We start from the raw sequence: 57,671 nt of genomic DNA on the forward strand, positions 1-57,671 counted from the left end.
CAGAGCCTGCCGCGGCCGCCGCCGCACCGGCGCCAGCCCCGGTCGCCGCGCTGCCCACGCTGCGCATGGCAGACGCCTTGGTTGCGCTTCCGGAAACGAAGCCGGAGCCGGTGCGCAAGCAGTCCGAGGTACCCGCCAGGCCTTCGCCGCCGGTGCTTCCCGCGGTCGCCACCGTGTCGCCAGCGACCGAAGGAAGTCCCCGTGGGGCGCCGACTTCCAAGCCACCCATGGCCGAACCGACGCCACGGCCTGCCCCCGTCGTCGCGGCCAAGGCGGCGCCGCCGGCCGAGGTTTTCATCGAAAAGCAGCTGCGCCAACCGAGCGCCGCGGAACGTGCGGAAACCACCTATCGACGGGGCCTCGCGGCAGCCCGCCAGGGACTGACGGAGGATGCGATCGGAATCTATCGCGCGGCTCTCGCCGACCAGGCCGAACATGCCGCGGCGAGGCAGGCGCTGGCGGCGCTGCTGATCGAGGCGCGGCGTTACGACGAGGCGGAGGAGGTGTTGCGCAAGGGGGGCGACATCGCATCGGCGCGCCTTTCCTCGGCGCTGGCGCTGGCCCGCCTGCAGGTCGAACGCAACCAGGCGGCGGCGGCCCTGGAAACCCTGCAGAAACATGCGGCGGCGGGTGATCGCAGCGCGGAGTTCCAGGGTTTTGCCGCGGCGCTGCTGAATCGCGCCGGACGTTCCGCCGAAGCCGTAACGCACTACCAAGCCGCCACCCGGCTGGCTCCCGGCGAAGGTCGTTGGTGGGCGGGGCTGGGGATCGCGCTCGATGCCGCAGGCAAGGGCGCCGAGGCACGCGACGCCTACCAGAAGGCTCGCAGCCTGCCGGGGCTGCCGGCCGACCTGGCGCAGCATGTGGAGCAGCGCTTGCGCTGAGGGGGCAGGTGGCGGCCGCTACGGGCTGCCGCCGCTCATTCGCCCTGCTGCTCCGCCGCGACTAGCTTGCTCTGCGCCCATGTTCGCAGGTGTGCCAACGGTCCGGTCAGGTTGGCCCAGGCATCCAGCATGGCGCGCCTGAGCTTTTCGCGCTGATTCTCGTCGGCGCGGACATAGTTCTGCAACTGTTCCTGGACCAGTTCCCGCGCCCGGTCCTCGGCGCGCATCTTCACCACGCGCAGCGCGTCGCGTGCCGTGTCGTCGCCGGAGAGCGAAAAGGGCAGGGTGATCAGGGTGGCCAGCCGCGCGACTTCGCGCAGGGTGTCGGCGCGCTCGATCAGGGAGACCTGGCCGTCGCAGCGCGTGGCGAAGCGACGCGCTTCCATGCGCAGCATGTTCCTGTCGACCGGATCGCGGAATGCCATGGGATGCCCCGGATTGGATATGCGCCGATTGTAACGTTGTTGCCGCCGCTCAGTCCTTCAGCGCCCGCGCCAGCACGCGATTCTCGACCCGGTTCGCGCCGTGCGCCTTCAGCGTGCGCGCCAGCTCGTCGAGCGTGGCACCGGTGGTCATGACATCGTCAACCACCAGTACGTTCATTCCGGCGAGGTCGATGTCGCATTCGAAGGCGTGGCGGATGTTTTTCGCGCGCTCCTTCCAGGGCAGGCTGGCTTGCGGCGTGGTGTCGCGATGGCGGCGGACGTGGCGAATATCCAGCGGAGCGCCGCAGGATCGCGCCAGCGGCCGGGCGAGTTCCAGCGCCTGGTTGAAGCCGCGCTCGGCCAGCCGCGGCGCCGCGAGCGGAACCGGCAGGATCAGGTCGGGGGCAGGCGAGGGCCGGAGCATGCGGGCGATTTCGCGCCCGAGAAAGTCGGCGCTGGCAAGACGGTGCGCGTACTTCAGCGACTGGACCAGGCGATCGAGCGGGAACTCGTAGCGGAATACGGCCCGAGTGGCATCGAAGTGCGGCGGGTGCCTGAGGCAGGCGCCGCAGGTTTGCGCACCCGGGGTCGGCAGCGCGCAGACGGGACAGCATTCGGGCGACAGGCGCGGCAGGGCCTCGGTACATGCGGCGCAGAGCAGGCTGTCGCCGGCGGCGGCGCGGCAAAGCAGGCAATTCTGCGGGATGACGGCGGCGAAGCCGTGGCGCAGGGCCTTGGCCACACGGGCTGCAATTGACAAGCCGGGCTCCTTCCACCAAGATTCGCGCCTCCCCGCATTCTAGCGAGTCCCCTGCGATGACTGCCACCGCCACTGCCCAACCTGCAGCCCAAGTCCACGCCACGACGCCGCTTCCGGCGCTGCGTTGGAGCACTGATGCCCTGGTCGCCCTGTTCGAGCTGCCGTTCAACGACCTGCTGTTCCGCGCGCAGGAAGTGCACCGCGAGCACCACCAGCCCAATGCGGTCCAGTTGTCGACCCTGTTGTCGATCAAGACCGGCGGCTGTTCCGAGGACTGCGGCTATTGCTCGCAATCGGCGCACCACGGCGAGGCCGAGCGCGAGGCGCTGCTGGACGTTGACGCGGTGGTCAGCGCGGCCAAGGCTGCCAAGGACAAGGGCGCCACGCGCTTCTGCATGGGCGCGGCCTGGCGCGGTCCCAAAGACAAGGACCTTGATCAGGTGGCGGGCATGATAGCCGCGGTCAAGGCGCTGGGCATGGAAACCTGCGTCACGCTGGGCATGCTCAAGCCCGGCCAGGCCGACAAGCTGAAGGCAGCCGGGCTCGACTATTACAACCACAACCTCGACACCGCGCCGGAGTTCTACGGTCAGGTGATCAGCACGCATAGCCAGCAGGATCGCTTCGATACCCTGGATCAGGTGCGCGCCGCCGGCATCAATGTCTGCTGCGGCGGCATCGTCGGCATGGGCGAGACGCGCCGCGCGCGCGCCTCGCTGCTGGCGGAACTGGCCAACCTGGCGCCGCCGCCTGAATCGGTGCCGATCAACCAGTTGGTGCCGATGCCCGGCACGCCGCTGGAAAATGCGCCGCCGCTGGACCCCTTCGAATTCGTGCGCACCATCGCCGTGGCGCGCATCATCATGCCGACTTCATTGGTGCGCCTCTCTGCCGGGCGCCAGGAGATGAGCGACGAACTGCAGGCCCTGTGCTTTCTCGCCGGCGCCAACTCGATCTTCTACGGCGACAAGCTGCTGACGGCCGACAATCCCGAAGCGGGGCGCGACGAGGCCTTGTTCAAGCGCCTGGGACTGCACGCCGCCTGAGAATAAATCTACTGCGCGTGCCGGATCGGGGCTTGGGCGGTGCTCACTATCCTCATGCACGACAAAGTACATTCCGGTAGCTGCGCTCCGGCCGCACCCCGCTGCGGCCCGCTCGCTACGATTTCTTCACAGGCTCTGGCATCGTAATGCGCGGCGACTTCTCCACGGCCGCCGCGACTTACCACTCTGCGGCGGTCCTCGCCCGCGAAGTGGGCGCTCGCATGGCGCAGCGCCTCGACCTGGTAAAGATTGCTCCGCAGCGGGTTGCCGACATCGGCTGCGCCACCGGCGACGGCATCCGCGAGCTGCAGCGGCGCTACCCCAAGGCGCAGCCGCTGGCGGTCGATTACGCCTTGCCCATGCTGCACGCCGTGCGCCGCGGCACCCCGCGCCTGCAGCGCCTCATGGGGCGCGGCCCGCGGCTGCTGAATGCCGATGTGCGCGCCCTGCCGCTGGCAGCGGGCAGCGTCGGCCTGGTCTGGTCGAACCTGATGCTGCACTGGCTGGACGAGCCCCTGCCCGCCTTCCGCGAACTGCACCGTGTGCTGGAAGTCGGCGGCCTGCTGTGCTTCGCCACTCTGGGGCCGGATACGCTCAAGGAATTGCGCGAGGCGGCTGCAAGAGTCGGCGCTGGAGATACGGCGAAGCGCTTCCTCGACATGCATGACCTGGGCGACATGCTGGTCGGCGCCGGCTTTGGCGACCCGGTGATGGACATGGAAATGATCACCCTGACCTATCCCGGCCCGCGCGCCTTTCTCGCCGACCAGCGCCACCTCGGCGTGCGCGACGGATTGCTGGGTCGCCAGGGCTGGCGCGACTGGCGCCGCATCTTTGCCGCCTGGAGCCGCGATGCCGACGGGCGCTTGCCGGCGAGCTTCGAGATCGTCTTCGGCCATGCCTGGAAACCCGAACCGCGGCAGATCGCCGATGGCCGTGCCGTGATCCGGTTCCAGTCGCGATGAAGCGCGCCAGGCAAAGGCACCTGAAGCCGCGCAACCCGGTGGCGATAGCCCCGCTGCTGAAAAAGGGCGGCGCACACCAGCGCAAGGACAAGCGCGCCAGCCGCGCGCGGCAGAAGTCCGCGTTGCGGCGGCACGACACCGAAGCCTGAGCTTCTTTCCTCCGGAATCCGACCGTCCCGTGCGGCCCGGCGATGGCGCTCGCGCCTTTGCGCCATTCACCTACGTGAAATCCACTATTGCGCATTGTGAAGATACATTTTACAATGCGCAACATTCGCAGCCTGCCCGGGCATCAAACCGGACTATGCTGCGAAAGAAAAACGTTGTGGATGCCGCTGTGCAGGCCGATCCCTGCGACGCATCCATGGCGTGACGAGCAGGACGTCGGCGGGACGATCTCCCGCTGGCGCTCACCAACAGACGAGGAGATTTCATGTCAGCCGCGCCCCAGCTCGCGTCATCCGACGCCGACCCGCAGGAAACCCGTGAGTGGCTCGAAGCACTGCAGGCCATCATTGCGCACGAAGGCCCCGAGCGCGCGCATTTCATACTCGAGCAGCTGATCGCGCTGGGCCACCAGACGGGCATCAACATGCCCTACAGCGCCAATACCGAATACATCAACACCATCCCCGTCGAACAGCAGCCGGTGGCGCCGGGCGACTACGACCTCGAGCACCGCATCCGCGCCTATGCACGCTGGAACGCGCTGGCCATGGTGCTGCGCGCCAACCGCGACGACTCGGGCCTCGGCGGCCACATCGCCAGCTACGCCTCGGCGGCCACGCTGTATGACATCGGCTACAACCATTTCTGGCACGCGCCGTCCGAGAATCACGGCGGCGACCTGGTGTTCTCGCAGGGACATTCCGCGCCCGGCACTTATGCCCGCGCCTTCATGCTCGGGCGGCTTTCCGAAGAGCAGATGGACAACTTCCGCCGCGAAGTCGACGGCAAGGGCCTCTCCTCCTATCCGCATCCCTGGCTGATGCCCGACTTCTGGCAGTTCCCTACCGTGTCGATGGGCCTCGGGCCCCTGCAGGCGATCTACCAGGCGCGCTTCATGAAGTACATGCAGCACCGCGAGTTGATCCCCACCGACAACCGCAAGGTCTGGGCCTTCATGGGCGACGGCGAGATGGACGAACCAGAATCGATGGGCGCCATCGGCATGGCCGGGCGCGAGCGCCTGGACAACCTGGTCTTCGTCATCAACTGCAACCTGCAGCGGCTCGACGGTCCGGTGCGCGGCAACGGCAAGATCATCCAGGAACTCGAATCCGATTTCCGCGGCGCCGGCTGGAACGTGATCAAGGTGATCTGGGGTTCCTACTGGGATCCGCTACTGGCCCAGGACAAGACGGGCCTCTTGCAGAAGCGCATGATGGAATGCGTCGACGGCGACTACCAGACCTTCAAGGCGCGCGACGGAGCCTATGTGCGCAAGCATTTCTTCGGCAAGTATCCGGAACTGCTGAAGATGGTCGCCACCTGGTCCGACGACGACATCTGGCGCCTCAACCGCGGCGGCCACGACCCGCACAAGGTGTATGCCGCCTACGCGGCCGCCGTGGCGCACAAGGGCCAGCCAACTGTCATTTTGGCGAAGACCATCAAGGGTTACGGCATGGGCGAAGCCGGCGAAGCGCAGAACATCACCCACCAGCAGAAGAAGATGGGCACGACTTCGATCAAGTCCTTCCGCGACCGCTTCAAGCTGCCGGTGAAGGACGAGGACCTCGAAAAGCTGCCTTACCTGAAGTTCCCCGAAGGCTCGCCGGAACTCAACTACATGCGCGAACGGCGCATGGCGCTGGGCGGCTACCTGCCCTCGCGCCGGCCGAAAGCCGAAGCCCTGCCGGTGCCGCCGCTGACCGCCTTCGACGCCCTGCTCAAGGCCGGCGGCGAGGGCCGTGAATTCTCGACGACGATGTCCTTCGTGCGCGGCCTCAACGTCATGTTGAAAGACAAGGTCATCGGCAAGCGCGTCGTGCCCATCGTGGTCGACGAATCGCGCACCTTCGGCATGGAAGGCCTGTTCCGCCAGATCGGCATCTGGAACCAGGACGGCCAGAACTACGTGCCGCAGGATGCCGACCAGATGATGTTCTACAAGGAAACCAGGAACGGCCAGATCCTGCAGGAGGGCATCAACGAAGCCGGCGCCATGGCCGACTGGATCGCCGCCGGCACCAGCTATTCGACGCACGGCGTGCAGATGATCCCGGTCTATGTCTGCTATTCGATGTTCGGCATGCAGCGCACCATGGACCTCGTCTGGGCCGCGGGCGACCAGCGCGCACGCGGTTTCCTGGTCGGCGGCACCGCCGGGCGCACCACGCTCAACGGTGAAGGCCTGCAGCACGAGGACGGCCATTCGCAGATCCTCGCCGGCGCCGTGCCCAACTGCATCTCCTACGATCCGACCTTCGCCTACGAAGTCGCCGTGATTGTGCAGGACGGCCTGCGCCGCATGGTCACCGAGCAGGAGGACGTGTTCTATTACCTGACGGTTATGAACGAGAACTACGAGCATCCGGCGATGCCGGAAGGCGCGGCGGAGGGCATCCTCAAGGGCATGTACCAGTTCCGCAAGGGCGCCGCCAGCAACGGCCCGCGCGTGCAGCTCCTGGGCTCTGGCACGATTTTCATGGAAGCCGTCGCCGCCGCCGCGCTGCTGAAGAAGGACTGGGGTGTCGAAGCCGACCTTTGGTCCTGCCCCAGCTTCAACGAACTGGCGCGCGAAGGCCAGGACTGCGCGCGCTGGAACCTGCTGCACCCGACCGGGAAGCAGCGCGTCTCCCACGTCGGCGCCTGCCTGGCCGAGACCCGCGGCCCGGTGATCGCCGCCACCGATTACGTGCGCGCCTTCGCCGAGCAGATCCGGCCCTTCGTGCCGCGCCCCTACACGGTGCTGGGCACCGACGGCTTCGGCCGTTCCGACACGCGCGAAAAGCTGCGCCATTTCTTCGAGGTCGATCGCCACTGGATAACCCTGGCGGCGCTCACGGCGCTGGCCGAAGAGGGCGCGCTGAAGAAGGAGAAGCTCGCCGAGGCGATCAAGAAATACGGCCTCGATCCGAACAAGCCCAATCCGGTGAAGGTGTAAGCCATGGCCAACATAGTCGAAGTGAAAGTCCCGGACATCGGCGACTTCAAGGATGTGCCGGTGATCGAACTGCTGGTCAAGGTCGGCGACACCGTGAAAGCCGAGGATTCGCTGATCACCCTGGAGTCGGACAAGGCGACCATGGATGTGCCCTCGCCGGTTTCCGGCGTGGTGACCGAGTTGAAGCTGAAGGTCGGCGACAAGGTGGCGGAAGGCAGTCTGGTCGCACTGATCGACAGCGCCGCCGCGGGTCAGGCGGCCGCTCCCGCTGCGGCCCCGGCTGCGGCCGCGCCTGTAGCGCCGGCCCCGGCAAGTCCGGCGGCGCCGGCAAGCTCGGCGGCCTCGGTGGTCGAGGTTCGTGTCCCCGACATCGGCGACTTCAAGGACGTGCCGATCATCGGACTGCTGGTCAAGGTCGGCGATACGGTGAAGGCCGAGGATTCGCTGATGACCCTGGAGTCGGACAAGGCGACCATGGACATTCCCAGCCCGGTCTCCGGTGTCGTCAGCGAGCTCAAGGTGAAGGTCGGCGACAAGGTGGCCGAGGGCGTGCTGCTGGCACTGGTAAAGGTCAGCGCTGGCGCTACGGCGGTTGCGGCTCCCGTTGCCGCGGCGCCAGCGGTCGCGGCTGCAGTTACTGCGGCCGCAGCCGTCGCGGCCCCTGCGGCAGCGCCGGCAGCGAGCTCAGGCGCCGGGGCGGATTATCGTCCGGGCGATAACGAACTGATTTCCTCCCCGCCCCGCGTCACCATGCTGACGCCGGCCGACCGCCTGACCGGCAAGGCGGCCCATGCCAGCCCATCGGTGCGCCGCTTCGCCCGCGAGCTCGGCGTCGATGTGAGCAAGGTGGCGGGCAGCGGGCCGAAGGGCCGCATCCTGCAAAGCGACATCCAAGCCTACGTCAAGGGTATGCTCAGCGCACCGCCGCCGGCAGCACCCGCGGCGGCGGCTTCCGGCGGGGGCCTTGATCTCCTGCCCTGGCCGAAGATCGACTTCAGTAAGTTCGGGCCGATCGACGTCCAGCCGCTGTCGCGGATCAAGAAGATTTCCGGCGCCAACCTCTCGCGCAACTGGGTGATGATTCCCGCCGTCACCTACCACGAGGACGCCGACATCACCGACCTCGAAGCCTTCCGCGTGCAGATCAACAAGGAAAACGAGAAGGCCGGCCCAGATGGTAAAACCAGCAAGCTGACCATGCTCGCCTTCCTGATCAAGGCTGTTGTCCGGGCGATGCAGAAGTATCCCGAGTTCAACTCGTCCATCGATGGCGACAATCTGGTGATGAAGAAGTACTTCAACATCGGCTTCGCCGCCGACACGCCCAACGGCCTGATGGTGCCGGTGATCAAGAACGCCGAGAGCAAGGGTGTCTTCGAGCTGGCGAAGGAAAGCGGCGACCTGGCCAAGCAGGCGCGCGAGGGCAAGTTGAAGCCTGCCGACATGCAGGGCGCCTGCTTCACCATTTCCAGCCTCGGCGGCATCGGCGGCACCTACTTCGCGCCCATCGTCAATGCGCCGGAAGTGGCGATCCTCGGCGTCAACAAGTCGGCGATGAAGCCGGTGTGGGACGGCAAGCAATTCGTGCCGCGCCTGACCCTGCCGCTGTCGCTGACCGCGGACCACCGCGTGATCGACGGCGCGCTGGCTACGCGCTTCAACGTCTATCTGGCGCAACTCTTGGCCGACATGCGGAGAAGCATGCTGTGACCACGCTCACCGTGGTCAAGAAGGGGGAGGCCGTCGCCATCGCGGCGGACGGTCTCACCACCTTCGGCGACACGCGCCTGGCCCGCAGTTACAAGGGCGAGCACGACAAGATCCTCGACATCGCCGGTTCGAAGATCGGCATCTGCGGATCATCGGCGCACCATCTGGTTTTGCTGAGTGCGTTCTCGAAGCTGGAAAACATCAGTCTCGGCTCGCGCATGGAGGTGTACGAGACATTCCGCCGCCTGCATCCCATCCTCAAGGAACACGCCTTCCTCAATACCAAGGAAGACGAGGACGATCCCTACGAGAGCTCGCAGATCACCGCGCTGATCGCCAATCCCAGTGGCATCTACGGCGTCTATTCGTATCGCGAAGTGTTCGAGTTCGACCGGGTCTGGGCTGCCGGTTCCGGCCGCAGCTTCGCCCTCGGTGCGATGCACGCGCTGTACGACGGAGCAATGTCGGCTGCCGAAATTGCACGGGCCGGCGTCGCCGCGGGCATCGAATTCGATACTTCATCCGGACCGCCGATCGTGGTCCATGAGTTCAAACTGGAAGGAAAGCCAAATGAGTGACGTCGTTGAAGTGAAGGTACCCGACATCGGCGACTTCAAGGATGTGCCGGTCATCGAAGTCCTGGTCAAGGTCGGCGACACGGTCAAGGCCGAGGATTCGCTGATCACCCTGGAATCGGACAAGGCCACCATGGATGTGCCTTCGCCGGTATCCGGCGTGGTGACGGAGCTGAAGATGAAGGTCGGCGACAAGGTCGCAGAGGGAACACTGGTGGCATTGGTGAAAGTCGGCGCTGGCGCCACGGCGGGGGCGCCCGCTCAGGCGGCACCAGCACCGGCCGTCGCCCCTGCAGCTCCGGCCGCACCGGTTGCGGCTCCGATTGCCGCCAGCGCGACTGGCAAATTCGCCGGCAAGGCCGACCTCGAATGCGAAATGCTGGTGCTGGGCGCCGGTCCCGGCGGTTATTCCGCCGCTTTCCGTGCTGCCGACCTCGGCATGAAGACGGTCATCGTCGAACGCTATGCGACGCTGGGCGGCGTCTGCCTCAATGTCGGCTGCATTCCCTCGAAGGCGCTGCTGCACGTCGCAGCGGTGATGGAAGAGGCAGAACACGCGAGCGACCTCGGCATCAGCTTCGCCGCACCCAAGGTTGACATCGACAAGTTGCGCGCGCACAAGGAGAAGGTGGTCGGCAAGCTGACCGGCGGGCTGGCCGGCATGGCCAAGGCGCGCAAGGTCGAGACCGTGCGCGGCTATGGCCACTTCCTCGACGCCAACCATCTCGAAGTCGAGGAGACCACTGGCGCCTCACAAGAAAAGACCGGCGCCAGGAAGGTGATCCGCTTCCAGAAATGCATCATCGCCGCCGGCTCGGCGGCTTTCCACCTGCCGTTCATTCCCAGGGATCCGCGTATTGTCGATTCCACCGGTGCTCTGGAACTGCGCTTCGTGCCCAAGCGCATGCTGGTCATCGGTGGTGGCATCATCGGCCTCGAAATGGCGACGGTGTATTCGACGCTGGGCACGAAGGTCGATGTGGTCGAGATGCTCGACGGCCTGATGCAGGGGCCGGATCGCGACTTGGTCAAAGTCTGGGAAAAGCAGAACGCCAAGCGTTTCGACAAGGTCATGCTGAAAACCAAGACCGTCGCTGTCGACGCCAAGCCGGACGGCCTCTGGGTCAAGTTCGAGGGCGAACAGGCGCCGGCGGAGGCGCAGTGCTACGACATGATCCTGCAATCGGCCGGACGCGCGCCGAACGGCAAGAAAATCGGCGCAGAGAAGGCAGGTGTGGTGGTGAACGAGCGAGGCTTCATCCCGGTCGACAGCCAGATGCGCACCGGCGTGCCCCACATCTTCGCCATCGGCGACATCGTCGGCAACCCCATGCTGGCGCACAAGGCGGTGCATGAGGCCCACGTCGCGGCCGAAGCCGCGGCGGGGCAAAAGGCCCACTTCGACGCCACCGTGATTCCCGGCGTGGCCTACACCCATCCGGAGGTGGCCTGGGTCGGCGTCGGCGAGGACGAGGCGAAGAAAGCCGGGCGCAAGGTCAGCGTCGCCAAGTTCCCATGGGCGGCCTCCGGCCGGGCGATCGCCAACGGCGCCGACTATGGCTTCACCAAGCTGGTGTTCGATGAAGAAAGTCACCGCGTGATCGGCGGCAGCATCGTCGGCCCCAACGCCGGCGACATGATCGGCGAAGTCGCCCTGGCGATCGAGATGGGCGCCGATGCGGTGGATATCGGCAAGACCATCCATCCGCATCCGACCCTGGGCGAAACCATAGGCATGGCGGCCGAAGTCGCGCATGGCTCTTGCACCGACCTGCCGCCGATGCGCAAAAAATGAGCTGATCATCGGGTAGACTCCCTGGTACTGTGTTCGACAAGCTGATTTCACGGTTCCACGGAAACAAGGTGCCCGACCATCCACTGGCGTCGGACGCGGGCCTTGATGCCCTGCTCGCGGTGCTTCCCGAGTCCGATCCGGGGCGCCTGCTGTTCGAGATCGACGGGCGCCTGGCGGACATGGAGCCGACCGTGCGCGAGATCGGTCCGACGCTGGCGTTGCGTGCCCTCGACCGGCTGGACCAGTTTTCACATTCCGCCGCGCGGTATTTGCTGACCCGCTACCTCTCTCCCTCGGAACGCGAGTACCTGGCGGATTCCGTCTGGTCTGCGCTGGAGTCGCATGCAGCGCACCTGTTTCGCAGCTATCGCCTGTTCCTGACCCCCGCCCTCGAACTGTCGACCGACGACGAAAAACTGCGCGTGGCGCGCTGCGCCGCGAGGGCGATGATGGCCTGGGCCTTGCGCAAGAAACTGCAACACTTCCGCTATCGCGCCCCGGGCGCCGAGCTTTGGCAGGATGCCCATGATCTGGCCCAGGTGCTGGCCCGCCTTTCGCTGCTGAAGACGAAGGTCACGCCCTATCGCAACGAAGTGGAAACGACGCCCCTGGGCGAGTACCTGATCGGCCTCTACCTCGAATTTGTTCCGATCAGCAACCTGGTTCCGCAGCAACTGGAATTCGTCGAGGCCTTCCTGCGGTCCTGTGACTCGCTCGACCTCAGCAACGAGCCCCACAACCAGAGCACGCATCGCATCGACCTGGCGCGGGGCGCGGGGCCGCAACGCCTGACGAGCGACGACACGGGCGGTGACAAGCTGCGCTACTGCTCGGTGCCGAAACTGCGTGGCGCCCTGATCAATCTGGCGAAACAGATCAAGGGCAAGGAGGGTGCACCCGTCTGGATGGGACTGACCCCCGCCAGCGCGGAGCAGGTCGAGAGCGCCATCGGAATCCTGCTGACCCATTGGGCGTCGAAGCCGCCCAAGCGTGGCGGCGATCGGGTCAGCGGGCGCGGTGGCTTGCGCGTGATGTTCGGCTTCGACCACGCGCGACGCATGGTTGCCGCCGCCCAGTTCGCCCGCAAGGGACGTTCCATGAAGTACGAGGGGAACGACTTTGCCAGGATGATTCGGCAGTTCGAGGAGACGCGCTTCGGCAGGGTTGCCGCGCCGGAATCCGCCGCATCGGAGAAAGCCGCGCCGCCGGATGCCGAGGAAGTCGTCAGCCCGATGGACATCCTGCTCAAGCTCGAAATCGCGGGCGCCCAGGCGCAGATGGAGCAATGGATATTGGTCGACCAAAGTGCCACCGGCATCGGTGCCATCGCGCCGGCCGTGTTGTCTCGTCACCGCATCGGTGTCCTGGTCTGCGTGCGCGAGTCGGACGGAACCGACTGGCGGCTCGGCTTGATCCGCCGCATCGGCCGCGACAGCGCGAATCGGCCCAGCTTCGGCCTCGAAGCCCTGGCGTGGCCGTCGATCTGCGCCATGGCCAAGCCGGTCGGCGAGGAAAGCGCATGGGCCCGCATCGTCGATGGCGGCGGCGATGGCTGGTACGATGCGATCATCGTCAGCCTCGACGGCAACCAGATCGTCCTGCCCGCCGGGACCTTCGTCGATCGGATGCAGGTCGATGTGCGCAGCGAAGTCGGACGCTGGCGGGTGCGGCTCGACACCCTGCTCGACCGCGGTGCGGATTACGACCGCATGGAATTCACCCGCATTTCCTGAGGCTCCAATGACGCAAGACGAACTCAAGCAGGCCGTCGCGCGAGTGGCGCGCGACTACGTGGCGGACCGGTTGCCGGTCGGGGGCATCCTCGGCGTCGGCACCGGCAGCACCGCGAACTTCTTCATCGACGAGATCGCCAAGATCAGGGACCGCATCGGCGGCACCGTGGCGAGCTCGGAGGCCACGGCGCGGCGGCTGCAAGGGCACGGCATCCGAGTGCTCGACCTCAACGACGTCGATGCCATGGGTATTTATGTCGATGGCGCCGACGAGATCGATGCCAGCATGGCGATGATCAAGGGCGGCGGCGGCGCATTGACGCGCGAGAAAATCGTCGCGGCGGTGGCGGAAACCTTCGTCTGCATTTGCGATGCGTCCAAGCGCGTGCCGGTGATGGGCCGCTTTCCGTTGCCGGTCGAGGTGATCCCGATGTCCCGCGCCCATGTCGGTCGGGAACTGGAGAAACTCGGCGGTACGCCCAAGCTGCGCGAGGGTTTCGTCACCGACAACGGCAACCTGATCCTCGACGTGCATGGCCTGTCGATCATCGACCCGGTCGGGCTGGAGGATCACATCAACCAGATTGTTGGCGTGGTCACCAACGGACTGTTCGCTCGACGTGGCGCGGACGTTTTGTTGCTGGCGGCGCCGCAAGGAGTGGAAACTTATACGCGCTGAATCCAGCGCGCTGAAACATTTCCGTCACACGCGACGGCTATAGTCGCGAAATCGTAACCGGGACCGCACCATGAACCAGGAACACATCAGCCGACAATTCGATGCCGACCTAGAAGGCTTGCGCACGCGCGTGCTGGCGATGGGCGGTCTGGTCGAGCAGCAATTGATTCGCGCCATGGATGGCCTGGAATCGGGCGAACTGGCCCTGATCGAGCAGGTGATCGCCAACGATCGCCAGGTCAACCGGCACGAGGTCGAACTCGACGAAGCCTGCAATAACGTCATCGCCCGACGCCAACCGGCCGCGATCGACCTGCGCATGATCATGACGGTGGTCAAAACCATCACCGACCTCGAACGCATTGGCGACGAGGCGAAGAAGATCGCCAAGATGGCGCGCGACATCCACGGCAGCGATACCCGCTTCGTTCCCCGCGTCGACCTGCGGCCGCCGGCGGATATCGCGGTGGCCATGCTGCGCAAGGCGCTCGATGCCTTCGCCCGGCTCGACGTCAATGCCTCGGCCGAGGTGGTGCGTCAGGATCGCGACGTGGATGCCGGGTTCAAGGCGGCGATGCGCCAGCTGATCACCTTCATGATGGAAGATCCGCGCACGATTTCCAGCTCGCTCGACCTGCTGTTCGTCGCCCGCTCGATCGAGCGCATCGGCGACCATGCGAAGAACATCTCCGAGTATGTCGTCTACCTGGTGCGCGGCCGCGACGTGCGCCACATCGGACTTGAAGCGATGGAGAAGGAAGTCGCTTCCGGCTGACGGACGGCTTTGGGCGGCTTCCGCCAGCAGCGCCGGCATGCCCATCCGCCGCCCTTGGGATGCGCTTACTTCGGCGGAACGTAGCCGCCGACCTGGTCGGCGCCGTCGCCGAAGAAATGCTTCGTCACCTGCTCCGCGAGGTATTTTCGATGCTGGGCATCGGCGAGGCTGAGGCGGTTCTCGTTGATGATCATCGTCTGCAGCTTGATCCACTGCTGCCACGCTTCCTTGGAAACGTTTTCGTAGAGCTTCTTGCCCATTTCGCCGGGCATGGGGGGCAGATCGAGGCCTTCGGCCTCGCGTCCGAGCTTGATGCAATTGACCATGCGTGCCACGGTGTTTCCTTTCGCTAAGGCTGCAACAGAAGGCGCACAGTTTACTTGAGTTCCCTATCCGTGCGTCGCCCGCCAAGCATTGCTTCCTGCGCTGTCGGCAGGGGCTGTGAGGGCAGCGCCCGGAATCAGCTTCTCGCCGCGGTGTTTTCCAGGGCGCGCAGCCTGGAAAGTATCCTGTCGGGAATCGATTGCAGGCTGGCGATTTCGTCGAGGGCGCCGATTGCGGCCGCTTCGCGCGGCATTCCATAGACGACGCAGGAGGCCTGGTCCTGGCCGATATTCCATGCCCCTGCCTCGCGCATGGCAAGCAGCCCCTTGGCGCCGTCCTTGCCCATCCCGGTAAGGATCACTCCCAGGGAGCTTTTCCGCACCAGTTCGGCGATTGACCAGAACAACACGTCGGCCGAGGGCCGATGGCGATTCACCGGTTCGTCCCGGGAGAGCTCCAGCACCAGGCCGCGGGCACTTTTCTTCACCCGCATGTGGGAATGGCCCGGCGCCAGATAGGCCATGCCGGGTTGCAGGCGCTCGCCGCCCTGGGCTTCGATGACCGTCAGCAAGGACAGGCTGTCGAGTCGGCGCGCAAAGGAAGGGGTGAAGGTTTCCGGCATGTGCTGGACCATGATGATGGGTGGCATTTCCCCGGGCAGGGCGCTCAGGACGTCCTTGATGGCCTCCGTGCCGCCCGTCGAGGCGCCAATGGCGATCACCGTTTCCGTAAGCAGGCGTGGCGAAAATGCGACCTTGGGCGGGACCGCGGCCGGTGCCGCCTGGCGCGCCACACGCGGCGCCGATTTCACCTGCGCGCCGCTCGCGCCCCGAATCTTGTCGCGGATTTCCAGGCCATAGCTTTGCATCGAGATTCTGTCGGCGCTCGGCTTGGGCAGAAAGTCGACAGCGCCGAGCTCCAGGGCCTTCAGGGTGACTTCGGAGCCGGCTGCGGTCAGCGACGAAATCATGATTACCGGCATGGGCCGCAGGCGCATCAGGCGATCCAGGAACTCGAGGCCATCCATGCGCGGCATCTCCACGTCCAGTGTCAGGACGTCGGGGTTCAGCGCCTTGATCATCTCGCGCGCGACCATGGGGTCAGGCGCCGTGCCGACCACTTCGAGATCCGGCGCGCCGTTGATGATTTCGGTCAGCAACGCACGCATCAGCGCGGAGTCATCAACCACAAGAACCTTGATGGGCATGGCTGGCTCTAGAACAACTCGACGTCGCCCGATATCGGCGCTTGTGTCAGCCGGGCGGCGTATTCCGATTCGCGGCGCAGCAGGGTGTCGTTGTGCAGGCGCGTCAGCTTTTTGACCAGCACGCGGCCGGTCGCCGGGAAGAAATACACTTTGCGGGGATGAATGTCGAGCAGGTCCCTGGCTGAAACCGGAATGCCTTCGGTGCGCAGGAACTCAAGCACGAAGCTGCAATTGCGCTCACCGACGTTCGCGCTGGCGAGCGCAGACATCACCCGGCCGCCGCCAAATACCTTTGCCTCGAGGTTGGATCGCCGGGCCCCGAGCTTGAGCAGGTGGTTGATAAGTATCTCCATGGCATAGGTGCCGTAGCGCGCCGAGGACGAGTTGGGCCCGGCCTCGCCCGAGTCGGCGAGCATGAAGTGGTTCATGCCGCCGATGCCCTTGGCCTTGTCGCGAATGCAGGCCGAGACGCAGGAGCCGAGCACGGTCACCAGCAGCATGTCGGTGGTGGTGACGAAGTATTCGCCCGGCAGCACCTTGACCGCCTCGGCGCCGAAGGTCGGGTCGAAGTAGCGGTTGCCGGCCAGGTGTTCGATGAATCCGGCATCCATGCTCAGAGCCTCGGCCGATGGCCGTGCGCGGCCCGGTCGGCGCGCTCATACACGGTGCGGCCGAGTGAATGGAACAGATCGGCGGCATGGAGAAAGCTTTCCGAATGGCCGGCGAAGAGCAGGCCGTCCTCGCGCAGCAGCGGCACGAATTTCTTCAGGATCGCGTACTGCGTCGGCTTGTCGAAATAGATCATCACGTTGCGGCAGAACATCACGTCGAAGGGCCCCTGCAGCGGCAGCCGGGCATCGAGCAGGTTGATGCGCGTGAAGTTCAGCAGCTTTTGCAGTTCCGGGCGCACCCGCGCCTGGCCGGCGTTGGGTCCGGCGCCCTTGAGGAAGAAGCGGCGCAGGCGCTCGCGGCTCAGCTTTTCCACCCGCTCCATCGGGTACACGCCGCGCTCGGCGGTCGCCAGTACATTGGTGTCGATGTCGCTGGCGACGATGGCGACCGGCGGCGCCAGCGTGTCGAAGGCTTCGCAGGCGGTCATCGCCAGCGTGTAGGGCTCTTCGCCGGTCGAGGCCGCCGAGCACCAGATGCGGATCGGCCGGTGCATCACGGTTTGCAGGTGGCGCAGCAGGATGTCGAAGTGATGCGCCTCGCGGAAAAAGGAGGTAAGGTTGGTGGTCAGCGAGTTGACGAAGGTTTCGCGCTCGGTGTCGTCGTTGGCCTCGAGGTGGGCCAGGTACTCGCCGAAGCTGGCAATGCCCAGCGCGCGCAGGCGCCGCGCCAGGCGGCTGTAGACCATGTCGCGCTTGATCGGCGCCAACGATATGCCGGCGTGCTTGTAGATCAGCTTGCGGACGCGCTCGAAATCGGCGTCGGTGAAATGGAACTCGCGTTCCCGTGTTTCGACTGCGTTCGCCATGGGCTTGGGTCTTTGACACCTGCTGCGGCGGGCGATGGCGCCTGCGCCATCGCCGTCTTGCCAGCGCCGACTTTCAGGAATTGGATGAAGTGATCAGAACTCTTCCCACTGTTCGGTGGAATCGGCGAGATGGGGAGGGGGCGTCTTGCGGCCGGCGGAAGGGCGTTGCGCCGGGCGGGAAGCCGGCGGCAACTGGCGCGGCGTCGCATCGCGCAGCACCGGAGCCGGCAGCGTGGAACGGTGGGAGGACGAAGCGCCCTCGGCCAGCTTGAACATGCTCACCGTCTGCACCAGACCGCGCGCCTGCTCTTCCAGGCTCTCGGCGGCGGCGGCGGCTTCTTCCACCAGCGCCGCGTTCTGCTGCGTCACCTCGTCCATCTGGCCCACCGCCTGGGTGGTCTGCTCGATGCCGGAGGATTGTTCCTTCGAGGCCGAGGCGATTTCGGTCACCAGCCCAGCCACCTGCTGGAAGCTCGCCACCACCCCGTCCATCGTCGTCCCGGCTTCCTGCACCAGCTTGGCGCCGGACTCGACCTTGTCCACCGACTCGGCGATCAGGGTCTTGATCTCCTTGGCCGCCGTGGCACTGCGCTGCGCCAGGTTGCGCACTTCGCTGGCCACCACGGCAAAGCCGCGGCCCTGCTCCCCGGCACGGGCGGCTTCCACCGCCGCGTTGAGCGCCAGGATGTTGGTCTGGAAAGCGATCGAATCGATCACGCCGATGATGTCCGAGATCTTCTTCGAGCTGGCCTGGATCTCGCCCATGGTCACCACCACTTCCTTCACCACCCGGCCGCCCTTGACCACCCCGGCGTTCGAGGTCTTGGCCAGGTCATTGGCCTGGCGCGCGTTCTCGGCGTTCTGGCGCACCGTGGCGTTGAGCTCTTCCATGGCCGACGAGGTTTCCTCCAGGCTGGAGGCCTGCTCTTCGGTGCGGCTGGACAGATCGGAATTGCCGGCGGCGATTTCCTGCGAGGCGATGTTGATCGCTTCGGTCGCGTCCTTGATGCGGCCCACCACTTCGCGCAGCCGTTCGATGGTGGTGTTGGTGTCGTCCTTCAACTGGCCGAAGATGCCTGAGAAGTCGCCCTCCATGGTTTGCGTCAGATCGCCGTGGGCTACCCGCGAGAGTATTTCAGAGGTGGATTTCAGCGACTTCTCGGTCGCTTCCAGCATGCCGTTGATGCCTTCGGAGAGCGTGGCAAAAAAGCCATTCTTTCCCGAGAGCGCAATGCGGCAATCGAGCTTGCCAAGGCTGGCGCCATCAACGATGGTGGAGATTTCGCGTTCGATGGCAATTTCATCAGTACGATCCAGCCACTCCCCGACCGAGCCCAGCCTTTCATTATTGGCGGTAAACACCGGGTTCGTGATGACGCGATAGGTGCGTCCACCAATGTCCATCTCGGTTTGCACGGTCGTTTCAAGCGCCGACAGCCGTTTCAATGCCGCGTCCGGATCGGCATACAGCGTGCCGATGCTGCTGCCGACGAATCCGTCGACGCTGAAATTGGCGTTCTGGGCCTTGAGTTGCGGTTCGATGCGCCGCAGGGTCTCCAGAAGCTTTCTGTTGGCGTAAATGACGCGACCTTCCGGATTGGCGATGCGGACCGGAGTGCTGACATTGTCCAACGCAATCTTTACCCTAAGGGTTTCGTCGGCCTGGCGCTTGGTTTCGGCGACTTCGAAGCCCATGCGCGTCTGGAGAACTTGCAGGCCTTGCATGGCCTTGCCGATCTCGTCGTTGCGTGCAATGTCGATTACGTTGGAGTAGTTGCCGCGGACGATGTTGGCAAACGTGTCGGTAATTTCGGCGATCGGTTGGCGGATGGCGCGCTCGATGCCGACGACCGTGAGTGCTGCCAGCGCAAGCGTCGACATGCCGGCGAGCCAGGCCACCAAGGGCAGCCCGAGCAATACGCCGGCGAGGGTTCCGCCGCCCGCGACCAGGATCGCCAGCATGCCCGCCCAAAGCTTCATGCCAATGTTCCAGTCCTGAATCCGGATGCCACCGGGCTTGACGGCCTTGCCGAAGCGGATGACGAGTTGCCCCTGGCGCTTTTCACGGAACAGTCGATAAGCCGCCTCGTGGGCCTCTATGGCTTCCCTGGCAGCCTTGCGACGCACCGAGATGTAGCCGGCGACCTGGCCGTTTTCGACAATCGGCGCCGCGTTGGCCAGCACCCAGTAGTAGTCGCCATTTTTGCAACGGTTCTTGACGTAACCGGTCCATGGCCGCCCCGCCTTGAGCGTATCCCACAGGTCCTGGAAGGCCTCCACCGGCATGTCGGGATGGCGCACGAGGTTGTGTGGTTCGCCGATCAGCTCGGCCTCGGTGAAGCCGCTGATGTCGAGGAAGTCCTTGTTGATGTAGGTCATGCGTCCCTTGAGATCGGTCTTGGAAACGATCAAGGTCGCGTCCGTGAGCTGGACCTCATTGGTGGTGACCGGCAGATTGGTACGCATGGCAAAACTCCTTGGCTACTGTGCGTTGCTGGCGCCGTCTTGCCAGCGCCGACTTTCAGGAATTGGATGAAGTGATCAGAACTCTTCCCACTGCTCGGTGGAATCGGCGAGATGGGGCGGGGGCGCCTTGCGGCCGGCGGAAGGGCGGGCAGCCGGACGTGAACCGGCCGGCGGCAACTGGCGCGGCGTCGCATCGCGCAGCACCGGAGCCGGCAGCGTGGAACGGTGGGAGGACGAAGCGCCCTCGGCCAGCTTGAACATGCTCACCGTCTGCACCAGACCGCGCGCCTGTTCTTCCAGGCTCTCGGCCGCCGCCGCGGCTTCTTCCACCAGCGCCGCGTTCTGCTGCGTCACCTCGTCCATCTGGCCCACCGCCTGGGTGGTCTGCTCGATGCCGGAGGACTGTTCCTTCGAGGCCGAGGCGATCTCGGTCACCAGCCCCGCCACCTGCTGGAAGCTTGCCACCACCTCGTCCATCGTCGTCCCGGCTTCCTGCACCAGCTTGGCCCCGGACTCGACCTTGTCCACCGACTCGGCGATCAGGGTCTTGATCTCCTTGGCCGCCGTGGCCGAACGCTGCGCCAGGTTGCGCACTTCGCTGGCCACCACGGCAAAGCCGCGGCCCTGCTCTCCGGCACGGGCGGCTTCCACCGCCGCGTTGAGCGCCAGGATGTTGGTCTGGAAAGCGATCGAATCGATCACGCCGATGATGTCCGAGATCTTCTTCGAGCTGGCCTGGATCTCGCCCATGGTCACCACCACTTCCTTCACCACCCGGCCGCCCTTGACCACCCCGGCGTTCGAGGTCTTGGCCAGGTCATTGGCCTGGCGCGCGTTCTCGGCGTTCTGGCGCACCGTGGCGTTGAGCTCTTCCATGGCCGACGAGGTTTCCTCCAGGCTGGAGGCCTGCTCTTCGGTGCGGCTGGACAGATCGGAATTGCCGGCGGCGATTTCCTGCGAGGCGATGTTGATCGCTTCGGTCGCGTCCTTGATGCGGCCCACCACTTCGCGCAAGCGCTCGATGGTGGTGTTGGTGTCGTCCTTCAACTGGCCGAAGATGCCTTCGTACTCGGCGTCGATCTTATGCGTCAGGTCGCCGGCGGATACGCGCTGCAGCACGCTGGCGACATCCGTGAGGCCGCTCTGCGTTACCTCCGACAGGCGGTTGAGGCCTTCCGACAACTGCCTGAAGAAGCCTTCCTTGCCTTCCAGCGGCAGCCGGGTTTCGAAGTCGCCGCGCAAGGCGCCATCGACCATGCCGGCGACTTCCTTTTCGATGCGCACTTCGTCGGTGCGGTCGAGCCACTCGGCGACGGCGCCCAGGCGCTCGCCCTTGTCGTTGATCACCGGACTGGCGGTAACGCGCAGGAAGCGGTCGCTGATTTCCAGGTTGGCGACGTAGGTGTTGGTGAAGCTCCCCAGCAGTTTTGCCTGGTGCGCCGGGTTCTTGTGGAAGGTGTCGATGTTCGCGCCGATCATCCTGTCGGCGTCGAAGTTGGGCAACTGCTTGCGGATCGCGGCTTCGGCGCCCTTGAGGATCTTCTTCACCGAGTTGTTGGCGTAGATGATCGTGCGTTCGGTGTTGGCGATCATCACCCCGGTCGACACATTGTCCAGCGCGATCTTGATGCGCAGGGTTTCGGCGGCTTGTTGGCGCTCGGTTTCAATGCTGTCGAGCAGGCGACCCTGCATCGACTTGAGTGCGCAAAGCAGCGATACCATCTCGTTGCGGCCATCGATCTCGATGTCGTTGTCGAGCTTGCCCTCGGCGATCGCGTTCGCCACCTCGACCGAACGCCGCAGCGGCAGGGTGATGCCGCGCGCCACCAGATAGCCGAAGCCGGCCATGAGAACCAGCGCCAACAGGCCGATGCCGACGATCAGCTTGCGTTCCAGGGCGTAGTCGCGCAGCCCGGTCTCGAAATTGCTCTTGCCTTCGTCGGCGATGAATCGGGTATAGGCGTCGGCAGCGCGCGTGGCCTCGGTGTAGAGCGGGTTGATCTTGCTCAGCAGAATGTGGTTGGCGCCGTCGAAATCCTTGGCCAGGATGGCTTCGCGTGCCGGGTTGAGGCCTTCCGCGACGTAGCGCCCCCGGGCTGCCGCATAGGCATCGAAGGGCTTCTTCTCGTCCGGGTCCATTGAATGCTTCTGTATCTCGGCGACGACGGCGCTGATTTCGTCGCGGTTCTTGACCATCTGGTCGAGATGCCTGCCAACCGGATGGTCGTGCAACTTCGCATACTTGCCCGCCGGATCGTGTTGCAGCGCCAGCATGATCTGGGCCCGATTGTCGCCCATCAGCCACTGGATCCGGCCAATCTGCTCGGTCCGCCGCAGATTGTGGGAATACAGCTCCTCGACCGAGCTCAGCATGGTCGAGATGCCCGAGATGCCGATGGCCGCGATGCCGGCAAGCGCCACCACGCCAAAGGTGATGAGGATCAGCAGGCGTTGTCCTACGTTCAGATTCTTCATGATTCGTCTTTCTTCAAGCCAGGGTTTCGTCGACCAGCGCCATTTCGGACGAGAGCATCAGGCGCTCGATATCGACCACGATCAGCATGCGCTCGTCGAGGGAGCACAGGCCCTTGATGTAGCGGGTGTCGACGCTGGCCGAGAACTCGGGTGCCGGGCGGATGTTGTCCTGGCGCAGCATGGTCACGTCGGAGACGCTGTCGACCACCATGCCGACCACGCGCGTGCCCAGGTTGAGGATGATGACCACGGTGAAGGGCGTGTATTCCGCGGTGCCGACGCCAAACTTGATGCGCAGATCGACGATGGGCACGATGGTGCCGCGCAGGTTGATCACGCCCTTGAGAAAGGGCGGCGCGTTGGCGATCGTGGTCGGCGCTTCGTAGCCGCGGATCTCCTGCACCTTGAGGATGTCGATCGCGTATTCCTCGGTGCCGAGGGTGTAGGTCAGGTATTCGTCGGCCTGACCGCCTTCGCCCGCCATGTCCTTGCGCGTCGTTGCCAGTTCCTGTGCCATCATCATTTTTGCTTTCCTAGGGTCGTACTCAGGCCGCGGCCGGCAGGCTGGCCCTGGCCATCTGCGCCAGCGCCGCGATGTCGAGGATCAGGGCGACGTGGCCGTCGCCCATGATGGTGGCTCCGGAGACGCCGGCCACCTTGCGGTAATTGGTTTCCAGGCTCTTGATCACCACCTGGTGCTGCCCGAGCAGGGCGTCGATGAACAGTGCGGCCTTGATGCCGTCGGCTTCGACCACCACCATGATTCCGTGCTCAAGGCGCGTCTCGGCGCCGGGAATGCCGAAGATTTCGTGCAAGGCCACAACCGGGAGGAATTCGCCGCGCACCTGGATCAGGCGCTCGACGCCGGCGATGCCGCGCACCATGTTGCGCTCGACCTGCAGCGATTCGACCACGTAGCCCAGCGGGATGATGTAGGTTTCCTTGCCGGCGGCCACCGACATGCCGTCGAGGATGGCCAGGGTCAGCGGCAGGCGCACCGTCATGCGCGTGCCGATGCCGCGCATGGATTCGATGTCGACACGGCCGCCCATGGCCCCGATGTTGCGCTTGACCACGTCCATGCCGACCCCACGACCGGAGACTTCGGTCACCTGCTCGGCGGTGGAGAAGCCGGGTTCGAAGATCAACTGCCAGACTTCGCCGTCGCTCATCTGCTCATTGACGTTGAAGCCGCGTTCGCGCGCCTTCGACAGGATGCGCGGGCGGTCGAGGCCGGCGCCGTCGTCGGCGACCTCGATGACGATGTTGCCGCCCTGATGGTAGGCCTTGAGCGTGATATTGCCGACCGGCGATTTGCCCTTGGCAATGCGCTCGTCGGGCATTTCGATGCCGTGATCGAGGCTGTTGCGCACCAGGTGCGTCAGCGGGTCGGCGATGCGTTCGATCAGACCCTTGTCGAGTTCCGTGCCCTCGCCGATGGTCTTGAGCTCGATCTGCTTGTTCAGCTTTTGCGCCAGGTCGCGCACCACGCGCGGGAAGCGCGAGAACACCACCGAGATCGGCATCATGCGGATCGACATCACCGATTCCTGCATGTCGCGGGTGTTGCGTTCGAGTTGCGCCAGCCCGTTGTGCAGGCGTTCGAATTGCACCGGGTCGAGCACCGAGGCGGATTGCGCCAGCATGGCCTGGGTGATCACCAGTTCGCCGACCAGGTTGATCAGCTTGTCCACCTTGGGAATGTCGACGCGAATCGAGGACTCGGTGGCGCCGCCGCGCGGTGCGGCGCGGCGGTCGCCGCGCTCACGGTCGCGCCGCTCGACGGCGGGCGGCGCGACGGCGAGCGCGGGGGCCGGGCCATCGGTTGCAAGAGTCGGCGCTGGCGCTACGGCGGCGTTGGCCGGTGGCGTCGGAAGGTCGACAAAAAAGCCGTGGGAGTCGTCCGTCGCCACGGTGGGTTGCGGCGTGCCGGCGGGCGCGTCATCGAACAGGCCCCAGGCGGCGTCGGCAGCGGGTACCGGTGTAGACGATCCGGTGGGTGCGTCGTCGAAGAGACCCCAGGCATCGCCATTCTTTGGTTCGGCGGCAGGGGCATCATCAAAGAAGCCGTAACTGTCGTCGCCGGTCGCGTCGTCGCCGATCCGTATGCTGTCGCTGCGGGCGACGAACTCGACCATGCCGCGCAGCACCGCCGGGTCGGCCTCGGTGGAGACTTCGATGCGCCAGGCGCCGGAAGCGTCGCCGGGCCTTGCCACCACGCGCGCCGGCCACTGGGTCGAAATCTCGTCGACCAGGTTTCGTACCGCGGATGCGGCGGCGTCGGCGTCGCCTTCGTCAAGGGCGAAGCTGACCGCGACATTTGTGCTGACGGTGGCGTCGGGCGTCGGTTCGCCGTTCTCCGCCGCGGAATCGCGCGGTGCATCGTCGGCCAGGGCGGCCAGGCGCGTGCAGGTGTTGCCGACCCGTGCCGGATCGGCGGCCTCGCCTCCGCGATGGGCCGCCAGCAGGTCCTTGAGCAGGTCGCCGGCATCGAGGAAGGCATCGATCATGGCGGCGCGCAAGGCCAGTTCGCCCTTGCGGATGCGATCGAGAAGGTTTTCCAGCACATGCGTGACTTCGGCCAGGTCGGTGAAACCGAAGGTTCCCGCTGAGCCCTTGATCGAATGCGCCGCGCGGAAGATGGCGTTGAGTTGTTCCGGGTCCGGGTCCTCGATATCGAGATCCAGCAGCAGCGCTTCCATGCCGGCGAGGTGCTCCTGGGCTTCCTCGAAGAAGATCTGATAGAACTGGCTGAGATCGACTGACATTGCGGCTTATGCCTGGGTCTGATGGACGTGTCAGCCGATGACCTTCTTGACCACATCGAGCAGCTTTTGCGGGTCGAAGGGTTTGACCAGCCAGCCGGTTGCGCCGGCGGCCTTGCCCTGGGCTTTCATCGCGTCCGATGATTCGGTGGTCAGCATCAGGATCGGCGTGCCGCGGTATTGGGTGACGCCGCGCAGGTTCCTGACCAGGGTCAGCCCGTCCATGCGCGGCATGTTCTGGTCTGTGAGGACCAGGTCGAATCCGCGTGCCTTGGCTTTGGCCAGACCGTCCACGCCGTCGGCGGCTTCCACCACGTCATAGCCGGCGTTCTTCAAGGTAAACGCCACCATCTGGCGAATGGAGGGTGAATCGTCCACTGCAAGTACGGCTTTGACCATTTTCTGCTCCCTCAGGGTTTGCTGAGCCTATCGTTCAAAACAGTTCGACTTCGCCGCGCTTCATCTCGGTCTGGCTCACGGGGCAGTTCGCGGTGCCCAGCGCCATCTGCTGCAGTCTCTCGGATATGCGGCGGGTTTCGGATTTCAGTGCGTCAAGGGCATGCGGGGCGTCGGGTATCGCCGCCTTGTCGTGGAGGGATTGCGCGAGCGCGCCGAGGTGTCTCGACACGTCATCAATGGCATCCGCGCGGCGGCCGACATGGCCTAGGAGTTGCGAAACTATGTCCTGGAACTGCAGCGCGGTGACCGCTCGTCCGACCTGGACATCGACCTGATCGGCAATCGCACCGAGTTCTTCGATGGCGACTCCGCGTTTCTGGTTCTGCGTCTCCATAATGGTGATCACCCGCTCTACGTTAGCCTTCGATTCGAGCGCGAATGTCATGTCGTGACTGGCCAATTGCTGGATTGCCGCTTCGGTCTGCTTCACCGTGACCTGCATGCTCTGGATCACCATGTTGATCTGCTGGCTGAACTGGGCGGTTCGCCCGGAAAGATCGCGAACTTCATCGGCAACCACCGCGAAGCCGCGTCCGGCTTCGCCGGCACGGGCCGCCTCGATCGCGGCATTGAGCGCCAGCAGGTTGGTCTGCTTCGCAATCGAGCCGATCTCGGAAAGGAATGACTGCACGTCCTTGGTGCGCGCCACGATGTTGTCGGTCAGATCGACAAGTTCCATGCCGATTTTGCTGCTCTCGACGATGCTGTCGACCACGCGTTGCATCACCGACGAAGTGCCCTTGACGAAGTTATCGAACTTGTGGCGCTCGACGCCGTCGTCGTCGCCATCCTGGGTGACGGAAATGGACACATCGCGCTGGTGCCGGGTATGTTCCTGCATGGTGGTGAAGCTGCCGGTCAGACCGACGATCGCCTCCGACAACAGGCTCTGCACCTGCCCGAGTTCGCCGCGCAGGGAGCCCAACTGCGCGGAGAACTGGTTCGAACATTCGCTCAGCAGGCGGTGGAACTCCTCCAGCAAGTCTTGCTGTTCCTGTTTCGGATTTTTCCGGCCTTCGGCATCGCGCATTGTCTTCCTTGCGACCAGGACGGCAATGGCCTGCCATCCGATTGCCGCCGGGATCAGGGCAAGCCACACCGATGGACTGTGCCCGGCGCTGGCTGCCATCGAGGTGCCGGCACCGATCAGCAAGACCCAGCCAAATCCGAGCATTGAGCTCTTGTCGAGGAATTTCATGACGTGTGCGACCTGCCGGGGAGATCTCGCATGCGTTCCAACAGGCACGGCACGAGCGTCCAATGCGGTCGGTCCGCGAATGTCGATCGACAACCGCCGCGAAGCTTGCTTGCATAGTCGAGTGCCAGCCGGCATGTGCCCATGAAAATCCCCACGATCTGTAAATGATTGGGTTCCAGTCCGCCCCGTGGCTGGAAAGGAAATGTCTCCGCATCCCGGGAACGCATCGTCTCAAATCGCCGGGAAATTGTTTATCCGTGAAATACGCGACAAACTGCGGAATCTACGTAGATCGACATATATGCGCCTCAATTTGTTGCATCATTCGCGCAGGACACATTAGGGAGGTTTCGCCATGCAGATCACACTGAAGACGGAGAGAAATCGCGCGACCGTTCGCCTGGTCGGACGATTCGAATTCAGCATGCATAGGGAGTTTCGCGAAGCGGTGGACACGGCGCTGCAGAACAAGGACGTTGATGCGCTGGTGATCGACCTCGCGGGAGTGGAGTACCTTGATAGTTCGGCGCTGGGAATGCTCCTGATGTTGCGTGATCGGGCCAACACCTCCAAAAAGGTTGTGTCCCTGGCCAACCCGCGGGGAATGGTCAAGCAGGCGCTGGATATCGCCAAGTTTGACAAATTGTTCCCGATCGTCTGATCCCGGCAGGGGTTATGCATATGGCAACGCCCGCTGATACACCGATCAAGGTACTTGTCGCGGACGACCAGAAGTCGAACCGGCACATCCTGGAAGTGTTCCTGCGCCAGGAAGGGCATACGGTGATCGTCGCCAGCGATGGCCGGGAAGCGGTGGAGTTGCATCGCAGGGAACAGCCGGACCTCGTGCTGCTCGATGTCGTGATGCCGGTCATGGATGGCCTCGAGGCGGCGCGCCTGATCAACGCCGAGTCCGGCGAGGTACATACCCCGATACTGTTCCTTTCCATGGCAAAGGATCAGCGGACGGTGCTCGACGGCCTCGAATTGGCGGACGACTTCATCTCCAAGCCGATCAACTTCGGCTTGCTGCGAGCCAAGTTGCGTGCCTTCATCCGCCTGGTAAGGACGCAGCGCACACTGCGGGTGCAGCAGCGGCGGATCGAATCGTTCAACGACGAAATGCGCCGTGAGAGCGAGGTGGCGTCGTTCATCCTGAATCGGGTGCTGGCGCACACCGAGCAACCTGATGGGCATTCCCTGCAATACAGGGTGGTCCCCGCAGCCCTGTTCAGCGGTGACGTGGTCTTTGCCCGGCGCACACCCAGCGGACGCTTGCATGTGCTGCTGGCGGACGCCGTTGGCCATGGCTTGCCGGCGGCCATCAATATCCTGCCCCTGTACTTCCCGTTCGAAGCCATGTCGCGCAAGGGCTACCCGATATCCACACTGGCACGGGAACTCAATCGGCGGGTGCGCGATCTGTTTCCCCGCGATCGCTTCGTCGCGGCGATCCTGGCCAGCATTGATGCCGAGGCGGGGGTCGTCGAGGTCTGGAACGGGGGGAGTCCGCCCGCCCTGATGGTTCGGCCGGACGGACGGATCGCGGAGCGTGTCGACTCGATGCAGATGGCGTTGGGTATCAACGACGACGACCCGAAGTTGTTCGAGACGCGGCGGGTGGATTTTTCGGTGGGCGACCAGTTGATCCTGTTTTCTGATGGCATATGGGAAAGTCCGACCTTTGCCGGCGACGATCCAACGCTTCCGGTTGAAGCGTTGCTCAGGGCTACGCCTCCCCCGACCAGGATGGACGCCCTGGTCGAGAGGGCGCTCGCCGCGGGGCAGTTCGATGACCTATCGGTAATGGTGCTGACCCAGCGCGAAACGGTAACCAGGGAGGCACGGCCACGCGCGGCCCAGGTCGGCGTGGCGACCGACCGTCTTGCCTTGCAACTCGGTGCCGAGGCGCTGCGCAATCCGGGCGTCATCGATGACGTGCTTTCCATGGCCGGCGCGCTTGGCTTCGTCGGCCACTTTCCCAAGCTCCCGGCCATATTTTTCGAGCTGTTCGCCAATGCGCTCGAACATGGCGTATTGAACCTGGCATCCGGGAACAAGTACCTGTCGAGCGAGGGCTACCTGGAATATTTCGCGGAAAAGCAGCGTCGCCTGGACGTTCTGGCCGACGGCTTCATAGCGGTCGAAATGGCGCTGGATTCCATTGCCGGCAAGCAGGTATTGCGACTCATGGTGTCCGACAGCGGCAGAGGTTTCAGGGTATTCGACTTCGCCCCGGAGGGACCGGCGGACGATTGCGTCTCCGCCGGACATGGTCTGGCACTGGTGCGTGGCATGGCGTTGCACCTGACGCACAACAAACAGGGCAACGAGGCAATCGCCCTCATAGGCCATGTGGACGGCGGCGTGCCGGAACGATGATTGATATTGATGAAGCACGATCCGAGCTCGTGCATCGAGTCATCCCGCCCGGCAGGGGATGCCATGCCGCCGGTTCGCTGGAACCGGGATCGGGCTGAATCGGAGCAATGGAAATGACGGCGAGTTTGTTGATTGTTGATGACGATCCGTTGATCCGCATGGTGACGCTGGAGCTGTTGGAGTCCTCCGGTTACGTGCTTGACGCCGTACCGGATGGCATGGCAGCGTGGGAGAAGCTCGATCTCGCCCCCAACCGATTCGACCTGGTTTTGCTGGACAAGCAGATGCCGCGACTGGACGGCATTTCCCTGCTGAAGCGGCTCAAGTCCGATGCTCGCTTCAAGGACCTGCCGGTGATCATGCTGACCAGCGATGACCGTCAGGAGGACATCATCGAAGGCCTTGCCGCGGGAGCCCATTACTACCTGACCAAGCCGTCGACCGAGGATGTGCTGAAAGCCGTCATTGGCAGCGCGTTGGAGGGATTGCACCAGAAACGCGAGTTGCGCGAACTGGTTGGCCGCCAGGCAAGCAACCTGACGCTGTTGCGCCGGGCGGAGTTCTGTTGCCGAACGCTGTCCGAGGCGCGCGACCTTGCGCTGTTGCTGGCCGACGCCAGCATGTACCCCGAGCGAACGGTCAGCGGGTACTCGGAACTCCTGATCAATGCGATCGAGCACGGCAACCTTGGCATTTCATACGCGGAAAAGAGCGTGTTGCTGACCGAGGGCCGTTGGCTGGAGGAGGTCGAATCGCGCCTGCGGAGCCCCGACTACTCGCGTCTTCTGGTCAATGTGACCCTCGAGAAGACGGCTGATTCATGCCGCGTGACCATCGCCGATCAGGGCAAGGGCTTCGATTGGCAACTCTACGTCGAATTCAGGCCGGAACGGGTTTTCGACCTTCATGGCAGGGGTATCGCGATGTCGAGGGCCATCAGTTTTGACAGCCTTGAATACCTCGGCAATGGCAGCCGCGTGGTAGCCACTGTTCTCTTGCCCGGGGCGAAGCAGGGAGCGCAGCCGGCGGGTGCCTGATCGGGCGTCGAGCGCCTTCCGGGTAGCTCCGCGTGGCTCGTTAAAGCGCCTTCACCAGCACCTTCGAGCGCCGCTGCAGGTTGTACAGCTCGCGCCGCGCGGCCGGCAGTTCGTCGACGCCGGCTTCGGCAAAGCCGCGCTCGATGAACCAGTGCGCGGTGCGGGTAGTCAGGACGAACAGGCGCTTGAGCTTGAGCTTCCTGGCGCGGGCCTCGATATGGTTGCACAACTGTTCGCCGTAGCCGCTGCGGCGAAAATCCGGCATCACGGCGAGGCAGGCGAGTTCGGCGGCCTTCTCGGTCGAAAACGGATAGAGCGCGGCGCAACCGACGATGACGCCATCGTGTTCGACCACCGAAAAGCGCGGGATCTCCATTTCCAGCCGCTCGCGGCCGCGTTTGACCAGGGTGCCGTCGGCCTCCAACGGCTCGATCAGGCCCAGTATCGCCCCGACGTCGTCGATGGTGGCGTCACGCAGCCGCGCCAGCGGGGCGCTGGTCATCACGGTGCCGACGCCGTCGCGCGTAAAAAATTCCATTAGCATGGCGCCGTCGGCGCGGGCGTCAAGAAAATGCACGCGGCCGATGCCGGCGCGGCAGGCGCGCACGGCGCTGGGCAGCACGCGCGCGATTTCCGGCGCCTGCGCCGCGAGGTGGCGGCTGGCCAGTTTTTGCGCTTCGTCGGCGGTGAGCGCGTCGAGCAGGGCGCCCTTGGCATTCACCAGTCCGGGGGCGTCGCACAGGTAGATCAGCTTGTCGGCCTTGACCGCCACGGCAACGGCTTCCGCCACTTCTTCCCAGGCGAGATTGAAGATCTCGCCGGTGGGCGAGGCGCCGATCGGGGTGATCAACACGACGTTCTCCTGCGTCAGGTCAGCCTGGATCTCCTCGGCGATCACCTTGCGCACGGCGCCGGTGTATTGGAAATCGATGCCATCGACCACGCCTACCGGGCGCGCGGTGATGAAGTTGCCGCCGGTGACGCGCAGGAAGGCGCCGGCCATCGGCGTGTTGGGCAGGCCCTGCGAGAGCAGCGCCTCGATCTCGATGCGGGTCACGCCCATCGCCCGCTTGACGCATTCGAGCGCCCCCGCATCGGTGATGCGCAAGCCCTTGTGGAATCTCGGCGTCAGTCCGCGCGAAAGCATCTCGGCATCGATCTGAGGCCGCGCGCCATGCACCAGCACCAGGCGGATGCCCATGCTGTCGAGCAGTGCAATGTCATGGATCAGCGCCTGCGCCGCGCCGGCCTGCAATACCTCGCCGCCAAAGGCGATCACGAAGGTACGGCCGCGAAAGGCGTGGATATAAGGGGCGGCCTGGCGTACCCAGGCAACCAGGCGGGCGTCGGTATCGGGCTGGCTGCTGCGGGTCTCCAGGGTCATTGGGCAGGTTTGCCTTTCTTCGGTGGGGCCTTCGGGATCGGTACCCGCTTCACCGGAGCGGACGGTCGGGGCGGGCGCCGGGAGGCGGCGGACTTTGCCGCCGGTTTAGGCGCGGGCGCGCCCGCCTTGCCTTCCTTGCCAGTCGCGGCGACCTTGCCCGGCTTGGGGGACTTTTTGGTCCTTGAATCCTTGGCAGGTTTTTCGGGTTTGGCGCGCGGCACCGCCTTGCCTTCCAGTTCCGCTTCGAGACGTTCGCATATCGTGCGCAGCACCTTGACCCGGGCGTATCCCTTGTCATTGGCTTCGACCAGGGTCCACGGCGCGATGCCGGTGCTGGTGCGGTCGACCATGTCGCAGATCGCTTCCTGGTAGGCGTCCCACTTCTCGCGGTTGCGCCAGTCTTCCTCGGTGATCTTGAAGCGCTTGAACTCGATCTTCTCCCGTTCCTTGAATCGCTTCAGCTGCTCTTCCTGGCTGATCTGCAGCCAGAATTTGACGACGATGACGCCGGCATCGGATATGTCGTGCTCGAAATCGTTGATCTCGGAATAGGCACGCAGCCAGTCGGCTTCGGCGCAAAAGCCTTCGACGCGCTCCACCAGCACGCGGCCGTACCAGGTACGATCGAAGATCGCCACCCGGCCCTTGCGCGGGATGTGCCGCCAGAAGCGCCACAGGTAGGGCTGTGCGCGCTCTTCCTCGGTCGGCGCCGCCACCGGGATGATCTGGTAGTCACGCGCATCCATGCTGGCGGCGATGCGGCGAATGGCGCCACCCTTGCCGGCGGCATCGGCCCCCTCGAAGGCGCACAGGAGGGCGCGTCCCTTGAAGCGCGGGTCGCGCACCAGTTCGGACAGGCGGCCCTGCCATTTTGCAAGCTGCTCCTCGTAATCCTTTTCACTCATCGCGTGTTTCAGGTTGAGCTCGGAAAGCACGTTGCGCCCGTCGATATTCACCCGCATGGGAGGCGCCACTGGAGTCGTGTGCTTGTCGAAATTGCCCAGGCGCTGGCGAATCGATTCGAGCAGGATCTTGCCGGTCGTCATCGAGCGGTAGCGGTCGTCCTCGCCCTCGATGATGGTCCACGGCGCCCACGGCGTGTTGGTCATGCGCAGCACATGGCCGACCACGTCCTGCAGCTTGTCGTAGGTCTTGAGCCGGTCCCAGTTCCACTTGGTGACGCGCCAGGCGGTCTTCGGATCCTTCTCCAACGCCTTCAGGCGACGTTTCTGGCCGTCCTTGGTGAGGTGGAACCAGAACTTCAGCACCAGCGCGCCTTCATTGACCAGCATGGCCTCGAAGCGGTTGATCTGGTCGATGCGCGCGTCCATGTCGGCCTTGCTCATGGTGCCGTCGAGACGGTCGTGGATCGGGCTGGAATACCAGGAACCGGCGAAGATGCCGACCCGTCCCTTGGGCGGCAGGGCGCGCCAGTAGCGCCACATGAAAGGCCGCGCGCTTTCCTCGTCGGTTGGCGCCGAGAAGGCCAGGGTGGAAATGAAGCGCGGGTCCATCCACTCGTAAAGGATGTTGATGGTCTCGCCCTTGCCGGCGCCGTCCTGGCCGCTGACCAGCACGATGACCGGGATCTTGCCGTTTTCCTTCAGGTCGTACTGCGCATCCTGGAGGGCGGCGCGCAGCGCCGGCAATTCCTTCTTGTAGGTTCCCTTGTCGATCTTGTGACCGATTTCCGCAGATTCGAACATCACCAATCTCCCCAAAGTGCCATCATTGCCGCCACCGCGCCGGGTCCGGCGGTCTCGGTGCGCAGCACCCGCGGTCCCAGCCTAATCGCATGGAAGCCGGCGGCATGCGCAGCGAGCAACTCGCTTTCCTCGAAGCCGCCCTCCGGGCCAACCAGCAGGCTGATCGGCGCATCCGGCGCGGCGACATCGCGCAGAAAGCCGCCGGCGCCCGGCGCACAAATGAACCGCAGCCCATTCTCCCGCGCCGCGATGCCGAGGTATTGCGGCAGATCAAGGATAGGCGCCACGGCCGGAATGCGGTTGCGCCCGGACTGCTCGCAGGCGGCGATGGCGATGTTGCGCCAGTGTTCGACGCGACGCTCGGCGCGCTCGCCGGAAAGCCGGATGACGCTGCGTCTTGCCGCCACCGGCTGGATGCGCGCGATGCCGAGCTCGACGGCCTTCTGCACCACGAAATCCATCTTGTCGCCGGCGGGCAGGGCCTGCACCAGCGTCAGCACCAGCGGCGGCTCGCATTCCGCATCGTCGAACTCGACCAGGTTGGCGCGCAGGGCCTTGCCCGCCGGATGCAGGGTCGCGCGCCATTGGCCGCCTCGACCGTCGAACAGGATTGCCGTGTCGCCGGCGCCGACTCTGAGGACTTTCAGGGCATGATGTGCCGCCACGGCCGCCAGTTCGACCGTGGCGCCGGGGTGGAGCGGAAAGGGGCAGAAGAATCTCGGTATCATTGGCGGATTATCGCCAAAACAGGGTTTTGGTGCTGCCCGGAATGCACACGCGAATCCTTGCGGAACCCGGGCCCCGGTTTCGACGCCGGCCGAGCCGAAAGCCGTCGGCGGTGCGGCGAGCGGCCGGAACCACGATCGGAGACAAATCATGGTCAGTATTTCCCCGCCCGTATGCGACTTCGGCCGCCCGGCGATCGATTTCGACCTTCCCGGCGTCGACGGCAGGCGGCACACCCTGGGCAGTACACGCGGCCCCCAAGGATTGCTGGTGATGTTCATCTGCAACCACTGCCCCTACGTCAAGGCCGTGATCCATCGCATCCAGCGCGACGCGCGGGAGCTCGCCACGCTGGGAGTGGGCTGCATTGCGATCATGAGCAACGACCCGACGGACTATCCCGAGGACTCGTGGGAGAACATGCAGCGGCTGGCGCTCGACCTGGCGTTCCCCTTTCCCTATGTGCTGGATGCCACGCAGGAGGTGGCGAAGGCCTACGGCGCGGTATGCACGCCGGATTTCTTCGGCTACAACGCCCGCCTCGAACTCCAGTACCGCGGCAGGCTCGACGAGTCGCGCAAGGAAACCGCGCCCGAAGACGTCCATCGTGACTTGTTCGAGGCGATGCGGCAGGTGGCCTTGACCGGGCAGGGGCCAGCGCGACAGACGCCGGGCATCGGCTGTTCGATCAAGTGGAAGACGGCATGAAAGCCTTTCGCGGCCGGTTTGCGGCAGGCCTCCTGCTGGTCCTTTTGATGGGGTCGGCCGTGGCCCAGAACGACAACCTGCTGATACAGATGCTGCCGGCGGGAGGGTTCCGGGTCTGGCACGGCGACGGGTCGTCCGTGCTGAGTGACGACGAAGTGATGCTGCTTGATTCCCTGGCCGAACCGCAGGGCAGCGCGCCGATCACTACATCGCTCGGCGCGGCGCGTGCGCGCAGCACCGAACAGGGAGTGGTCATCGAGCTCGCAGACGCAACTGCGGACAAGGCGCTGCTGGTCGATCGAGACGCCTGCGGTCATCTCAAGACCTGGCATTCCGAGGGCAGGATGCAGATCAGCGAGAATCAGGCAATCGACCTGGTGATGGCGGCGGTGCCCGGCGGTGGTCCGCGCATGGTGCTGGACGAGCAGCACCATGCCAAGAGTTTTCTGACCAACCTCGGCGTCATGGTCGCAATCTGGCGTCCGCGGAGCGCCGCGAGCCGGGCGCAGGATGTGCCGGCGGCTATCGATCCACCTGCGGGCCGACTTGCGCCGCAATAAGGCGCGAGCCCTCGCTGTCCATGAACTCGACGAAGGCGGTGGCCGCCGGCATAAGCCGCTTGTCGGTGCGATAGACCAGGCGCCACTGTCGCTTGACCGGCGTGTCCCGAACATTGAGTACGACAAGGCGACCGACCGAACGTTCGAGGCCGATGGTGTGCTCCGAAATGAAGGACAGGCCCAGCCCGGCCATCACGGCCTGCTTGATGGTCTCGTTGCTGCCCAGTTCCATGAACGCCGCGGGCGCCACCTTGTGTTCGTCGAGGAAGCGCTCCAGCGCAACGCGCGTGCCGGACCCGGGTTCGCGGATCAGCAGGGCTTCTTCTGCAAGCAGCTTCGGGTCGATGCGGCGCCTGTCGGCAAGCCGGTGGTCCCGCGCCGCGATGAAAACCAGCGGATGCTCGGCGAATATCTTGGCGACGGTTTCGAAATCTCCCGGAGGCGTACCCATGATCGCCAGGTCGATGTCGTTCTCCGCCAGATGACGGACGACGGTGCCGCGATTGCTCACGGTCAGGCTCAGCTCGACCCCTGGGTGGCGGCGGCGGAATTCGGCCAGCAGCGAAGGTGCGAAATACTTGGCGGTGCTGACCACGCCGATCTTCAGGCGTCCGGCTTCGACGCCCTTGAGCGCCGCCATGGCTTCGCCGGCTTCGCGCAACTGCTCGGCGATGCGCCGCGCCTGGCGGGCGATCTCCTCGCCGGCAGCGGTCAGGCGCACCTTCTTTCCCGCCTGCTCGGTCAGTGGCAGGCCGGCCAGGTCTTCCAGTGCCTGCACCTGCATCGATACCGCCGGCTGCGTCAGGTGCAGTTCTTCGGCGGCGCGCGAGAACGAGAGGTTGCGGGCAACCGCCTCGAATATTTTCAGCTGGCGCAGGGTGACGTTTTTCATGCTGAGAGGGCTCCCGGGAAACGGATGGGCGGCTTCGCAAACTTGCCTCATCTTATCATCGCCATAAGAAACCATGACTGGCGCTTATGGGTTACCGGCAGCTATGCTGTCGTCCATGCTTGAAGCCCTGATCTTCGATGTCGATGGCACGCTGGCCGATACCGAGCGCGACGGCCATCGTCCGGCTTTCAACGCCGCCTTTGCCGAGATGGGGCTGGATTGGCACTGGGACGCGGCCCTCTACGGCGAACTGCTGGAAGTGACCGGAGGCAAGGAGCGCATCCGCTTCTTCTGCGAACGGCATGAGCCGGAGTTTCTGCAGCAGGCGGATGCAGAGGTCCGCATCAGGGAGCTGCATGCCGCCAAGACGCGGCATTATGTGGAACTTTGCGCGCAGGGCATTCCGCTGCGCCCCGGGGTCGAACGCCTGTTGCGCGAAGCGAGGGCAGCCGGCCTGCGTTTGGCCATTGCCACCACCACCACGCCGGAAAACATCAGCGCCTTGCTGGCCCCGGACTTGCTGGCGCTGTTCGAAAAAGTCGGCGCCGGCGATACGGTGCCGAACAAGAAGCCGGCGCCGGACATCTACCAGTGGGTGCTGGCCCAACTGGGCCTGCCGGCTGCGGCCTGCCTCGCCATCGAGGATTCCGCGAACGGCCTCAGGGCCAGTCGCGGCGCCGGCCTGGCGACCGTGATCACGCGCACGGCCTACACCGATGACCACGATTTTTCCGGCGCCTTGGCGATACTGCCCGACCTCGACGGGGTGACGCTGGAGACCCTGCGCCGGATCCACGGCAATGGAATTGATATAAGTGCAAACTTATCATCGTAATCAGAATTAGTGAATTGTATTTATGATCTGTTTTCTTCATCATTCACCGATATCAGGCATTTCGAACCCGACAGCACCCTTTTTCTAGTCAAACCATTCCCACCGCATTGGAGGACCACATGGCCGCAAAGACTTACAACGCTGGCGTCAAGGAATATCGCCAAACCTACTGGACACCGGAATACACCCCGAAGGACACCGACCTGCTGGCCTGCTTCAAGGTCACCCCGCAGCCGGGCGTGGCGCGCGAGGAAGTCGCCGCCGCCGTGGCCGCCGAGTCGTCGACCGGCACCTGGACCACGGTGTGGACCGATCTCCTGACCGACCTGGACTACTACAAGGGCCGCGCCTACAAGATCGAGGACGTGCCCGGCGACGACACCTGCTTCTACGCCTTCGTCGCCTACCCGATCGACCTGTTCGAGGAAGGTTCCATCGTCAATGTGCTGACCTCGCTGGTCGGCAACGTGTTCGGCTTCAAGGCCCTGCGCGCCCTGCGTCTGGAAGACGTGCGTTTCCCGATCGCCTACGTCAAGACCTGCGGCGGCCCGCCCCACGGCATCCAGGTCGAGCGCGACATCATGAACAAGTATGGTCGTCCGCTGCTGGGCTGCACCATCAAGCCGAAACTGGGCCTGTCGGCCAAGAACTACGGCCGCGCCGTGTATGAGTGCCTGCGCGGCGGCCTCGACTTCACCAAGGACGACGAGAACGTCAACAGCCAGCCCTTCATGCGCTGGAAGCAGCGCTTCGATTTCGTCCAGGAAGCGACCGAGAAGGCGCAGCGCGAAACCGGCGAACGCAAGGGCCACTACCTGAACGTGACCGCGCCGACCCCGGAAGAGATGTACAAGCGCGCCGAGTACGCCAGGTCGATCGGCGCCCCGATCATCATGCACGACTACCTGACCGGCGGCTTCTGCGCCAACACCGGCCTGGCCAACTGGTGCCGCGACAACGGCATGCTGCTGCACATCCACCGCGCCATGCACGCCGTGCTTGACCGCAACCCGCACCACGGCATCCACTTCCGCGTGCTGACCAAGTGCCTGCGCCTGTCCGGCGGCGACCACCTGCACTCGGGCACCGTCGTCGGCAAGCTGGAAGGCGATCGTGACGCGACCCTGGGCTGGATCGACCTCATGCGCGACGACTTCATCAAGGAAGACCGCAGCCGCGGCATCATGTTCGACCAGGATTTCGGCTCCATGCCCGGCCTGCTGCCGGTCGCCTCGGGAGGCATCCACGTCTGGCACATGCCCGCGCTGGTCACCATCTTCGGTGACGACTCGGTGCTGCAGTTCGGTGGCGGCACGCTCGGCCACCCCTGGGGCAATGCCGCCGGCGCCGCCGCCAACCGCGTCGCGCTGGAAGCCTGCGTCGAGGCACGCAACAAGGGCGTCGCCGTCGAGAAGGAAGGCAAGACCGTCCTGACCGAAGCCGCGAAGAACTCGCCCGAACTGAAGATCGCCATGGAAACCTGGAAAGAGATCAAGTTCGAGTTCGACACCGTCGACAAGCTGGACGTCGCCCACAAGTGAGCTTGCGACAAGGTCGCAAGCTCATCCCGGACTGCGATCCGGGATCTAGTTAGCCAAATCGAAAGGAATTCAAATGTCTGACGTAATGGATTACAACTCCCGCCTTTCCGACCCCGCCAGCCGGAAATTCGAAACCTTCTCCTACCTGCCCGCGATGGATGCGGCCAGCATCAAGAAGCAGGTCGAGTACCTGGTGAAGAAGGGCTGGAATCCGGCCATCGAGCACATCGAGCCCGAGTACCTGATGGACTCCTACTGGTACATGTGGAAGCTGCCGATGTTCGGCGAGACCGACGTGGATCGCGTGCTGGCCGAGGCCGAAGCCTGCCACAAGGCCAATCCCAACAACCACGTGAGGCTGGTCGGCTACGACAACTTCAAGCAGTCGCAAGGCGCCGCCATGGTGGTTTATCGCGGCAAGACGGTTTAAGTCGCACGGCGGTTGGCAGTATCCGGCCCCCCGCTGCGCGGCAAGCGCAGTAGGGGGCCTTTTGTTTTCCGGGAATTCGCCGATGCACGGTACGCCAGGTTTCAGCGTGCCGTCAGCGGTCCGGCCGAGTACTTGTCAAGGAGCACCGAGATGAGCAAGATCATCGAGCAGTACCGCATCACCCAGCAGCCTTACTATCGCGCCGTCGCCGACGAGGTGGAATTGTTCGAGGCCGCCTACTCCGTGCGCATGCCGATGATGCTCAAGGGCCCGACCGGCTGCGGCAAGACGCGCTTCGTCGAATACATGGCGCACAAACTGAACAAGCCGCTGATCACCGTGGCCTGCAACGAGGACATGACCGCCTCCGACCTGGTCGGCCGCTTCCTGCTTTCCGCCTCAGGTACCGAGTGGCAGGATGGCCCGCTGGCCATCGCCGCAAGGCATGGCGCGATCTGCTATCTCGACGAAGTGGTCGAGGCGCGACAGGACACCACCGTGGTGATCCATCCGCTGACCGACAACCGTCGCGTTCTGCCGCTTGAAAAGAAGGGCGAACTGGTCAAGGCCCATCCCGATTTCCAGATCGTGATTTCCTACAACCCGGGCTACCAGTCGCTGATGAAGGACCTCAAGCAGTCGACCAAGCAGCGTTTCGGCGGCCTCGACTTCACCCATCCCGAACACGCCATCGAAGCCGAGATCGTCGCGCACGAATCCGGGGCCAGCCCGGAAATGGCCGACAAGCTGGTGTCGATCGCCGAGCGCTCGCGCAACCTCAAGGGCCACGGCCTCGACGAAGGCTTGTCCACCCGCATGCTGATCTACGCCGGTTCGCTGATCGCCAAGGGCGTGAATCCGCAGGCGGCCTGCCGGGTGGCGCTGGTGCGCCCGATTACCGATGATCCTGACATGCGCGACGCGCTGGATGCCGCAGTAACCACCTTTTTCTGATCCCGCCGGAAGCCGTCTGCCATGTCCTTCAACCTCGCCGACTACGCCGAGCTTCTGGAAGACCTGTCGCCGCACAGCCAGGAGGCGTTGCGCGCCAACTGGCACGAAGCGACCAAGGTGTTCTCGCCGCGCGGCCTGGACAACTACCTGAAGGGTGCGGCCGCCATTCGCGGACTCGGCAAGGGCGATTCGCTGGTGGAAACCTGGATCGAGGAGGCGCCGATGGTCGCCAAGGAGGTCGGTGAGGATGTCGTCGGCGACCTGGCCACCGCTTCCCTCGAACTGGCCTCGCGTACCTCGGGAACGGTGATCGAGCTGCTGCTAGCCACCTCGGCCACGGCCGCCAACCGGCTGGGCGATGCCGAACTTTTCGTCAAGTACCTGCGCTTCATCAACACCCTGATCGCGCAGGCGCCGCGCGGCGTGCGGCCGATGCTGGACAAGATTGAAGTGCTGTTCCAGCACCTCACCCTCGGCGGCCTGCGCCGCTGGGCGCTGTGGGGCGCCCATGCCCACCGCACCAACTACGAGGAGCAGATCAGGTATTTCAGCCTAGATTCCAAAGAGTCGCTGGCGATGCTGCAGAAGGAACGCAAGGGCACCTTGCTGGTCGACGTGCAGCGCCGCATCAACATGTACCTGCGCGCCTTGTGGGCTCGCGACTTCTTCATGCGCCCCACGTCGGGCGACTTCGAAAGTCGCGAAGGCTACCGCCCTTACATCGAGGACTACCTGCTGCACGTGCCGGATGCCTTCGACGATTTCACGCCGGAAGGCCGCGAGCCGGTATCCGGCCTCGAGCTGTATCGCGCCACGGCCGCGCATTGCGCCGCGCACGTGGTCGAAACGAAGCTGCCGATTTCCGCCGAGGCACTGAATCCCATGCAGATGGCGGTGATCAGCGTGATCGAGGATGCGCGGGTGGAAACCCTGTCCATCCGGCGCTTTCCCGGCCTCAAGCAACTCTGGAGCAAGCTGCACACGGCCACGCCCGGGATGAAGGACAGCATGGGCGATTATTTGAATCGTCTGGCCCGCGCCCTGCTCGACGACGGTTATCAGGACGACGATCAGTGGATCGCCGAGGCCCGTGCGCTGTTCGCGCTGGCGCAGACGCAGGATAGGCTCGACAGCAACCAGACCTCCTGGGAAATCGGCGTCCAGCTCGCCCACAGCTTCGGCCAGAAACGGATTCCGTTCAATCCGCGTACCGATCTGCTCACCGCCCCCTATCGCGACGACAACCGCTACTTCTGGGAGTTCGAGGAATTCGACTTCGACAAGGCCGCCGGCGCCGGCTACGAGACCGTCAAGCAGGTGCGCAAGTACGTCAACGTGATGGAGATGGCCAACGAGATCGACGTCGAGACGGCCGGCGACGATGCCGAGGAAATCTGGGTGCTCGGCACCGAGCTCTTCCCCTATGAAAACATCGGTGACCAATACCCCGGTGGCGGCAAGAGCTTCAACGAGCTGGAAGGCAAGGAACCGGTCTCCGACCCCTTCCATTATTCGGAATGGGACTACCAGATCCAGCTCGAACGTCCGGCCTGGGCCACCGTGCTGGAAAAGCGTGCCAAGTCGGGCGACCTGCAGATCATCGAGGCCATCACCGCGCAGTACAAGCGCGAGATCCATCGCATGAAGTTCCTGCTCGACGCCATGCAGCCGCAGGGCGTGCAGCGCATCCGCCGGCTCGAGGACGGCGACGAGATCGACATCAATGCGGCGATTGCCAGCCTCACCGACATCCGGCTCGGCAACCAGCCCAACCCGCGCATCATGATGCGCAGCGTGCGCAAGACGCGCGACTTCTCGATCCTGGTGCTGCTCGACCTGTCGGAATCGACCAATGAAAAAGTGCAGGACCAGGAATACTCGGTGCGCGAACTCACCCAGCAGGCCTGCGTGCTGCTGGCCGACGCGATCAACAAGGTCGGCGACCCGTTCGCCATCCATGGCTTCTGCTCGGACGGCCGCCACGATGTCGAGTACTACCGCTTCAAGGACTTCGACCAGCACTGGGATGAAGTACCCAAGGCCAAACTCGCCGGCATGACGGGACAGTTGTCCACCCGGATGGGCGCGGCGATCCGGCATGCCGGCCACCACCTGCACCTGCAGCGCTCTGCCAAGAAGTTGCTGATCGTTATCACCGATGGCGAGCCGGCCGACGTGGATGTGCGCGATCCGCAATACCTGCGTTACGACACCAAGAAGGCGGTGGAAGAAGTGGCGAAGTTCGGCGTCACCACTTACTGCATGAGCCTGGACCCGCGCGCGGACAACTACGTCTCGCGGATTTTCGGCCAGAAGAATTACATGGTGGTGGATCATGTGCAGCGCCTGCCGGAGAAGCTGCCTCTCCTATATGCTGGTCTGACGCGATAGGAGAGACGCCATGAATGATGCTTACCCCGGCCTCAACAATGACAAGCACGGACTCACACAACTGGGCCGCATCGTGCTCGACGGCTGGCTGTTTCGCCTGATCCCCGAAACCGAGGACTGCACGGGCTGGAGCGGTGGCCGTATGCAGGCCCTGATGGAACAGGTACAGACCGAATGGGACAAGTACGCCAACCTGCCCAGCCGCCTGCCGCCGGATCTGCTCAAGCGCCACGGCGAACTCTACGATCAGGCGATCCGGACGGCACGCGCCAAGGGCTGGGACCCGGAACTCGGCGAAGACGAGTGATCGCCTTGCGGCCGGCACCCGAATGAGAATCTGCACCGGGGTCTAGCCGGTCCTTTCCTTGCGTTCGAAGAACAGCACCCGCGCCGGGCCGGCGACGCGGTCCCTGGCCGCCAGTCCCTGCATGGCCTTGAACAGTTCCGGTTGCAGCCTCGCCATGAGTTCGCGCGCGTCCTCCCGGTAGTACAAGGCTTCGTAGGCGACGGGCTGGTCGAGCCCTGTCCGTTGCTGCGGCCGGAAGCCGCGCCAGGCGAGTACCGCCAGCTGCTTCTCATGGGCATCGAGGAAGACGAACTCCTCGGCGTCGAGGATCCCCAGCATCTGCATGCTGCGTATGGGGACGAAGGCGACGCCGCGCGGGCTGCGCGCCTGCAAGCCGCGCGCGAGGTTGTAGTGTTCCGCGGGCAGGGCGCGCTGCTCGCTGGCGAGCGGCGGGTTGCGATAGACGATGATCTCCATGGTGTTCCTGAAACAATATATTGCCACCATACGCAACCGCCGATACTGCAAGAGTCGGCGCTGGCGGGACGGCAAAGAGCCACCTTATCGATGAAATAAGAAAAAGTGAATGGTACTTATAGGTTGATCCGATTACATTGTCCGTCAGGCCAACGGGGTCATCCGGGCGGACTATTCGCGGCGGATGATCCGGCATAAATCAGGGAGCAGGATCCATGCACTTCGGACGCAAGACGCTGACGCGTTACACCATCGAGCAGGAACACCGGCACCCTGGCGTTTCGGGCGAGTTTTCCAGCCTGCTCAACTCGCTGGCGACGGCGATCAAGATCATCTCCAACCAGGTGAACAAGGGTGCGCTGATCGGTGCGTTGGGCAATGCCGGCACCGATTCGGCGTCGGTCAATGTTCAGGGCGAGGTCCAGAAGAAGCTTGACGTCATGAGCAACGACGTCATGCTCCAGGAAAACGAGTGGTCCGGCAACCTTTCCGGCATGGCCTCGGAGGAAATGGAAGACGTGTATGTGCTTCCCACCCATTGCCGGCGCGGCAAGTACCTGCTGGTCTTCGATCCGCTGGACGGCAGTTCCAACATCGACGTCAACCTGACGGTGGGAACCATCTTCTCGATCCTGCGCGCGCCGAACCCAGGCAAGGACGCCACGCTCGAGGACTTCCTGCAGCCCGGCACGCAGCAGGTCTGCGCGGGCCTTGCGCTCTACGGGCCGTCGACCATGCTGGTGCTGACCACCGGCGACGGCGTCGACGGCTTTACCCTGGATCGCGACATCGGTGCCTTCATCCTGACGCATCCGCAGATGAGGATTCCCGACGATACCCACGAGTTCGCCATCAATTCCTCCAACTCGCGCTTCTGGGAGCCGCCGGTGCAGCGCTATGTCACCGAGTGCCTGGCCGGCCAGACGGGTCCGCGCGGCAGGGATTTCAACATGCGCTGGGTTGCCTCGCTGGTCGCCGAAGCCTTCCGCATCCTGACCCGCGGCGGCATCTTCATGTACCCGAAGGACAGCAAGGACGCCACCAAGCCGGGCCGCTTGCGGCTGCTCTACGAGGCCAATCCGATCTCCTTCATCATCGAGCAGGCGGGCGGCAAATCGACCACCGGACGTGAGCGCGTGATGGAGATGTCGCCGACGGAGCTTCACCAGCGGGTGCCGCTGATCTTCGGTTCGAAGAACGAAGTGGAGCGCGTCGCCGGCTACCATGCCGAGTATGCCAGCGGCAAGGAACCGGATACGTTCAATTCGCCCTTGTTTTCTACCCGTTCGCTGTTCCGGACCCAATAAACGCTAACTTTCATGACAGTGATTTCACCCGCCGATGATGAAACACGTTAAAGGCGAATTGAAGGCCCGCCCCCCCATCCCCCCTCACGGGGGGCTACTGATCAGCTCGCTTCGCTCGACTGTCATCAGTCGCTTCGAACGAGTTATTTCACGTTAAGCCAGGAGACCACCATGTCGGTCAAGCATCCCGTCGTCGCCATCACCGGATCTTCCGGTGCCGGCACATCCACGGTCACCAAGTCCTTCGACCTGGTTTTCCGCCGCGAAAAGCTGAAGGCGGCCATCGTCGAAGGCGATTCCTTCCACCGCTACGACCGCAAGGCGATGAAAGCCGCGGCGGAAGAGGCGCGGCTCGCGGGCAACAACCACTTCAGCCACTTCGGTCCCGAAGCCAACCTGCTCGAGGAACTGTCCGACCTGTTCAAGACCTACGGCGAGACCGGCAAGGGCAAGCTCAGGAAGTATCTGCACAATGCCGACGAGGCGGCGCCCTACGGCCAGCAGTCGGGCGAGTTCACGCCCTGGGAAGACATCCCGGCCGGAACCGATCTGATGTTCTACGAAGGCCTGCACGGCGCGGTCGTCACCGACAAGGTGAATGTCGCGCAGCACGCCGACCTGCTGGTCGGCGTGGTGCCGACCGTCAACCTGGAATGGATCCAGAAGCTGATCCGCGACAAGTCGGCGCGCGGCTATTCGACCGAAGCGGTGGTGGATACCATCCTGCGCCGCATGCCGGACTACATCAACTACATCACGCCGCAGTTCTCGCGCACCCACATCAATTTCCAGCGCGTGCCGACGGTCGATACCTCGAACCCGTTCATCGCCCGCGACATCCCGACGGCGGACGAGAGTTTCGTCGTGATCCGCTTCGCCAATCCCAAGGGCATCGACTTTCCCTATCTGCTGTCGATGATCCACGATTCCTTCATGTCGCGGCCGAACGTCATCGTGGTGCCGGGCGGGAAGATGGAGCTGGCCATGCAGTTGATCTTCACGCCGCTGATCCTGCGCATGATGGAAAACCGCAAACGGGCCTGACCCCAAGCGAATCAAGTACCTGGCTAGCCTGCTAGCGCGATTCGCCCGGTTTCGCCGATAATACCGGGCTACCCGGACGGAACCCGTTCCGTCCCTTCAAATCAGAGCCGCCATGACCAATCTGTCCTCCGTTGCACCCGCCTCCGTGGGCTCCAATCTTTCCAACGCCATTCGTGCCCTTGCCATGGACGGGGTGCAAAAGGCCAATTCCGGCCATCCGGGCGCGCCGATGGGCATGGCCGAAATCGCCGAGGTACTGTGGAACCGCCACCTGCGCCACAATCCGGCCAATCCCAAGTGGGCCGACCGCGACCGCTTCGTGCTGTCCAACGGCCACGGCTCGATGCTGATCTATGCCCTGTTGCACCTCACGGGTTACGATCTTTCGATCGACGACCTGAAGAACTTCCGCCAGTTGCACAGCAAGACGCCGGGCCACCCGGAGTACGGCTACACCGCCGGCGTCGAGACCACTACCGGTCCGCTCGGCCAGGGCATCACCAACGCCGTCGGCATGGCCATGGCCGAAAAGCTGCTCGCCGCGGAATTCAACCGTCCCGGCCACGAGATCGTCGATCACCGTACCTATGTCTTCCTCGGCGATGGCTGCCTGATGGAAGGCATCTCGCACGAAGCCTGTTCGCTGGCCGGCACCTGGGGCCTGGGCAAGCTGACCGCCTTCTGGGACGACAACGGGATCTCCATCGACGGCCACGTCGAAGGCTGGTTCACCGACAATACCCCGGAGCGCTTCCACGCCTATGGCTGGCAGGTGATCCGCAACGTCGATGGGCACAACCCGGCCGCCGTCGATGCCGCGATTCGCGAAGCCAAGGGCGATCCGCGGCCGACGCTGATCTGCTGCAAGACGGTGATCGGCATGGGCGCGCCGAACAAGCAGGGCACCCATGACGTGCATGGAGCGCCGCTGGGCGACGCCGAAATCGCCGCCGCGCGCGCGCATATCGGCTGGTCGCACGGCCCCTTCGAGATTCCGCAAGAGGTGTATGCCGGCTGGGATGCAAAAAAGAAGGGCGCGGAACTCGAGTCCGGTTGGCAGCGGAAGTTCGCCGCCTATGCCCAGGCCTTCCCGGCAGAGGGTGCCGAGTTCAAGCGTCGCATGGCCAACGAACTGCCGGCCAACTGGGCCGAGCACGCAAGGAAGGCCGTCGAGGCAGTCAACGCCAAGGCCGAGACCGTCGCCACGCGCAAGGCTTCGCAGATCGCCATCAACGCCCTCGCGCCGGCCCTGCCCGAGTTCCTCGGCGGTTCTGCCGACCTGACCGGCTCCAACCTGACCAACTGGTCGGGTTGCAAGCACGTTTCAGGCAAGAGCACGGGCAACTACATTTCCTACGGCGTGCGCGAGTTCGGCATGGCGGCGATCATGAACGGCATGGCGCTTCATGGCGGCGTCCTGCCCTTCGGCGGCACTTTCCTGATGTTCTCCGAATACGCCCGCAACGCCCTGCGCATGGCCGCACTGATGAAGCAGCGCGTGATATTCGTGTTCACCCATGATTCGATCGGCCTCGGCGAAGACGGACCGACCCACCAGCCGGTCGAGCAGACCGCCACACTGCGCATGATTCCGAACATGGACGTATGGCGTCCCTGTGACACGGTGGAAACCATGGTGGCGTGGACCTCGGCCGTGGAGAAGTTCACCGGCCCGACCTCGCTGTGCCTGTCGCGGCAGAACCTGCCCTTCGTGCCGCGCGACGCGGCGGCGCTTGCCAATATTGCGAAGGGCGGCTACGTCATTTCCGAGGCGAAGAACGGCAAGCCCAAGGCGGTCATCATCGCCACCGGATCCGAGGTCGATCTTGCCCTCAAGGCGCAGGCGGCGATGGAAGCCGAGATTCCGGTGCGCGTGGTGTCGATGCCCTGCACCAACGCTTTCGATCGCCAGGACGCCGCTTACCGCGAGTCCGTGCTGCCCAAAGGCGTGCCGCGCGTCGCCATCGAAGCCGGCGTCAGCGACGGCTGGCACAAGTATGTCGGCGCAGCGGATGGCGGCCAGGGTGCGGTCATTGGTCTGAACCGTTATGGCGAGTCGGCTCCGGCCGGGGCCTTGTTCAAGGAATTCGGCTTCACCGTGGCGAACCTCGTGAAGACCGTCGAGCAATTCATTTAAACGCAACCAGGAGATATTCACATGGCTATCAAAGTTGGCATCAACGGTTTCGGTCGTATCGGCCGCATGGCATTTCGCGCCATCGCCAAGGATTTCCCCGGGATCGAAGTCGTCGGCATCAATGACCTGCTTGAGCCCGACTATCTTGCCTACATGCTCAGGTACGACTCGGTGCACGGCAACTTCAAGGGCGACATTGCCGTCGAGGGCAATACGCTGGTGGTGAACGGCAAGAAAATCCGCCTAACGGCTGAGAAAGATCCGGCCAACCTGAAGTGGAACGAAATCGGTGTCGACATCGTCATCGAATGCACCGGCTTCTTCCTGACCAAGGAAACCTGCCAGAAGCACATCGACGCCGGCGCCAGGAAGGTCGTGCAGTCGGCGCCGTCGAAGGACGACACGCCGATGTTCGTCTATGGCGTGAACCACAAGAAATATGCCGGCGAGAATATCGTCTCCGCCGCATCCTGCACCACCAACTGCCTGGCCCCCGTCGCCAAGGTGCTGAACGACAAATGGGGCATCAAGCGCGGCCTGATGACCACGGTGCATGCCGCTACCGCGACCCAGAAAACCGTCGATGGCCCGTCCAACAAGGACTGGCGCGGCGGCCGCGGCATCCTCGAGAACATAATCCCGTCCTCCACCGGCGCCGCCAAGGCCGTCGGTGTGGTGATTCCGGAACTCAACAAGAAGCTCACCGGCATGGCCTTCCGCGTCCCCACCTCCGACGTATCGGTGGTCGACCTTACCGTGGAACTGAACAAGGACGCCTCCTACAAGGACATCTGCGCCGCGATGAAGGCCGCGTCGGAAGGCGAGATGAAGGGTGTGCTTGGCTACACCGAAGAGAAAGTGGTTTCCACCGACTTCGTCGGCAACACGGCACCTTCGACCTTCGACGCCGAAGCCGGCATCGCGCTTGACGGCACCTTCGTCAAGGTCGTGGCCTGGTACGACAACGAGTACGGCTACACCTGCAACATGCTGCGTTTTGTCGAGCACGTCGCCGGCTAAGTTTCATGAAACTTAGCGGCGCCCACACTTTTTTGCCCCCCACCCCCAACCCCCGCCCCGGGGCGGGGGCCTGTGGTCGCTCGCTTCGCTCGAAATGGTAGGGGGTCCATTGTCACTGCTTCCAAGGATCATGTCATGACGTTCAAGCGCCTTACTGATTTCGACCTCGCGGGCAAGCGCGTCTTCATCCGCGCCGACCTCAACGTTCCGGTCAAGGACGGCAAGGTCACCTCGGATGCCCGCATCACGGCATCGATGCCGACCATCGAGCTCTGCCTCAAGGCCGGCGCCAGGGTGATGGTGACCTCGCATCTCGGGCGCCCGGAAGAGGGCGTGTATGCCGAGGAAAACTCGCTGAAACCCGTCGCCGACGTGATGTCGGCCAAGCTGGGCAAGCCGGTACGCGTGGTCCGGGACTGGGTCGATGGTGGATTCGAAGTGGCGGCCGGCGAGTTGGTGCTGCTGGAAAACTGCCGCTTCAACAAGGGCGAGAAGAAGAATGTCGAAGGCACGGCGAGAAAATACGCCGCGCTGTGCGACCTCTTCGTCATGGATGCCTTCGGTACGGCGCATCGTGCCGAAGCCTCCACTTACGGTGTCGCCCAGTATGCTCCGGCCGCCTGCGCTGGCCTGCTGGTGGCCGAGGAACTCGAAGCGCTGACCAAGGCGCTGGCGACCCCGGCGCGGCCGATGGTGGCCATCGTCGGCGGCTCCAAGGTGTCCACCAAGCTAACCGTACTGGAGGCCCTGTCGGAAAAGGTCGACCAGATGGTGGTCGGCGGCGGCATCGCCAACACATTCCTCAAGGCTTCCGGCAAAAACGTCGGCAAGTCGCTGTGCGAGGACGATCTTGTTCCCACCGCCCAGGCGCTGATGAAGAAGATGACGGCGCGCGGCGCGACGATCCCGATCGCCGTGGACGTGGTCTGCGGCAAGAAATTCGACGCCGCCGAGCCGGCGGTGGCGAAGGACGCAGGTGCGGTTGCCGATGACGACATGATTTTCGACATCGGACCGAAGTCGGCGCAGGAACTGGTCGACATCATCATGAAGGCCGGCACCGTGGTCTGGAACGGCCCGGTCGGCGTGTTCGAATTCGACCAGTTCGGCGAGGGCACCAGGGCGGTCGCCATGGCCATCGCCAAGACCAAGGCCTTCACGCTGGCGGGCGGCGGTGACACCATCGCGGCGATCCAGAAGTACGACATCTACGACAAGGTGTCCTACATTTCGACCGCGGGCGGAGCATTCCTCGAGTTCCTCGAAGGCAAGAAACTGCCGGCCGTGGAGATGCTCGAACAGCGGGCGGCTGGATGACCGTTTCGCGCCAGCGCTCGACCAAGATCGTCGCCACGCTGGGCCCCGCGTCCAGCAGCCCCGAGCGCATGCAGGAGCTGGTCGCTGCCGGGGTGGATGTGGTTCGCATCAACTTTTCCCACGGCACGGCCGATGATCATCGCCAGCGCGTCGAAGCGCTGCGTGTCGCGGCACACGATGCCGGGCGGACCGTTGGCGTCATGGCGGACCTTCAGGGCCCCAAGATACGCATCGGCAAGTTCGCGGACGGTCCGGTGCAGATCAAGGCCGGGCAGGACTTCGTCCTCGATGCCGCCTGCGCCCTGGGCGACGAGGGGCGGGTCGGCCTCGACTATCCCGATCTGGTCAAGGATGTGCAGGCCGGCGACGTGCTGCTGCTCGACGACGGGCGCACTGTGTTCGACGTGTTGCGGATCCACGGCACGGAGATTCTGTGCCGCAACCGCCACGACGGCGAACTGTCGAACAACAAGGGCATCAACAAGCAGGGCGGCGGACTCACGGCGCCGGCACTGACCGCCAAGGACATGGAGGACATCCGCACCGCCGCCAGCCTCGGCATCGATTATGTTGCGGTGTCATTCCCCAAGTCGGGCGACGACATGCGCCTGGCGCGGGCTCTGCTGCAGGCGGCGGGATCGAACGCGCTGCTGGTGGCCAAGATCGAACGTGTCGAGGCGATCGAGAACCTGAACAACATCCTCGAGGCCACCGATGGCGTCATGGTCGCGCGCGGCGACCTCGCGGTAGAGGTCGGCGATGCCGCGGTGCCCGCGCTGCAAAAACGCATCATCCGCACCGCGCGCGACTTCAACAAGTTTTCGATCACGGCGACGCAGATGATGGAGTCGATGATCCACAGCCCGGTGCCGACCCGCGCCGAGGTGTCGGACGTCGCCAATGCGGTGCTCGACGGCACCGATGCGGTCATGCTCTCGGCGGAGACGGCAACCGGCGACTACCCGATACCAGCTGTGGAAGCCATGGTGCGCATCTGCGTCGAGGCCGAGAAGTCGTCCGATTTCCCGCTCGACACGCATTTCCTCAATCGCGTATTCACGCGCATCGACCAGTCGATCGCCATGGCCGCGCTGTTCGCCGCGCATCACCTCAAGGTCAAGGCGATTGCTTCGCTGACCGAGTCGGGTTCCACCGCATTGTGGATGTCTCGGGTCAACACCGGCATTCCGATTTACGCCCTGACCCAGGAAGTGCGGACGCGCTACAAGGTCAGCATTTTCAAGGGCGTGTTTCCGCTCATGTTGCCGCAAAGCGGCCACGATCGGGATCGGATACTCTTTGATGCCGAGGAAGCGCTGATTGCCGCCGGGGCGGTGGCGATCGGCGACCTGATCGTGCTGACCATCGGCGAGCCCATCGGCAAGTCAGGCGGCACCAACACCATGAAAATCGTCAAGGTCGGCGAGCACCGTTCCAATCATTAAACCCAGCAAACCAGTCACAGCGAATCCATTTTTTCCAGGAGATTGCCATGCCCCTAGTATCCATGCGCCAACTGCTCGACCACGCCGCCGAAAACGGCTACGGCCTGCCAGCCTTCAACGTCAATAACCTGGAACAGATCCAGGCCATCATGGAAGCCGCCCAGGAAACCAACAGCCCTGTGATCATGCAGGGCTCGGCCGGCGCCCGCAAATACGCCGGCGAGCCCTACCTGCGTCACCTGATCGAAGCGGCGATCGAGACCCATCCCGACATCCCGATCGTGATGCACCAGGACCACGGTGCCAGCCCGTCGATCTGCATCCAGTCGATGCGCTCTGGTTTCTCCAGCGTGATGATGGATGGTTCGCTGATGGAGGATGCCAAGACCCCGGCGACATTCGAGTACAACAGCAAGGTGACCCGCCACGTGGTGGACATCGCCCACGCCATCGGCGTGTCCGTCGAAGGCGAGCTCGGTTGCCTCGGTTCGCTCGAATCCGGCATGGGAGAGAAGGAAGACGGCCACGGTGCCGAGGGCGTCCTGTCGCACGACCAGCTGCTGACCGATGTCAACGAAGCCGCCGAATTCGTCAAGGCCACCGGCGTCGACGCGCTGGCGATCGCCATCGGTACCAGCCACGGCGCCTACAAGTTCACCCGGCCGCCTACCGGGGCCGTGCTGCGCATCGACCGCATCAAGGAAATCCACGCACGCATCCCCAACACCCACCTGGTGATGCACGGATCGTCGTCGGTGCCGCAGGACTGGCTCAAGATCATCAACGAGAACGGCGGCGACATGGGTGCGACCTACGGTGTGCCGGTCGAGGAAATCGTCGAAGGCATCAAGAACGGGGTACGCAAGATCAACATAGACACCGACCTGCGCATGGCATCGACCGGATCGATTCGCCAGTACTTCAACAAGGATCGCAAGAACTTCGATCCGCGCAAGTATCTGGCCGAGGCGCGCAAGGCCATGAAGGAAATCTGCAAGGCACGCTACGAGGCCTTCGGCTGTGCCGGCCAGGCGGCGAAGATCAAGCCGGTCTCGCTGGAGAAGATGGCCGAGCGCTACAAGAAGGGTGAGCTCAACGCCATCGTGAAGTAACAAGCGTTTTGGAGTAAAGTTTCTGGCCGCCGGAACAACCGGCGGCCTTTTTTCATCTGGTCTCCCATGGATATCAAGTCCCACGCTTTCGATCGCCTGCGCAAGGTTTTCAGCGGCAGCCTCGATGTCGTCGAGTACGCCGGCCTGATGGTGATCGCCATCGCCACCACGATCGCCATGTACCAGGAGGCGATGGTCATGGTCGAGGCCAGGCGCGTGACGCTGGCCGACCTGCTGCTGATGTTCCTTTACCTCGAGGTGTTGGCGATGATCGGCCAGTACTTCAAGTCCGGCCAGTTGCCGGTGCGCTTTCCGCTGTACATCGGCATGGTGGCGCTGGCGCGTTACCTGATCCTCGACATCAAGGACATGAGCGAGTTGCGCATGCTGGCGGTCTCCGCCGCAATCTTCCTGCTCACCGTGGCCGTGCTGGTGATCCGCTACGGCCACGTGCGCTACCCTTACCGCGAAGACGCCGAAAAAGAACCCGGCAAAGCCTACGTCCGCGAATAAATCTTTTCCAGAGCACCGCCATGCCCCTTGTCGTCACGCCCCCCCTGTTCGAATCGACCATCAAGAGCCTTCCGCTGCTTGGACGCGGCAAGGTGCGCGACATCTACGCGGTGGGCGACGACAAGCTGCTGATCGTCACCACCGACCGGCTGTCGGCCTTCGACGTGGTCCTGCCCGATCCGATTCCCGGCAAGGGCGCGGTGCTGACGGCGGTGGCGAATTTCTGGTTCGGCAAGCTGGCCCATGTCATCCCCAACCAGCTGACCGGCATCGATCCGGAAGCCGTCGTTGCCGACGCGCAGGAGAAGGCCCAGGTGCGCGGCCGGTCCCTGGTGGTGAAGCGCCTCAAGCCCCTGCCGATCGAGGCGGTGGCGCGCGGTTACCTGATCGGATCGGGCTGGAAGGACTACCAGGCCACGGGTTCGGTTTGCGGCATCGCCCTGCCCGCCGGACTAAGCATGGCGCAACAGTTGCCGGAGCCGATCTTCACCCCGGCGACCAAGGCCGAGATGGGTGATCATGATGAGAACATCGACCACGCGACGGTGGAAAGGATGCTCGGCGCGGAGCTGGCGAAGACGGTACGCGACACCACGTTGCGCCTGTATCGCGAGGCCGCGGCCTTCGCCCGCGTGCGCGGCATCATCATCGCCGACACCAAGTTCGAGTTCGGTCGTGACGACGAGGGGCGCCTGCACCTGATCGACGAAGTGCTGACGCCGGATTCCTCGCGCTTCTGGCCGGCCGATCGCTACAAGGTCGGCATCAGTCCGCCCAGCTTCGACAAGCAGTTCGTGCGCGACTACCTGGAAACCCTGGACTGGAACAAGAAGGCGCCCGGACCCAAGCTGCCGCAGGACATCATCGACAAGACCACCGCCAACTACCTGGAGGCGCTGACCCGCCTTACGGGCATTGCGGCGACGTGATCGCGGCCTGGGCCCGGGTCCGATGAGCGATTCCTTCGCCGTGCCGCCAGCGCCGACTTCCGGTGGCACGTCCTTGCCGGTTGTGCGCCGGATCGGATTTGCCGCGCCCCTGCGCTGGCTGGGGCTCGGTTGGCGGGATCTCTGGCGGCAGCCGGCGGCGAGCCTGTTCTACGGCATTGCGATCATGGTGGCCGGAGTCGTGATACTCGGTGTCACCGCCAGCCTGCCCTATCTGTTCGCCGCCGCCGTAACGGGCTTCCTGCTGGTGGCGCCGATGCTCGCGGCGGGACTTTACGAACTTTCCCGACGCTACCTGGCCGGCGAACCTGCAGCGCTGACGGATTCCATGCTGGCTTGGCGGCGCAATCCCTCGGCCCTGGTCGGCTTTGGCCTGCTCTCGATCCTGGCCGGCACCGCCTGGCAGGTGGCTTCCGTGGTCATCGTCGCCTTGTTCTACCAAGGCCCGGCGCTGGCACCGCAGGCGATGATCATCGAGGTCCTGGTCAATCCGCGGCATTACCTGATGTTCTTCATCTACATGTGCAGCGGCGGTTTGCTCGCGGCGGTGGTGTTTGCGCTAAGCGTGGTATCGATGCCGATGCTGGTCGATCGCCGCGGCGACCTGCTGGCCGCCTTGTCCACCAGTCTCAATGCGGTGGCGGAGAATCCCTTGCCGCTGGCCTTCTGGGCTGCGCTGCTGATGCTGCTGACCGGCATCGGATTCGCCACTGCGCTTCTGGGACTGATCGTGATCATGCCCTGGCTCGGCCATGCCAGCTTCCACGCCTACAAGGAACTGGTCGAGTAGGCTGCAAAGGCAGCAACGCCGGGAGGCGCGCGAAGGGCGCTCTTGCGTTTTCCGGGGACCGCCCCAACCTGTCTTCCGATTCCCCACCTCAGGACCGACATGAATCCATTGCTCGATTTCTCCGGACTGCCGCGTTTCGACGCCGTGACCCCGGACCACGTGGCGCCCGCGATTCGCCAGCTCGTTGCCGAGAATCGCCACCTGATCGAGCATCTGATCGCAGCGGAAACTCCCGCGACATGGGATGGCTTCGTACAGCCCATGCTGGATGCCGGCGAGCGCCTGTCGCGTGCCTGGGGCATCGTCGGCCACCTGCACTCGGTCAATGACGTACCGCCCTGGCGCGACGCGTACAACGCGCTCTTGCCCGATGTTTCCAGCTTCTACGCCGACCTCGGACAGAACCTTGCGCTGTTCGCCAAGTACAAGGCACTTGCGGCGGGGACGGAATATCCCGCGCTCGCACCGGCGCGTCGTCGCATCATCGATAACGAATTGCGGGATTTCCGCCTCTCGGGTGCCGAGCTGCCCGAGGACAGGAAGCCGCGCTTCAAGGAAATCCAGGAAGAGCTGTCGGCGCTGGGTGCGAAGTTTTCGGAGAACGTGCTCGATGCCACCAACGCACATGCCGAGTGGATAGACAGCGAAGCCGACCTTGCCGGCCTGCCCGAGGATGCGAAAGTCGCGGCGAAAGTGGCGGCGGAGAAAGACGGGCGGCAGGGATGGAAGATTACCCTGCACGCACCGTCCTACCTTCCGGTCCTGCAGTTCTGCGACAACCGCGGCCTGCGCGAGCGCCTGTATCGGGCCTATGCGACGCGCGCGTCCGAGTTCGGCCCCGCGGAACGCGACAACGGTCCCTTGATCGAGCGCCTGCTGGCCCTGCGCCACGAAGAAGCGCAAATGCTCGGTTACGCCAGTTTCGCCGAGGTGTCGCTGGCGACCAAGATGGCCGACACACCGGCCCAGGTCGCTGCCTTCCAGCGCGACATGGCCGCCAAGGCCCGTCCTTTTGCGATCCGCGACGTCGCCGAGCTGCGCGATTTCGCCCGCCAGGAACTGGGCCTGGAAACGCTGGAAAGTTGGGACCTGGCCTGGGCCTCGGAAAAGCTCAAGCAGCAGCGCTACAGCTTTTCCGATGACGAAGTGAAGCAGTACTTTCCCGAACCCCAGGTGCTGGCCGGACTGTTTCGGGTCATCGAATCGCTGTTCGCGGTCCGCGTCATGCCCGATACCGCGCCGGTCTGGCATCCGGCCGTGCGCTTCTTCCGAATCGAGCGCGCGGGCAAGCTCATCGGCCAGTTCTACCTCGACCTGTACGCTCGCGAAACCAAGCGCGGCGGGGCGTGGATGGACGAGGCGATCACCCGTCGCCGCGTCCAGGCCGGGGTGCAGACGCCGGTGGCCTACCTCAACTGCAACTTCCCGGCCCCGGTCGGCGAGGGTAGCCAGGCGCGGCCCGCCACCTTCAGTCACGACGATGTCATTACGCTGTTCCACGAGTGCGGCCACGGCCTGCACCATCTGCTGACCCAGGTCGATGAACTGCCGGTATCGGGCATCCACGGTGTCGAATGGGATGCCGTGGAACTGCCCAGCCAGTTCATGGAGAACTTCTGCTGGGAATGGGATGTGCTCACCGGCATGACGGCCCACGTCGACACCGGTAGCCCGCTGCCGCGTGCCTTGTATGACAAGATGATCGCCGCGAAGAATTTCCAGAGCGGCCTGCAGATTCTGCGCCAGATCGAGTTCGGCCTGTTCGACCTGCTGCTGCACAGCGAGTTCGTGCCCGGTGCCGGGCGCGGGTTCCTCGACCTGCTGGGCGACGTGCGCCGCGAAGTCGCGGTACTGGTGCCCCCCGAATGGAACCGCTTCCCGCAAAGCTTTTCGCATATCTTCGGTGGCGGCTACGCGGCCGGCTATTACAGCTACAAGTGGGCGGAAGTCCTCTCGGCCGACGCCTACGAGGCCTTCGAGGAAGCCGCGAAGACCTCCGGCAGCACGCTCGATGAGCAGATCGGCGAACGCTTCTGGCGCGAAATCCTGTCCGTCGGCGGTTCGCGCCCGGCACTGGAGTCCTTCAGGGCCTTCCGCGGCCGCGACCCGCAACCGGACGCCCTGCTGCGGCATAACGGGATGGTTGCTACGACCTGAATCGCCGTTCCGGCAGCGCCGCTGGCAGGGAATACCGCCCTCGGCCTTGCCGTCGGCAATGCTTTCGCGGCGGTTAGGCTGCCCGGATCAGGGCGGCGAATTCACGGTCGAGCAACGCCGCGTCGCCACTGTTGAGCTCCACCAGGCGGCGCAGGTGGGTGATGCTATCCACGTCGATAGTCCGGCAGCGCAGGCCAAGTTGCCGCCCCTCGACATGCATCACCTCGGCATCCATGGCGATCACCGTGCCGGGCGCGAGTTCCAGCGAAAGGCGGCATTCCTCGCCCGGGCTGCCCTGCCAGGCACTATGGGTCTCGAGCAGGGCGCCTTTCAGGGAAATGTCCAGTAGTTGCGCCGAAAAAGTACCACGCTCCGTTGTCAGTCGCACCGGGGAATGAAACGCGGCGCGCCAGAAATTCCGGCGCTCAGTAGCCTTTGTCACGAAGTTTCTCCTTTGGCTGCTCGATGCTGAAGTCGATTCCGGTAAAAAAGTCCTCCAACGGGCACGGTGAACTTGTGCTGCAATCATGTTCCCGCGCGCATTCCGCCTGCGTCTGGTCGAGCACTACGTACTGACCGCAAATCCTGCATTGTGCTATCGGCGAATCGAACATGATCGACCTCCCGTTTCGTAATGGTCGGCCTCCCTGTCTTGATTATAGACGGTGGCCTTGCTCAGGTATCATCGGCGCATGAAGATCGCCACCTGGAACGTGAATTCCCTCAAGGTGCGCCTGCCCCATGTA

General features: G+C 64.2%; 52 protein-coding genes (1 of these 52 running past the window's edge). 34 read left to right on the forward strand and 18 right to left on the reverse strand.

Annotated elements, in window-relative coordinates; translation table 11 throughout:
• Window positions 1-884, forward strand: an 884-nt coding sequence (locus J0M27_RS12580) for a tetratricopeptide repeat protein (RefSeq protein ID WP_294992046.1), incomplete at its 5' end; no start/stop codon positions are given.
• Between the two features lie 35 nt (window positions 885-919).
• Here J0M27_RS12580 and J0M27_RS12585 read toward each other — a convergent pair.
• Window positions 920-1,309: a hypothetical protein gene (locus J0M27_RS12585; protein WP_294992048.1), complete on the reverse strand. Its 390-nt coding sequence runs from the start codon at window positions 1,307-1,309 to the stop codon at window positions 920-922.
• Window positions 1,310-1,358: 49 nt separating this feature from the next.
• Window positions 1,359-2,069 carry a ComF family protein gene (locus J0M27_RS12590; protein ID WP_294992051.1) on the reverse strand — a complete coding sequence of 237 codons (711 nt, stop codon included), beginning with the start codon at window positions 2,067-2,069 and terminating at the stop codon, window positions 1,359-1,361.
• Window positions 2,070-2,125: 56 nt separating this feature from the next.
• Here J0M27_RS12590 and bioB point away from each other — a divergent pair, with 56 nt between their 5' ends.
• The 10 genes from bioB to phoU all read left to right on the forward strand — a co-directional run bounded on the left by bioB (window position 2,126) and on the right by phoU (window position 14,456).
• Entirely contained in the window at window positions 2,126-3,115 is a 990-nt protein-coding gene (bioB, locus tag J0M27_RS12595; RefSeq protein ID WP_294992054.1) for a biotin synthase BioB, read from the forward strand.
• Between the two features lie 146 nt (window positions 3,116-3,261).
• Entirely contained in the window at window positions 3,262-4,080 is an 819-nt protein-coding gene (locus J0M27_RS12600; protein WP_294992056.1) for a methyltransferase domain-containing protein, read from the forward strand.
• Window positions 4,077-4,229 (forward strand): hypothetical protein, encoded by a 153-nt coding sequence (locus J0M27_RS12605; protein WP_294992062.1) that lies wholly within the window; start codon window positions 4,077-4,079, stop codon window positions 4,227-4,229. Before J0M27_RS12600 ends, J0M27_RS12605 begins: the two co-directional genes overlap by 4 nt.
• Before the next feature lie 284 nt (window positions 4,230-4,513).
• Window positions 4,514-7,189 (forward strand): pyruvate dehydrogenase (acetyl-transferring), homodimeric type, encoded by a 2,676-nt coding sequence (gene aceE, locus J0M27_RS12610; protein ID WP_294992065.1) that lies wholly within the window; start codon window positions 4,514-4,516, stop codon window positions 7,187-7,189.
• A gap of 3 nt (window positions 7,190-7,192) precedes the next feature.
• Window positions 7,193-8,899 (forward strand): dihydrolipoyllysine-residue acetyltransferase, encoded by a 1,707-nt coding sequence (aceF, locus tag J0M27_RS12615; RefSeq protein WP_294992068.1) that lies wholly within the window; start codon window positions 7,193-7,195, stop codon window positions 8,897-8,899.
• A complete protein-coding gene (locus J0M27_RS12620; RefSeq protein WP_294992070.1) occupies window positions 8,896-9,477 on the forward strand; it encodes an MFS transporter in 582 nt (193 codons plus the stop codon). The genes aceF and J0M27_RS12620 overlap by 4 nt, the downstream gene beginning before the upstream one ends.
• Window positions 9,470-11,269, forward strand: coding sequence for a dihydrolipoyl dehydrogenase (lpdA, locus tag J0M27_RS12625; RefSeq protein ID WP_294992073.1), 1,800 nt, complete (start codon window positions 9,470-9,472; stop codon window positions 11,267-11,269). The genes J0M27_RS12620 and lpdA overlap by 8 nt, the downstream gene beginning before the upstream one ends.
• A 68-nt stretch (window positions 11,270-11,337) precedes the next feature.
• Complete coding sequence (locus J0M27_RS12630; protein ID WP_294992075.1) at window positions 11,338-13,002, forward strand: hypothetical protein; 1,665 nt, start codon at window positions 11,338-11,340, stop codon at window positions 13,000-13,002.
• Window positions 13,003-13,009: 7 nt separating this feature from the next.
• The gene (gene rpiA / locus J0M27_RS12635) at window positions 13,010-13,681 is read left to right on the forward strand and encodes a ribose-5-phosphate isomerase RpiA (protein WP_294992078.1); all 672 of its coding nucleotides are present in this window, start codon (window positions 13,010-13,012) and stop codon (window positions 13,679-13,681) included.
• Between the two features lie 70 nt (window positions 13,682-13,751).
• On the forward strand, window positions 13,752-14,456 hold the full coding sequence (gene phoU, locus J0M27_RS12640; RefSeq protein ID WP_294992081.1) for a phosphate signaling complex protein PhoU: 705 nt from the start codon (window positions 13,752-13,754) through the stop codon (window positions 14,454-14,456).
• 65 nt (window positions 14,457-14,521) lie between these two features.
• Here the strand turns inward: phoU and J0M27_RS12645 are convergent, their stop codons facing one another.
• From J0M27_RS12645 to J0M27_RS12690, 10 genes are all read right to left on the reverse strand, one after another.
• Window positions 14,522-14,791 carry an oxidative damage protection protein gene (locus J0M27_RS12645; protein WP_294992084.1) on the reverse strand — a complete coding sequence of 90 codons (270 nt, stop codon included), beginning with the start codon at window positions 14,789-14,791 and terminating at the stop codon, window positions 14,522-14,524.
• A 125-nt stretch (window positions 14,792-14,916) separates the two neighbouring features.
• Window positions 14,917-15,987: a chemotaxis response regulator protein-glutamate methylesterase gene (locus J0M27_RS12650; protein ID WP_294992086.1), complete on the reverse strand. Its 1,071-nt coding sequence runs from the start codon at window positions 15,985-15,987 to the stop codon at window positions 14,917-14,919.
• An 8-nt stretch (window positions 15,988-15,995) separates the two neighbouring features.
• Window positions 15,996-16,598 (reverse strand): chemoreceptor glutamine deamidase CheD, encoded by a 603-nt coding sequence (gene cheD / locus J0M27_RS12655; protein ID WP_294992088.1) that lies wholly within the window; start codon window positions 16,596-16,598, stop codon window positions 15,996-15,998.
• A 2-nt stretch (window positions 16,599-16,600) separates the two neighbouring features.
• Entirely contained in the window at window positions 16,601-17,464 is an 864-nt protein-coding gene (locus J0M27_RS12660; protein WP_294992090.1) for a CheR family methyltransferase, read from the reverse strand.
• Window positions 17,465-17,557: 93 nt separating this feature from the next.
• Window positions 17,558-19,930 (reverse strand): methyl-accepting chemotaxis protein, encoded by a 2,373-nt coding sequence (locus tag J0M27_RS12665; RefSeq protein ID WP_294992093.1) that lies wholly within the window; start codon window positions 19,928-19,930, stop codon window positions 17,558-17,560.
• Between the two features lie 75 nt (window positions 19,931-20,005).
• Window positions 20,006-22,405, reverse strand: coding sequence for a methyl-accepting chemotaxis protein (locus J0M27_RS12670; protein WP_294992096.1), 2,400 nt, complete (start codon window positions 22,403-22,405; stop codon window positions 20,006-20,008).
• A gap of 13 nt (window positions 22,406-22,418) precedes the next feature.
• On the reverse strand, window positions 22,419-22,922 hold the full coding sequence (locus J0M27_RS12675; protein ID WP_294992207.1) for a chemotaxis protein CheW: 504 nt from the start codon (window positions 22,920-22,922) through the stop codon (window positions 22,419-22,421).
• Window positions 22,923-22,950: 28 nt separating this feature from the next.
• Window positions 22,951-25,173 (reverse strand): chemotaxis protein CheW, encoded by a 2,223-nt coding sequence (locus J0M27_RS12680; RefSeq protein WP_294992099.1) that lies wholly within the window; start codon window positions 25,171-25,173, stop codon window positions 22,951-22,953.
• Between the two features lie 30 nt (window positions 25,174-25,203).
• Complete coding sequence (locus J0M27_RS12685; RefSeq protein WP_294992101.1) at window positions 25,204-25,569, reverse strand: response regulator; 366 nt, start codon at window positions 25,567-25,569, stop codon at window positions 25,204-25,206.
• 34 nt (window positions 25,570-25,603) lie between these two features.
• A complete protein-coding gene (locus J0M27_RS12690; protein WP_294992103.1) occupies window positions 25,604-26,827 on the reverse strand; it encodes a methyl-accepting chemotaxis protein in 1,224 nt (407 codons plus the stop codon).
• Window positions 26,828-27,182: 355 nt separating this feature from the next.
• Here J0M27_RS12690 and J0M27_RS12695 point away from each other — a divergent pair, with 355 nt between their 5' ends.
• From J0M27_RS12695 to J0M27_RS12705, 3 genes are all read left to right on the forward strand, one after another.
• Complete coding sequence (locus tag J0M27_RS12695; RefSeq protein WP_294992106.1) at window positions 27,183-27,488, forward strand: STAS domain-containing protein; 306 nt, start codon at window positions 27,183-27,185, stop codon at window positions 27,486-27,488.
• A 20-nt stretch (window positions 27,489-27,508) separates the two neighbouring features.
• Complete coding sequence (locus J0M27_RS12700; RefSeq protein ID WP_294992109.1) at window positions 27,509-29,209, forward strand: SpoIIE family protein phosphatase; 1,701 nt, start codon at window positions 27,509-27,511, stop codon at window positions 29,207-29,209.
• Between the two features lie 113 nt (window positions 29,210-29,322).
• Entirely contained in the window at window positions 29,323-30,246 is a 924-nt protein-coding gene (locus J0M27_RS12705) for a response regulator (protein WP_294992112.1), read from the forward strand.
• 40 nt (window positions 30,247-30,286) lie between these two features.
• On the opposite strand, the gene argA is transcribed toward J0M27_RS12705, so the two are convergent.
• From argA to J0M27_RS12720, 3 genes are read right to left on the reverse strand one after another with little or no spacing between them, the layout of a single operon-like run.
• Window positions 30,287-31,630 carry an amino-acid N-acetyltransferase gene (argA, locus tag J0M27_RS12710; RefSeq protein WP_294992114.1) on the reverse strand — a complete coding sequence of 448 codons (1,344 nt, stop codon included), beginning with the start codon at window positions 31,628-31,630 and terminating at the stop codon, window positions 30,287-30,289.
• Window positions 31,627-33,336: a polyphosphate:AMP phosphotransferase gene (pap, locus tag J0M27_RS12715; protein WP_294992117.1), complete on the reverse strand. Its 1,710-nt coding sequence runs from the start codon at window positions 33,334-33,336 to the stop codon at window positions 31,627-31,629. The genes argA and pap overlap by 4 nt, the downstream gene beginning before the upstream one ends.
• On the reverse strand, window positions 33,336-34,064 hold the full coding sequence (locus J0M27_RS12720) for a 16S rRNA (uracil(1498)-N(3))-methyltransferase (RefSeq protein WP_294992120.1): 729 nt from the start codon (window positions 34,062-34,064) through the stop codon (window positions 33,336-33,338). The genes pap and J0M27_RS12720 overlap by 1 nt, the downstream gene beginning before the upstream one ends.
• A 148-nt stretch (window positions 34,065-34,212) precedes the next feature.
• On the opposite strand from J0M27_RS12720, the gene J0M27_RS12725 reads away from it, so the two are divergent.
• Both J0M27_RS12725 and J0M27_RS12730 read left to right on the forward strand, forming a co-directional pair.
• Window positions 34,213-34,770, forward strand: a complete 558-nt coding sequence (locus J0M27_RS12725) for a thioredoxin family protein (protein ID WP_294992123.1) — start codon at window positions 34,213-34,215, stop codon at window positions 34,768-34,770.
• Window positions 34,767-35,330 carry a hypothetical protein gene (locus tag J0M27_RS12730; RefSeq protein ID WP_294992125.1) on the forward strand — a complete coding sequence of 188 codons (564 nt, stop codon included), beginning with the start codon at window positions 34,767-34,769 and terminating at the stop codon, window positions 35,328-35,330. Before J0M27_RS12725 ends, J0M27_RS12730 begins: the two co-directional genes overlap by 4 nt.
• On the opposite strand, the gene J0M27_RS12735 is transcribed toward J0M27_RS12730, so the two are convergent.
• Complete coding sequence (locus J0M27_RS12735; RefSeq protein ID WP_294992128.1) at window positions 35,293-36,222, reverse strand: LysR family transcriptional regulator; 930 nt, start codon at window positions 36,220-36,222, stop codon at window positions 35,293-35,295. The two genes, J0M27_RS12730 and J0M27_RS12735, sit on opposite strands and share 38 nt — an antisense overlap.
• Window positions 36,223-36,337: 115 nt before the next feature.
• Between J0M27_RS12735 and J0M27_RS12740 the strand changes: the two genes are divergently transcribed.
• From J0M27_RS12740 to J0M27_RS12765, 6 genes are all read left to right on the forward strand, one after another.
• Window positions 36,338-37,057, forward strand: a complete 720-nt coding sequence (locus J0M27_RS12740; RefSeq protein ID WP_294992129.1) for an HAD-IA family hydrolase — start codon at window positions 36,338-36,340, stop codon at window positions 37,055-37,057.
• Between the two features lie 119 nt (window positions 37,058-37,176).
• Window positions 37,177-38,598: a form I ribulose bisphosphate carboxylase large subunit gene (locus J0M27_RS12745; RefSeq protein ID WP_294992132.1), complete on the forward strand. Its 1,422-nt coding sequence runs from the start codon at window positions 37,177-37,179 to the stop codon at window positions 38,596-38,598.
• A gap of 73 nt (window positions 38,599-38,671) precedes the next feature.
• Window positions 38,672-39,028, forward strand: coding sequence for a ribulose bisphosphate carboxylase small subunit (locus tag J0M27_RS12750; protein WP_294992135.1), 357 nt, complete (start codon window positions 38,672-38,674; stop codon window positions 39,026-39,028).
• A gap of 150 nt (window positions 39,029-39,178) precedes the next feature.
• A complete protein-coding gene (locus tag J0M27_RS12755; RefSeq protein ID WP_294992138.1) occupies window positions 39,179-39,982 on the forward strand; it encodes a CbbQ/NirQ/NorQ/GpvN family protein in 804 nt (267 codons plus the stop codon).
• A 21-nt stretch (window positions 39,983-40,003) separates the two neighbouring features.
• Complete coding sequence (locus tag J0M27_RS12760; RefSeq protein ID WP_294992140.1) at window positions 40,004-42,373, forward strand: nitric oxide reductase activation protein NorD; 2,370 nt, start codon at window positions 40,004-40,006, stop codon at window positions 42,371-42,373.
• A 10-nt stretch (window positions 42,374-42,383) separates the two neighbouring features.
• Window positions 42,384-42,680, forward strand: a complete 297-nt coding sequence (locus J0M27_RS12765; protein WP_294992143.1) for a hypothetical protein — start codon at window positions 42,384-42,386, stop codon at window positions 42,678-42,680.
• Window positions 42,681-42,722: 42 nt separating this feature from the next.
• On the opposite strand, the gene J0M27_RS12770 is transcribed toward J0M27_RS12765, so the two are convergent.
• On the reverse strand, window positions 42,723-43,136 hold the full coding sequence (locus J0M27_RS12770; protein WP_294992145.1) for a hypothetical protein: 414 nt from the start codon (window positions 43,134-43,136) through the stop codon (window positions 42,723-42,725).
• A gap of 215 nt (window positions 43,137-43,351) precedes the next feature.
• Between J0M27_RS12770 and J0M27_RS12775 the strand changes: the two genes are divergently transcribed.
• From J0M27_RS12775 to J0M27_RS12825, 11 genes are all read left to right on the forward strand, one after another.
• Window positions 43,352-44,443 (forward strand): class 1 fructose-bisphosphatase, encoded by a 1,092-nt coding sequence (locus J0M27_RS12775; RefSeq protein ID WP_294992148.1) that lies wholly within the window; start codon window positions 43,352-43,354, stop codon window positions 44,441-44,443.
• A gap of 171 nt (window positions 44,444-44,614) precedes the next feature.
• Complete coding sequence (locus J0M27_RS12780) at window positions 44,615-45,487, forward strand: phosphoribulokinase (RefSeq protein ID WP_294992150.1); 873 nt, start codon at window positions 44,615-44,617, stop codon at window positions 45,485-45,487.
• Window positions 45,488-45,599: 112 nt separating this feature from the next.
• Window positions 45,600-47,624 (forward strand): transketolase, encoded by a 2,025-nt coding sequence (gene tkt, locus J0M27_RS12785; protein WP_294992152.1) that lies wholly within the window; start codon window positions 45,600-45,602, stop codon window positions 47,622-47,624.
• Between the two features lie 21 nt (window positions 47,625-47,645).
• A complete protein-coding gene (gap, locus tag J0M27_RS12790; protein ID WP_294992155.1) occupies window positions 47,646-48,644 on the forward strand; it encodes a type I glyceraldehyde-3-phosphate dehydrogenase in 999 nt (332 codons plus the stop codon).
• A 135-nt stretch (window positions 48,645-48,779) separates the two neighbouring features.
• On the forward strand, window positions 48,780-49,961 hold the full coding sequence (locus J0M27_RS12795) for a phosphoglycerate kinase (protein ID WP_294992158.1): 1,182 nt from the start codon (window positions 48,780-48,782) through the stop codon (window positions 49,959-49,961).
• Entirely contained in the window at window positions 49,958-51,406 is a 1,449-nt protein-coding gene (gene pyk / locus J0M27_RS12800) for a pyruvate kinase (protein ID WP_294992160.1), read from the forward strand. Before J0M27_RS12795 ends, pyk begins: the two co-directional genes overlap by 4 nt.
• Window positions 51,407-51,453: 47 nt before the next feature.
• Complete coding sequence (gene fba, locus J0M27_RS12805) at window positions 51,454-52,518, forward strand: class II fructose-bisphosphate aldolase (RefSeq protein WP_294992163.1); 1,065 nt, start codon at window positions 51,454-51,456, stop codon at window positions 52,516-52,518.
• Window positions 52,519-52,584: 66 nt separating this feature from the next.
• On the forward strand, window positions 52,585-53,031 hold the full coding sequence (locus J0M27_RS12810) for a phosphate-starvation-inducible PsiE family protein (RefSeq protein WP_294992165.1): 447 nt from the start codon (window positions 52,585-52,587) through the stop codon (window positions 53,029-53,031).
• A gap of 20 nt (window positions 53,032-53,051) precedes the next feature.
• A complete protein-coding gene (locus J0M27_RS12815; protein WP_294992168.1) occupies window positions 53,052-53,960 on the forward strand; it encodes a phosphoribosylaminoimidazolesuccinocarboxamide synthase in 909 nt (302 codons plus the stop codon).
• Between the two features lie 22 nt (window positions 53,961-53,982).
• Window positions 53,983-54,768 carry a DUF2189 domain-containing protein gene (locus tag J0M27_RS12820; protein ID WP_294992171.1) on the forward strand — a complete coding sequence of 262 codons (786 nt, stop codon included), beginning with the start codon at window positions 53,983-53,985 and terminating at the stop codon, window positions 54,766-54,768.
• A gap of 99 nt (window positions 54,769-54,867) precedes the next feature.
• Window positions 54,868-56,925, forward strand: a complete 2,058-nt coding sequence (locus J0M27_RS12825) for a M3 family metallopeptidase (RefSeq protein WP_294992174.1) — start codon at window positions 54,868-54,870, stop codon at window positions 56,923-56,925.
• A 73-nt stretch (window positions 56,926-56,998) separates the two neighbouring features.
• Here J0M27_RS12825 and J0M27_RS12830 read toward each other — a convergent pair whose 3' ends face one another.
• Window positions 56,999-57,367: a PilZ domain-containing protein gene (locus J0M27_RS12830; RefSeq protein ID WP_294992177.1), complete on the reverse strand. Its 369-nt coding sequence runs from the start codon at window positions 57,365-57,367 to the stop codon at window positions 56,999-57,001.
• 250 nt (window positions 57,368-57,617) lie between these two features.
• On the opposite strand from J0M27_RS12830, the gene xth reads away from it, so the two are divergent.
• Window positions 57,618-57,671, forward strand: the start of a protein-coding gene (gene xth, locus J0M27_RS12835; protein WP_294992180.1) for an exodeoxyribonuclease III. The gene runs 720 nt beyond the window's last position; 54 of the gene's 774 nt are visible here — the first part of the coding sequence; the start codon lies at window positions 57,618-57,620; its stop codon lies off the right edge, out of view.

The sequence above is a fragment of the Sulfuritalea sp. genome, assembly GCF_017302275.1.
GTDB lineage: Bacteria > Pseudomonadota > Gammaproteobacteria > Burkholderiales > Rhodocyclaceae > Sulfuritalea.

Coding starts and splice junctions, on each gene's coding strand:
- J0M27_RS12585 (WP_294992048.1), bottom strand. CDS start 1,309: ATGGCATTCCGCGATCCGGTCGACAGGAACATGCTGCGCATGGAAGCG.
- bioB (WP_294992054.1), top strand. CDS start 2,126: ATGACTGCCACCGCCACTGCCCAACCTGCAGCCCAAGTCCACGCCACG.
- J0M27_RS12600 (WP_294992056.1), top strand. CDS start 3,262: ATGCGCGGCGACTTCTCCACGGCCGCCGCGACTTACCACTCTGCGGCG.
- J0M27_RS12605 (WP_294992062.1), top strand. CDS start 4,077: ATGAAGCGCGCCAGGCAAAGGCACCTGAAGCCGCGCAACCCGGTGGCG.
- aceE (WP_294992065.1), top strand. CDS start 4,514: ATGTCAGCCGCGCCCCAGCTCGCGTCATCCGACGCCGACCCGCAGGAA.
- aceF (WP_294992068.1), top strand. CDS start 7,193: ATGGCCAACATAGTCGAAGTGAAAGTCCCGGACATCGGCGACTTCAAG.
- lpdA (WP_294992073.1), top strand. CDS start 9,470: ATGAGTGACGTCGTTGAAGTGAAGGTACCCGACATCGGCGACTTCAAG.
- rpiA (WP_294992078.1), top strand. CDS start 13,010: ATGACGCAAGACGAACTCAAGCAGGCCGTCGCGCGAGTGGCGCGCGAC.
- phoU (WP_294992081.1), top strand. CDS start 13,752: ATGAACCAGGAACACATCAGCCGACAATTCGATGCCGACCTAGAAGGC.
- J0M27_RS12650 (WP_294992086.1), bottom strand. CDS start 15,987: ATGCCCATCAAGGTTCTTGTGGTTGATGACTCCGCGCTGATGCGTGCG.
- cheD (WP_294992088.1), bottom strand. CDS start 16,598: ATGGATGCCGGATTCATCGAACACCTGGCCGGCAACCGCTACTTCGAC.
- J0M27_RS12660 (WP_294992090.1), bottom strand. CDS start 17,464: ATGGCGAACGCAGTCGAAACACGGGAACGCGAGTTCCATTTCACCGAC.
- J0M27_RS12665 (WP_294992093.1), bottom strand. CDS start 19,930: ATGCGTACCAATCTGCCGGTCACCACCAATGAGGTCCAGCTCACGGAC.
- J0M27_RS12670 (WP_294992096.1), bottom strand. CDS start 22,405: ATGAAGAATCTGAACGTAGGACAACGCCTGCTGATCCTCATCACCTTT.
- J0M27_RS12675 (WP_294992207.1), bottom strand. CDS start 22,922: ATGGCACAGGAACTGGCAACGACGCGCAAGGACATGGCGGGCGAAGGC.
- J0M27_RS12680 (WP_294992099.1), bottom strand. CDS start 25,173: ATGTCAGTCGATCTCAGCCAGTTCTATCAGATCTTCTTCGAGGAAGCC.
- J0M27_RS12685 (WP_294992101.1), bottom strand. CDS start 25,569: ATGGTCAAAGCCGTACTTGCAGTGGACGATTCACCCTCCATTCGCCAG.
- J0M27_RS12690 (WP_294992103.1), bottom strand. CDS start 26,827: ATGAAATTCCTCGACAAGAGCTCAATGCTCGGATTTGGCTGGGTCTTG.
- J0M27_RS12695 (WP_294992106.1), top strand. CDS start 27,183: ATGCAGATCACACTGAAGACGGAGAGAAATCGCGCGACCGTTCGCCTG.
- J0M27_RS12700 (WP_294992109.1), top strand. CDS start 27,509: ATGGCAACGCCCGCTGATACACCGATCAAGGTACTTGTCGCGGACGAC.
- J0M27_RS12705 (WP_294992112.1), top strand. CDS start 29,323: ATGACGGCGAGTTTGTTGATTGTTGATGACGATCCGTTGATCCGCATG.
- argA (WP_294992114.1), bottom strand. CDS start 31,630: ATGACCCTGGAGACCCGCAGCAGCCAGCCCGATACCGACGCCCGCCTG.
- pap (WP_294992117.1), bottom strand. CDS start 33,336: ATGTTCGAATCTGCGGAAATCGGTCACAAGATCGACAAGGGAACCTAC.
- J0M27_RS12720 (WP_294992120.1), bottom strand. CDS start 34,064: ATGATACCGAGATTCTTCTGCCCCTTTCCGCTCCACCCCGGCGCCACG.
- J0M27_RS12725 (WP_294992123.1), top strand. CDS start 34,213: ATGGTCAGTATTTCCCCGCCCGTATGCGACTTCGGCCGCCCGGCGATC.
- J0M27_RS12730 (WP_294992125.1), top strand. CDS start 34,767: ATGAAAGCCTTTCGCGGCCGGTTTGCGGCAGGCCTCCTGCTGGTCCTT.
- J0M27_RS12735 (WP_294992128.1), bottom strand. CDS start 36,222: ATGAAAAACGTCACCCTGCGCCAGCTGAAAATATTCGAGGCGGTTGCC.
- J0M27_RS12740 (WP_294992129.1), top strand. CDS start 36,338: ATGCTTGAAGCCCTGATCTTCGATGTCGATGGCACGCTGGCCGATACC.
- J0M27_RS12745 (WP_294992132.1), top strand. CDS start 37,177: ATGGCCGCAAAGACTTACAACGCTGGCGTCAAGGAATATCGCCAAACC.
- J0M27_RS12750 (WP_294992135.1), top strand. CDS start 38,672: ATGTCTGACGTAATGGATTACAACTCCCGCCTTTCCGACCCCGCCAGC.
- J0M27_RS12755 (WP_294992138.1), top strand. CDS start 39,179: ATGAGCAAGATCATCGAGCAGTACCGCATCACCCAGCAGCCTTACTAT.
- J0M27_RS12760 (WP_294992140.1), top strand. CDS start 40,004: ATGTCCTTCAACCTCGCCGACTACGCCGAGCTTCTGGAAGACCTGTCG.
- J0M27_RS12765 (WP_294992143.1), top strand. CDS start 42,384: ATGAATGATGCTTACCCCGGCCTCAACAATGACAAGCACGGACTCACA.
- J0M27_RS12770 (WP_294992145.1), bottom strand. CDS start 43,136: ATGGAGATCATCGTCTATCGCAACCCGCCGCTCGCCAGCGAGCAGCGC.
- J0M27_RS12775 (WP_294992148.1), top strand. CDS start 43,352: ATGCACTTCGGACGCAAGACGCTGACGCGTTACACCATCGAGCAGGAA.
- J0M27_RS12780 (WP_294992150.1), top strand. CDS start 44,615: ATGTCGGTCAAGCATCCCGTCGTCGCCATCACCGGATCTTCCGGTGCC.
- tkt (WP_294992152.1), top strand. CDS start 45,600: ATGACCAATCTGTCCTCCGTTGCACCCGCCTCCGTGGGCTCCAATCTT.
- gap (WP_294992155.1), top strand. CDS start 47,646: ATGGCTATCAAAGTTGGCATCAACGGTTTCGGTCGTATCGGCCGCATG.
- J0M27_RS12795 (WP_294992158.1), top strand. CDS start 48,780: ATGACGTTCAAGCGCCTTACTGATTTCGACCTCGCGGGCAAGCGCGTC.
- pyk (WP_294992160.1), top strand. CDS start 49,958: ATGACCGTTTCGCGCCAGCGCTCGACCAAGATCGTCGCCACGCTGGGC.
- fba (WP_294992163.1), top strand. CDS start 51,454: ATGCCCCTAGTATCCATGCGCCAACTGCTCGACCACGCCGCCGAAAAC.
- J0M27_RS12810 (WP_294992165.1), top strand. CDS start 52,585: ATGGATATCAAGTCCCACGCTTTCGATCGCCTGCGCAAGGTTTTCAGC.
- J0M27_RS12815 (WP_294992168.1), top strand. CDS start 53,052: ATGCCCCTTGTCGTCACGCCCCCCCTGTTCGAATCGACCATCAAGAGC.
- J0M27_RS12820 (WP_294992171.1), top strand. CDS start 53,983: ATGAGCGATTCCTTCGCCGTGCCGCCAGCGCCGACTTCCGGTGGCACG.
- J0M27_RS12825 (WP_294992174.1), top strand. CDS start 54,868: ATGAATCCATTGCTCGATTTCTCCGGACTGCCGCGTTTCGACGCCGTG.